The following is a 54,797-nucleotide window of genomic DNA, read 5'->3' on the forward strand; positions in this document are numbered from 1 at the left end:
TGGTTTGACGCAAAACCCCCGTTCCCCCCCCCCGCCCCCCCCCCCCCCCCCCCCCCCCCCCCCCCCCCCCCCCCCCCCCCGGGCCGGGTTGGTCCGTACTATCGCCCCGTCAGGCCGGAGGTGGGGGACTCCGGCGGGGGCCCGGACCGGGGAGTGGCGTGGGGGCCGGCGGGGATCAGAAGCCGAGGCTCCAGGAGTCGATCTTGCCGGTGTCGCCGCCCGCGTTGTCGTTCACGCGGAGCTTCCAGGTGCCGTTGGCGACCTCGGAGGAGGCGTCGACGGTGTAGGTCTGGTTGATGTTGGCGGTGCTGCCGCCGGCCCGGTTGTGCAGGGTGTAGACGGTGCCGTCGGGGGCGACGAGGTCGACCTTGAGGTCACCGATGTAGGTGTGGGCGATGTTCACGCCGACCTTGAGGGCGGCCGGGGCGTTGCCGGTCACGCCGGTGACGGTGATGGGGCTCTCCACCGTGCTGTTGTCGTTGATCGCGAAGTCCGCGGTGTTCTCGAAGAACGGCGTGGTGGGGGTCGAGGTCACGGCGTTGACGGTCGCGGCCGCGTCGGCGAGGCCGGCGCCGCAGCCGCCGGTGCAGGTGCCGGCCAGCGGGCGGGCGTTGGCCTTGATGGCGGCCTCGACCTGCGCCGGGGTGAGCGAGGGCTTGGCGGCCACGAGGAGCGCGGCGAGGCCAGCGATGTGCGGGGCGGCCATGCTGGTGCCCTGGTACGGCTTGTAGATCTCCGCGCCGGGGGTGGTGGTGCCGTTGTTCAGCGTCGAGAGGATGCCGTTCTCGGGCGTGGTGACGGTGCCGGGCGTGTCGGTGGCGCGGCGGGTCTCGCCGCCGGGGGCGGAGACGTCGACCTTGGCGCCGAAGTTGGAGTAGAAGGAGCGGTCGCCGGTGCGGTTGGTGGCGGCGACGGTGATGACGTTGTTGCAGCTGGCCGGGGTGAAGGAGCTCGCGTCGGCGTTGCTGTTGCCGGCGGCCACGACGACGGTGGTGCCGCGGGCGACGGCCGCGTTGATGGCGTTCTGGTAGCTGGCGCTGCAGGTGCCGGAGCCGCCGAGGCTCATGTTGATGACCTTGGCGGGGGTGGCGTTCGCCGGGACGCCCGCGACGGTGCCGCCGGAGGCCCAGGTGATGGCGTCGACGATGTCCGAGGTGGCGCCGCCGCACTTGCCGAGGACGCGGACGGGCTGGATCTTCGCGTTGTACGCGATGCCCGCGACGCCCTTGCCGTTGTTGGTGGCGGCGGCGATGGTGCCGGCCACGTGGGTGCCGTGCCAGGAGGAGTCGCTGGCCTTGGAGCCGGTGCCGCACTCGCCGGCGGCGCTCCAGTCGCCCTGGTCGGCCGGGTTGTTGTCGCGGCCGTTGCCGTCGCGGGCGGCGGTGGAGTCGGAGATGAAGTCGTAGCCGGCGACGATGTTGGGGGCGACGTCGGAGTGGGCCACGTAACCGGTGTCGATCACGGCGACGGTGACGCCGGAGCCGGTGGTCTTGTCCCAGGCGGCGGGCACGTTCATGCCGGCGGTGGGCTCGAAGAGGTCCCACTGCTTGGCGTACTCGGTGTCGTCCGGGGTGGCCATGGCGTAGGCGCGGGAGTCCGGCTCGACGTAGGCGACGTCCGGGTCGGACCGGAACTGGGCCATCACGGCCGCGGCGTCAGCCGGGGCGGTCGCACCGCCCAGGTTGACGAGCGCGGCGCCGGTGCCCAGGCGGCGGTCGAACTTCGCCTTCTTGCCGGCCTTCCTGCCCTTGGCGGTGGCGTCGTCGGCGGCCGCGGCGTTGGAGCTCGCCTCCGACGCGGAGGACTTGTAGCCGACGATCAGGTTCTCGACCGGGGCGGCGGCCGGGGCGGCGGGGGCGCCGGCGGCCGGGAGGGACCGGGCGGCCGGATCGCCGGGCGGGGTCACGGCCACCGCGGCGGTGGCGGAGCCGGCGAGCAGGGTGACGGACATGGCCACGACGGATATGAGCCGTCGTCGAGGTGCGTGCACGGTGTTCCCCTTACGGGCCGTTTCCGGGCAGGCCGGAGCGGCCGGTGTGTGCGGTGTGGGAGGTGGAACAGGCGCCGCGGGGCCGGGAGGGCTGGTCGAACCGCCCCGGCCGCCGCCGCGCCACGTCGCCCGGCCGCAACGGCGGGGCTGGGCGACGGCGTGTACCGGCGATCGGCGCCACCGCGTTCGGCTTCACACCATGTGGGGTTGGTGCGGGGGCAGTTCGGGGGGCGGGAGACCGCCGGTGGGCAGACAGTAGGCAACGCGGGAATGAACCCGATACAGGGAAAACCCTTGTCCGGACCCTGCGGCAGCCTGTGGGGCGCCTGTGAAACACCTGTGCAACGCGCACGCAACACGCGCGTGACCGTCGGCGCCCCCGCCGGCGGCGGGGGCGGACGGGCAGGCTACTCCGGGTTGCCGCGCGGGTGGAGGGCGCGGAAGTAGGTCCAGCTGGTCTCGTTCGGCTCGGTCCACTTCTCGGGGGCGCGGGCGAACTCGGGGTGGCGTCCGGCGATGTAGGAGCGGGTGCGCTCGGGGACCTCGTCGTAGGAGCCGAGCTTCGCGCCCCGGCAGTGGAAGGTGAGGCCGCCGGGGCGTTGTCCCTGCTCCATCCAGGGCAGCCAGGGGGACATCCGCGTCCAGGACATGGTTGCCGGGACGCTCGGCGCCCCGCCGGCGAGGGCGGCGGCCGGGGTGAAGAACTGGAAGAGCTCCAGGGCCCGGTAGGTGTCGTCGGCGGAGTGGAGCGGGTAGTCCGCGACGGGCAGCGGGGAGGGGTAGGCGAGGGGGATCTCCAGGCTGAAGCAGACCTGGTCGCCCAGTTCGGTCCGGGGGACGGGGAAGGGCCGCAGGCGCAGGTTGGCCGGATCGTTCCAGACGTGGACCACGGGCTTTTCCTGCCAGGTCTCCAGGATCTCCCGAGTGGCGGGGTCGAGGTAGAAGGCGGCCTCGCGCGAGAGCAGGCGGTAGCCGCCCTCCTCCTCGTCGGCCACGAGCCGGGACACGTTGACCCCTTCGAAGCCGAAGAGGCGCCGGTAGGGCTCGCCCGGGGCCCAGGAATGGACGTCGCCGCTCCACCCGTAGACGACCTCCTCTCCGTCGAGGGAGGCACGGGTGCGGGCGAAGTCGCGCAGCAGGTCGTCCGGAGTCATACGGAGAACTCTGGCCGGACGGCATCCGGCCGGGCAAGCATCCGGTGCGCCAACTCCCGTGCGCCCCTTCGCGCCCGCCCCGCGACCTACGAACGGGCGGGCCGCCGCTCGTACGGTCGCCCGGTTGACGGTTGTACGAGTTACCCGCGACCGTGACCGCCATGGGGAACCGTTCCTACATCAGTGAGCAGGAGTGAGTCTTGGACCCAGGTCCCGGCACTGCGCGCGTCCCGAACGGTTTTGGGTGCGCTGGTCGCCCGCTTTTCGGGGCATCGTAGTGGATGCGGTAGGCGACGGCCCGATTGCCGTCGACCCGGTCCCGCCATTCCTGGACCCGGTGCGCGAAGGCGATCCGGGAGGTCAGGACGTACCGACCGTGCCTGGCGTTCGCCAGCTGGGCCGGCGGCGCGGGCGGCTTGATCGACACCTCGCCGTCCAAAGTGACACGGACGGTCTCGTTGCCGAACCGTTTGCCGGACTCGCCGTCAGCGGCCAGGAACCAACGTTCCGCCTCCCAGCGCCGGCGCCACTCGGCCTCGGTGAGCTGCGCTGCTTCGAGGTTGTGCCGGGTGTTGAGCAACCGTCGGCCGCCGCGGACGACGTGCACGACGCCGTTCTCCCAGTCGGCCCGGGCGACGTCGAGGCGGTGTTCCAGGATCTGCAGACGCCGGGATGTGTGGAACCACTCGCCCTTGCTGCGGTATCCACCAGCCCAGCGGGAGGACGACTCGGCTGTCAGCGCCCGCTTACGGGCAGCGGACGGCCCGAGGGCCACGAACGGCGCGTCCATGGTGCGCGACCGCCTCGGCTTCGACTGCTCAGTCATCGCCGGCCGCCGCTTCGGCCGCCTTCTTCGCCCGGCTCTCCACAGAGCGGCAACCGCATAGGCAGGCTCAGAAAAGGGACCGACCACGCGCCCTCACGAAACCGACCATAGGCGCTCTGCGGATGCACACCCTGCCCCTTCGCCCACTCCTTGAGGTTCATGCACCCGACGGCAACGACATTCACACACATGGACTATCACTCACAAGAGCGAACCAAAGGACCAACAGTGCCCAACCCCTCGGGTAAGGAACACCGGCTTCCGCTGCTGCTGGCCTGCCTGGTGCTGGGCCTCGGACTCATCGCCGCCGTCCTGGGCGCCTCGCGGGCGGCCGGTCCCGCCTCCGTCGCGGGCCCGTACGTGGACCTGCGGCGCGTGCCGCCGGGGCCCGCCGGGCCCGCGCCCGGGCCGGGGGCGTCCACCGGCAGGGTGACGGTGGAGTGCGGGCGCAACGAGGAGGGCCACTGGAACGAGGACAACCTGGTGGTCTCGCCGGGGGTGAGGGCGGGCGCCCACCACACGCACGCGTACGTGGGGAACCTGTCCACCGACGCCCTTTCCACGGACGTCTCCCTGGCCGCCGCCGCGACCAGCTGCACGGGCGGCGACCGGTCCGCGTACTACTGGCCGGTGCTGCGCCGCACCGACCGCTCCGGGGGCGGCCCGCACGAGGGGGCGGCCGGGCACGGCAACGCGGGCGAGATCCTGCGCGAGGCCTCGGTGCGGGTGGAGTTCCGGGGCAGTGCGGTGGGGAAGGTGGTGGCGATGCCCCGGTTCCTGCGGGCGATCACCGGCGACGCCGTCGCGTACACGGCCGGCGGGGGCGCCGGGGTGCGCGCCCGCTGGGGCTGTTCGGGCCTGCCGGACCGGTCCACCACCGGCTACCCGCGCTGTCCGGCGGGCGAGCTGGTCACCCGTACGCTGGTCTTCCCCAGCTGCTGGAACGGGCTGGACACCGCCGCCCCCGACCACCGCTCCCACCTGGCGTTCCCGGCCGCCAACGGGGTCTGCCCGCAGGGCACCTTCGCCGTGCCGGAGCTGCGCCTGTCGCTGGCGTACGCGGTGGCGCCGGGGGTCCCGCTGGCACTCGACTCCTTCCCGGAGCAGCGGCACAGCCCGCTCACCGACCACGCCATGTTCGTGGACGTGATGACCGACGCGCGGATGGCGGAACTCGTCGCCTGCCTCAACGAGGGCCGCGACTGCCGGATGTGAGTGACGCAGGTCACGTGAACCGCCGCCGCGCCGGGGGCGTGTTCCGACCGCACCGAATGGCACCAGGCGGACGGAGAGCGTGAATGGCCGGACCACTGTGGCCCCGCGCGCGGCGGGGCTCGACCGACGAGGCACTGATCAGGGCGGTCTACGAGGAGCACGGCAACGCCCTGCTCGCGTACGCCACCCGGCTCACCGGTGACCGGGCGGCCGCCGAGGACGTCGTCCAGGAGACCCTGATCCGGGCCTGGCGGCACGCCGAGGTGCTGGTGAACGGGAAGGGCTCGGTGCGCGGCTGGCTGCTCACAGTGGCCCGGAACATCATCACGGACCGGTACCGGGCCAGGGCGGCCCGCCCGCCGGAGGTCTCCGGCTCGGAGGCCGCTCCCCCGGTGGAGGGCGACCACGCGGACTCCGTCGTGGACACGATGACGGTCCTGGGCGCCCTGGACCGGCTCTCGCCGGAACACCGGGACGTGCTCACGGAGTTGTACTACCGCCAGCACAGCGTGGCCGAGGCCGCCGACCGCCTGGGGATCCCGGCGGGCACGGTCAAGTCGCGCTCGCACTACGCGCTGAAAGCCCTGCGCGCGGTGTTCACGGACGGCGGCGCCGGCGAGTACGGCGGGGACAGACGATCAGGCCGGCCGCCCCAGCAGCCCGGCGGACTGCGGGAGGTGGTGGCGTGAACGCGCGGCGGCACGAGGAGGAACTGCTCGGACCGTACGTGCTCGGTGTCCTGGACGCGGAGGACGTACGGCGCGTCGAGGAGCATGTCGGCGACTGCACGGGGTGCCGGGAGGAGGTGGCCGCGTTGCGCGAGCTGGAGAGCGTTCTGGGTGAGGTGCCCGAGGAGGCGTTCCTCGACGGGCCCCCGCAGGGCGGTGACCTGCTGCTCCAGCGCACCCTGCGGCAGGTGCGCGGCGAGCGGGCCGCGCGGGCCCGGTGGCGGGGCGCGGTGGCGGGCCTGGCGGCGGCCGCCTCGCTGGCGGCCGTGTTCTGGGCGGGGGCCCGGCTGGGCGGGGACGCGGACAACACCGCCGCGCTGCCCCCGCCGCCGTCGCCGAGCGCGTCGGCCGCGCCGTCGCCGCCGCCCGCCGGGACCCGGGTGGCCTCGGGGACCGACGCGGGGACCGGGGCGCGGATGACCGTGCAGGTGACCCCGGCGGCGAAGTGGGTGCGGGTGCGGGCGGCGGTGACCGGCGTGCCGGCCGGGGAGCGGTGCCGTCTGATGGTGGTCTCCCGGGACGGTACGCGGTCCACGGCGGGCGGCTGGGTCGTGGGCACGGCGGAGCACGGCGAGGGCAAGGGGGCGGCCCTGGACGGCTCGGCGGCCGTGGACCCGGCGGACGTCGCGGCGGTGCTGGTGGAGAACGAGTCGGGACGGACCTTCGTGTCCGTGCCGGTGTGAGGACGGGGCCCCGCGCGGGCGGGGCCCCGTACGGTCCGTCAGGGGCTGTGGAAGCGGACCTCGGGCGCGTCGGCGCGCGGGCCGTCCAGCACCGGCCGGGACTGTCCCTTGAGGTGCCGGTCGAAGAAGGCGGAGACGTAGGTCCGGGTCAGCTCCAGGACGCGGGCGCCGGGCAGCGGCGCGTCGGGGTGGGGGACGCCGAGCTGGTCGCGCAGGGCCGGGTAGTCGGTGGGGCCGAAGTGGTCGGTGCCGTCGAGGGTGATCCAGCGCTTCCAGCCGTCGAAGTCGGCCCACTCCTCGGACCAGTTGCCCGCCTGGCCCCCGGACCCGCCGGCGGCCGAGCCGAGCAGCATGAAGGGGCGGCCGCCGATCCCGGCGGCGGGACAGGGCTCGGGCAGGCCGCCGTCCATGTCGATGCCCGCCCGGATCCGCTGGTCGGCGGCCATCGCCGTCAGGGCGGCGGCGCCGCCGGTGGAGGGGTCCCCATGGCGATCCGGCCGGGGTCGATGAGCCCGGCGTGGCGCCAGGCGGGGTGCCGGCCGGTGAGCCGGTCGAGGAGGAAGGAGACGTCCTTGGCGCGGGTGACGGTCTCCCGGCCGCCCGGGCCCTCGGCCTGGTCGCAGGCCGGGTAGGGCGCCGGGGCGCGGCCGGTGCCGCGCTGCGCGGGCGGAAAGCGTGACGGGGCCCGGGAATATGTCCAATTCCCGGGCCCCTGTGTGCCACCCAATTGCGCACACCGGCGCCGTTTAAGAGCGGGGATCATCTTGAGGCCGACGTGTTCTGCCTTTGAACTACCGCGCCACGGAAGAGGCGCAGGAGGGACTTGAACCCCCATCCGTCGGTGATCGTCCCTGCTCGGTCGATCCGGTGTTCGGCGGCGAATGCTGAGACTGGAGCGATAGTCTGAGATTCAAGGGGGCCGCACTCGGGCCGCCCCCTGTTTCAGCTTCAACGTCAGTTTCAGCTTGCGCTCTCGCGCACCCCCTGCGCTACAGGGGGCGTTCTCGGGGCTACCTGAACAGGTAGCCGAACACCGCGTCTCCGACCCTCTGGTCGGTGACCTCGGTGCCGTTGGCCTCCTCGCGGGCGAACTTCACGGCCTGCTGGAGCCGTTCCACCCGGTCGAGGAGCTCGTTGACCCGGCGGGCCGGGAGGGCGCCGGAGAACTTCACCGTCGTCCAGTAGCCGACGGCCACGTCCTCGTAGTAGACCTCGACCTGCGCCGGGTGCTTGTCCGTGGCCTCGGCCTTGACGTGGTTGCGCGGCACCTTCTTGGTGCGGATGGTGCGTACCGGTTCCGTCTTCCAGGAGTCCGTGGAGGGGTCGAGGTTCCAGGACTCCGAGGCGTCCAGGACCGGCAGCTTGCGCACGAAGGTGTGCAGGTCGGTCAGCTGCTTCTCCAGGAAGAGCAGGTAGGGCACCGGAACCTGGGCGAGCAGCACGTTGCCGTCGACGACCACGTCCGCGGCCGCGGTGCGGTTGGCCCAGTCCTTGGTCGCCGTCACGTCGAACAGACGGGTCAGGGTGGTGGCCGTCGCCCGCAGCGCGTCCTCCGCCTTGACCTGGACCCGGGTGGACTCGGGCGGCAGCTGCTCGCCCTCCTCGTCCTTGGGCTGGTACGTCCGCGAGATGCCGGCCAGCAGGGCGGGCTTCTGCACGTCCTGGTGAGCCTGCGAAAGCTCCTGGAGGGACTTGGACTTGACGCCCTTTTCGACTGCGATGATCTGATTCAGCTTCGGCACGTGATCAACCTACCAACGACTCCGGTGCGACGACCATTTCTTATTCCCGCTTCCTTTCTCCACGGGTCAGAGGTGCAGGCGCACCGGCAGGTCGAACAAATCGTTCTGGGTGAGCACCGGCTTGTTGCGCAGTTCCTCGCGCGGGACGGCCAGGGACAGGTGCGGGAAGCGGGCGTAGAGGGCCGGGAGGGCCACGCCGGCCTCCAGGCGGGACAGGGCCGCGCCGGGGCAGACGTGGGGGCCGTGGCCGAAGGAGATGTGCCGGTTCGGGGTGCGGGTGACGTCGAAGGCGCCGGCCGTCTCCCCGTGCTGGGCCTCGTCGCGGCCGAGGGCGCCGAAGGAGACGATCAGGCCCTCGCCCTTGGGCAGGATCCGGCCGCCGACCTCGATGTCCTCGGTGGCGAAGCGGATCAGGACGTGCGAGGTGGGGGTGGCCCAGCGCAGGGTCTCCTCGATGACGTTCTCCCAGGGGACCTCGCCGGCGAGGACGAGGGCACGCTGCTCGGGGTGGGTCTCCAGGGCGACGACGGCGTTGACGATCAGGCTGATGGTGGTCTCGTGGCCGGCGGCGACCATCAGCTGGAGGGTGTTGGTGATCTCCTCGGTGCTGAGGTGGTCGCCTTCCTCGGAGGCGGCGATGAGCGCGCTGGTGAGGTCGTCGCCGGGGGTGGCGCGCTTGGACTCGACGATCCGGGAGAAGAGGGCGCCGAGGTCCGCCATCATCTGCGGGACTTCCTCGGGGCGGGTCTGGGTGGAGAAGAACTTCTCGAAGAGGCCCTTCAGCCGCGGGTGTTCGGCGGCGTCCACGCCCATCAGCTCGCTGATGACGTTCATCGGCAGGGGGTAGGCGAAGGCCGCCTTCAGGTCGACGGTCTCCCCGGCGGGCAGGGCCGCCAGCTTGTCGAGGGCCTCGGTGGTGAGGGCCTCGATGCCGGCGCGGAGCTTCTCGACGCGGCGGGCCGTGAGGGCCTGGGCGACGAGGGTGCGCAGGCGGCGGTGCTCGTCGCCGTCGACGGTGAGCATGGAGCGGCCGGGGTTGGCGAGGCCGATGAGCGGCCAGTCCAGGGGGATCTCCCCGCGCTGCCAGGCGCCCCACACGCCGATGTCCTTGACGACGCGGGGGTCGGTGAGCAGGGCGCGGGCCTCGGCGTGGTGGGTGACGGCGTACACGCCGACGCCGCCGGGGAGGACGACGCGGACCAGCGGGCCGGCGGCGCGCAGGGCGGCGCTCTCGGCGTCGAGGTCGGTGACGAAGGGGTCGAGGGTGATCGGGGCGGCGGCCGGGGCGGCGCCGGTGTGGTCGATCGGGCAGCTCATCGGGTGGCTCCAAGCGCGGGGGTCGGGGTGTAGGTCACGGGGAGCGCGGTCAGGCCGCGCAGCCAGGGCGAGGGGCGCCGGGTGAGTTCGGCGGCCGGTCCGGCGAGGTCCACGTCGGGGAGGCGGTCGAGGAGCACCTCGATGCCGGTCCGGGCGATGACCTCGGCGACCTCCTGGGCCGGGAAGGGGCAGCGGTGTTCGCCGTGGCCGAAGGAGAAGAAGGCGTTGTTCCCGCCGGTGAGGGCGCCCGCGTCGGTGCGTACGTGCGGGTCGCCGTTGGCGGCGGCCAGGCCCAGCAGGACCAGGTCGCCGCGGGCGATGGTGCGGCCGCCGAGCTTGGTGTCGCGGGTGGTCCACCGTCCGGCGACGTTCTGGGTCGGGGTGTCCTCCCAGAGCACTTCGTTCATGGCCTCGCCGACGCTGTGGCGGCCGCCGGCGAGGGAGGCGGCGAAGCGGTCGTCGGTGAGCATCAGGCGCAGCGAGTTGCCGATCCAGTCGGCGGTGGGCTGGTGGCCCGCGGCCATCATCACCATCAGGTCCTGGGCCACCTCGGCGAGGGTGAACCCGGCGGTGTTGGCGAGCATGCGGGAGGCGACGTCGTGCCCGGGGGTCTCGGCCTTGGCGGCGAGCAGGGCGTACATGGACTCGCCGAGGTGGCGCTGGCCGTCCAGGGCGCCCTCGCGGCCGTTGATCATGTCGTTCATGGCGGTGACGAGTCCGGGGCCCTGCTCGTCGGAGAAGCCGTAGATGCGGGCGAGGACGCGCAGCGGCAGGAGCATGGCGTACTCGCCGACGATGTCGCAGGAGCCCTTGCCGCAGAGCCCGTCGATCAGCTCGTCCGCGAACCGTTCGGCGTGGCCCCTCAGTTCGAAGGGGTCGACGGATTCGAGGGCCTCGCTGATGACGGCGGCCCGCTCGCGGTGGCGTTCGCCGGTGGTGTAGAGGATCGAGGGCTGCTTGCGGCCGATCATCGGGAGCAGGGGCCAGTCGGCGGGGATGCGGTCCCACTGGTTCCACAGGTCGGAGTCGCGGGAGTAGAGCTGCGGGTCGCTGGTGACCTGGTGCAGTTCGCGGTAGCCGAGGACCAGCCAGGCCGGGACGTCCCCGTCGAGGACCACGGGGGCGACGGCGCCGTGGTCGCGGCGCATCTCCCGGTACAGCTCGGCGGGGTCGCTCTGGAAGCGGGGGCCGCCGAGGTAGACGGGCTGGGGCTCGGGGGTGGTCACTGCGTGGGCTCCGGGAGGGTGCGGGGGACGGCCCTCGGGGGGAGGGCTCGGGTCGGGGAGGGCTCGGGTCTCGGGGCTCTGGGGCTACGGGAGGGCCTGGAGGCTCTGCCGGTGCTGGAGGTGCTGGAGGTGCTCGACGAGGGAGATGAGCACCTGCTTGCTGGACTCGCGGGAGCGGGCGTCGCAGAACAGCAGCGGCACCTCGGCCGGCAGGTCGAGGGCGGCGCGGATCTGGTCCGGGGTGTGCGCGGGCCCGCCGAAGTCGTTGCAGGCGACGACGAAGGGCGTGCCGTGGTGTTCGAGGCGGTCGATGGCGTACCAGGACTCCGCGAGCCGGCGGGTGTCGACGAGGACGACCGCGCCGAGGGTGCCGGAGAACAGGCGGTCCCACAGGAACCAGAACCGCTCCTGGCCCGGGGCGCCGAACAGGTAGAGCACGTTGCGGGCGTCGAGGGTGATCCGGCCGAAGTCGAAGGCGACGGTGGTGGAGGTCTTGGCGGCGATGCCGTCGGTGTGGTCGACGGCCTCGCCGGCCTGGGTCATTGTCTCCTCCGTGTTCAGCGGGCGGATCTCGCTGACCGAGCGGACCATGGTGGTCTTGCCGACGCCGAAGCCGCCCACGATCACGATCTTCAGACCGTTGTCGGCGGTGCTGCTGAGTGCCTGCCGGGGCGTGCCCGGGTCAGAGGTTGCGGAGTCCAACGAGCACCTGCTCCAGGAGTTCGGGGTCGGGAAGGCAGTACGTCGTGGCGCGCGGGTGGCGGGCGCTGACGCGTCCGGCGCCCAGGAGGTCGGCCAGCAGGATCCGTGTGATCGACACGGGCAGGCCGAGTTCGGCCGCCACCTCCACGACGGCCGTGGGATAGCGGCACATCCGCAGGATGGCGGCGTGCTCCGACTGCATTCCGGGGACGGGGTCGCACTCGGCGACGATCAGGGTCACCAGGTCGAAGGCGTCGCTCCCGGAGCTGCTGCGGCCTCCGGTGAGGGTGTAGAGCCGGTCCGGGGAGTCGTCCCGGCCCGGCCGGACGCGGCTCAACCCCGAGGCCTGGCGATCAGATGCTCGCTCAGCTGCTCGACCAGTTCGGACATGTTGTGGCCGACGAGTCCGGCGTCGGCGTCCTCGGAGGCGACGAGCGCGAGGTGGGCGCCCTCGCCGGCCTCGACGATGAAGAGGATCCCGCCGTAGAACTCGGCCATGGCGGAGCGGACTCCGCCGGTGCCGTCGCCGAACTCGATGGAGGCGCCGTGCGAGAGGCTCTGGATGCCTGCGGCGATGGCGGCGAGCTGGTCGGCCTGGTCGACGGAGAGCTCGGGGGTGCGGCACAGCTTGAGGCCGTCACGGGAGAGCACGAGGGCGTGGCGGGCGCCGGGGGTGCGCTCCAGGAGGCCTTCCAGGAGCCAGCTGAGCTTCTCGTCGGTGGTGGAGCCGGTCATCTCGTGTTGCCTTCCGGGTGCGGGGGATTCGTGGGCTGCTGGCGCGCCGGCGCGTCGCGCACGGCCTGGCGGAAGCTGCCGAAGCGGGCGGCGGACCGGGACGCGCCGGTGGGGGCGGCCTGGGTGCGGGCCGCCGCGGACGCGGCGTCGGGGCCTTCGGGGTGGGCGGCGGCCAGGGTACGGCCGCGCCGCCGCTGGGGCAGTCCGCTCTCGCCGAGCACCGGGTGGCGGCCGGTGGATTCGGAGTCGTGGGAGTCCTCGGAGCTGCGGGCGGGCTCGGCTGGGGCGGGGGCCGCCGGCGCGGGGGCGGGCAGCGCGAGGGTGCGGGCCGGTCCGGCGGGGGCCGCGAGGAGCGGCGGGGCCGGGACGGGCTCGGCCGGGGCGTGGCTGATCAGCTCTTCCGGGATCATCATCAGCGCGCCGGTGCCGCCGCGCGCGGAGGGGCGGAAGGAGACGGTCAGTCCGTGCTTGCGGGCGAGGCGGCCGACGACGGCGAGGCCGAGGCGGGTGCCGGAGAGCCCGGCGAGGTCCAGGGTCTCGGCGCCGACGGCCTGTTCGGCGCGGCGCAGCTGGAGCTCGCTCATGACGAGGCCGCTGTCCTCGACGGTGATGATGATGCCGGCCGGCACCTCCTCCACGTAGACGTGGACCTCGGCGGTCGGCGGGGAGAAGTTCGCGGCGTTGTCGAGGAGCTCGGCGAGGGCGTGCATGACGCCCTCGGCGGCGTGTCCGGCGACGGCGGCCTCGCTGGTGGAGTGCAGGCGGACGCGCTGGTAGCCGCCGATGCGGCCCATGGCGCCGCGCAGGATGGACTCCATGACGATGGGCTTGGCCCAGCGGCGGCCGGAGCGGGCGCCGGTGAGCACGGCGATGGAGTCGGCGAGGCGGCCGGCCTGGGCGGTGCGGTGGTCGAGGTGCAGGAGGTCGCCGAGGACCTCCTCGTCGGCGTGCTTGTGCTCCATCTCGCGCAGGTCGGCGAGCATGCCGGTGGCCAGGGCCTGCATCCGGCCGGCCGCGTTGGCGGCGGCGGCCATGGCGGCGGCGCGGCCGGACTGGGCGCGCCGCAGTTCCTCGCCGAGCCGCTCGCGGGTGGCCTGCTGGGCGGCGGCGAGGTGGTCGAGCTCGGCCGTGTGCGCGGCGGTGAGCCGGGCGGCCTCGGCGGTGCGGGCGGCCGTCAGCCGGTCGGTCTCGGCGGCGTGTTCGGCGGTGAGCCGGGCGACGCGGGCGGTGTGGTCCGCGGTGAGCCGGGCGAGTTCGGCGGTGAGGTCCGCGGTCTCACGGGCGGCGTCGGCGGTGAGCCGGGCGATGTACGCGTCGCGGGTGGCGACTTCGCCGGTGAGCAGGGTCAGGTCGGCGCGCAGCTGCCGGGCGGTGCGCGCCGACCAGGTGGCCGCGCAGGCGGCGAGGGACAGCAGCAGGGTCCCGAAGGCGGCGAACCAGGCCAGGGGCGCGCGGACACCGGACGGTGCCGCGGCCACCGCCGCCGCGGAGATGGTGCCCGCGGCCACAGCCGTGACCAGCAGGGCGAGCGCGGAGGGGCGGAGGGGGGAGGGCGACGCCGTCATCAATCAAGCCTCAAAAGGGGCGTATATGGAAGAGAGGGTTCCTGTGGCAACGAGGCATCACTATAAGAGGATTGGTGATCGTTTAGGAAAGCCCTTGGCGAAGATCACGCTGTGTAGCGCCCACTAAGGTTGCTTCTGGAGCGGTTTCGGGGCTATGCCATGGCATCCTGTGACGTCACAACTCGCCGGACGGGATCGGCGGCGGACGTCCGGGGAATTTGGGGAAGATCCATGAGGCTCTGCTTCCTGGTGGAGGAGCACTACCGCCATGACGGCATGCCGAACGAGGTGATCCGTCAGCTGACCGCGTGGGGCCACCACGTGGACGTCGTGCGGCCGGGCGGCTCGCTGCTGCGCATGACGGACCTGGTGCGGGCCGGCACGCACGACGCGTGGGTGCTCAAGACGGTCTCGGGCGGCCCCGGGCTGACCCTGCTGGAGGCCGCGGCCGCCGCGGGGGTGACCACCGTCAACGACGCCCGGTCCATCCGCGGGGTGCGGGACAAGGCGCTGGCCGCCGCCCTCGGCAGCGCGCGGGGGCTCCCCCTGCCGGCGACGTACGCGGTGGCCCGCCCCGAGCTCCTGGCGGAGATACCGGACGAGCTGTACCCGCTCGTGGTCAAACCGGCCGACGGCAGCTCCGGCCGCGGGGTGCACCTGCTGCCCTCGCCGGACCGGCTCGGGGCGCTGCTCCCCGCGCTCGCGGGCGAGGGCATGCTCATCGCCCAGCCCTACGTCCCGAACCCCGGGACCGACCTCAAGGTGTACTGCGTGGGCGGCGAACTGCACGCCACCGAGCGCTGTTCCCCCCTGCACCCCGACGCCGCCGTGCGCGAGCGCCGGGTGCCGCTGCCGGCCGAGGTCGCGGAGATCGCCGCCCGGGTGGGCGAGGTGTACGGGCTGGACCTGTACGGGGTGGACGTGCTGCTGGGTCCCGACGGGCCGGTGGTGGTCGACGTCAACGACTTCCCGAGCTTCCGCCAGGTGCCGGACGCCGCGGCCCGCGTGGCGGGCGCCGTCCTGGACCTGGCCCGCGCGGGCGGCGGCCGGGCGGCAGCGGCGGCGTGTCCGCCGGCCCGGCCGTACGCCCTGCCCGTGGCCATCCCGGCGCAGGCGACGGCTCGGGCGGGGGACGGCGCGTGAGGATCGGCCTGATCACCCCCGACCCCGGCCATCCGCTGCTGGCGGCCACCGCCGCGCTGCTCGGCGCGCGGCACGAGGTGGAGGTGCTGCACCCCGCGGCGGGGGCCGCGGCCGCCGCCGGAGCGCCCGCCGACGTGTACCTGCTCAAGGCCCGGACCCCGGCGGCGCTGGAACTGGCCCGTGCGCTGGAACTGCGGGGAGCGCCCGTGGTGAACTCCGCCGCCGCCACCGAGGGCTGCCAGGACCGGACGGGGATGGCCGCGCTGGCCCTGGGGGCGGGGCTTCCGTTCGCCCCCACCCGTACCTTCGGCTCCCTGGCGCTGCTGGAGTCCGCGGCGGGGCTGGAGTGGCCGCTGGTGGTCAAGAGCCGGCGCAGCCGCAAGGACGACCTGGTGGTACGCCTCGACGGGCCCGGCAGGCTGCGGGAACTGGCGCCGCGCTGGGGCGGGGAGCCGGTGGTCGTGCAGGCGTTCGCGCCCAACAGCGGCTGGGACCACAAGCTGTGGGTGGTCGGGGACGAGGTCTTCGCCGGCCTGCGCCGCTCCGAACTCGCCGCGGGCGCCGGGGAGCCGGCCCGGGGCATGGAGCGGCTGCCCGACGGGTGGGCCGAACTGGCCCTGCGGGTGGGGCGGGTCTTCGGGCTGGACGTTTACGGGGTGGACGTCATCGCCACGCGGGACGGCGGCCCCCTCATCGTCGACGTCAACGCCTTCCCCGGCATCCGCGGCCAGGCCGGCGCCCCCGAGGCCCTCGCGGCCCTCACCCTGCGCCGGGCCGCCCGGGCCCGCGCCGTCGGGCGGTAGGCGGCGGGCGGTAGGCGGCGGGCGGTAGGCGGCGGGCGGTAGCCTGCGGGCCGGTCGACAGGAGGGCGGGGTCCATGCGCGCGGTGGTGTTCGAGCGGTACGGGGAGCGGCCCGAGGTGCGGGAGGTCCCGGACCCGGCGCCGTCCCGGGGCGGGGTCGTGGTGCGCGTCGAGGCCACGGGGCTGTGCCGCAGCGACTGGCACGGCTGGGCGGGCCACGACCCGGACATCACCCTGCCGCACGTGCCGGGCCACGAACTGGCCGGAGTGGTCGAGGCGGTGGGCCCGGGCGTGCTGAACTGGCGGGCCGGCGACCGAGTGACCGTGCCCTTCGTCTGCGCCTGCGGCAGCTGCGCCGACTGCGCGGCCGGCGACCACCAGGTGTGCGCCCGCCAGACGCAGCCCGGGTTCACCCACTGGGGCTCCTTCGCCGAGTACGTGGCCCTGGACCACGCCGACGTGAACCTGGTGGCGGTGCCGGAGGAACTGTCGTACGCGACCGCCGCCGCCCTGGGCTGCCGCTTCGCCACGGCCTTCCGGGCGGTGGTCGCGCAGGGCAGGGTGAAGGCGGGCGAATGGGTCGCCGTCCACGGCTGCGGCGGGGTCGGCCTGTCCGCCGTGATGATCGCCGCCTCGGCCGGGGCCCGGGTGGTCGCCGTCGACACCGCGCCCGGGGCGCGGGAGCTGGCCCGGGAGTTCGGGGCGGCGCACTGCCTGGACCCGGCCGCCGTAGGGCCCGGCGGCACGGCGGAGGCGGTGCGGGAGCTGACCGGGGGCGGCGCGCACCTGTCGCTGGACGCCCTGGGCTCCCCCGCGACCGCCGCCGCCTCGGTGGCCGGGCTGCGGCGGCGCGGACGGCACGTCCAGGTCGGGCTGCTCCCGGCGGCGGCCGGACCGGCGGCACTGCCGCTGGACCGGGTGATCGGCTGGGAGCTGGAGGTCCTGGGCAGCCACGGGATGGCCGCCCACGCCTACCCCCCGATGCTGGAACTCGTCCGCTCGGGCGCCCTGCGCCCGGACCTCCTGGTCACCGCGACGATCCCGCTGGAGGCGGCCCCGGCGGCGCTGGCCGCGATGGGCACGGCCCCGGGACGCGGGGTCACCGTCATCCTGCCGCGGGCCTGACACGGCCCCGCCCCGGCCCTGGACGGAGGGCCGGGGCGGGAGGTCTCAGCCCGCGAGGAGGGTGAGGGTGTCGATCACCCGGTTCGAGAAGCCCCACTCGTTGTCGTACCAGGCGACCACCTTGACGTGGCGGCCGTCGACGCGGGTGAGCTCCGAGTCGAAGATCGACGAGGCGGGGTTGCCCGTGATGTCGGAGGAGACGAGCGGGTCCTCGGAGTACTCCAGCACCCCGGCCAGCGGGCCCTCGGCGGCGGCGCGGTAGGCCGCCAGCACCTCGTCGCGCGTCACGTCGCGGGACACGGTCGTGTTCAGTTCGACGATCGAACCCACCGGCACCGGCACGCGGATCGAGTCGCCCGACAGCCTGCCGTCGAGGTTCGGCAGCACCAGGCCGATCGCCTTGGCGGCACCGGTCGTGGTCGGCACGATGTTCACGGCCGCGGCGCGCGCCCGGCGCGGGTCGCGGTGCGGGCCGTCCTGGAGGGCCTGCTCCTGGGTGTAGGCGTGCACCGTCGTCATGAAGCCGTGCTCGATGCCGGCCAGTTCGTCGAGGACGGCGGCCAGCGGGGCGAGCGCGTTCGTGGTGCAGGAGGCGTTCGAGACGATCGTGTGGAGCTCGGGGTCGTACGCACCGGTGTTGACGCCGTACGCGAGCGTCACGTCCGCGCCGTCCGACGGGGCGCTGACGAGGACCTTCTTCGCGCCCGCCTTGACGTGGGCGCGGGCGGCCTCGGCGGAGGTGAAGCGGCCGGTGGCCTCCAGCACGATGTCGACGCCGAGTTCGGCCCAGGGCAGCTGCTCCGGCTCGCGCTCGGCGAGCACCGCGATGCGCCGGCCGTCGACCACGAGGGTGCTGCCGTCGACGGTGACGGGGCGGCCGAGGCGGCCGGCCGTGGAGTCGTAGGCGAGCAGCCGCGCGAGGGTGGCCGGCTCCGTGAGGTCGTTGACGGCGACGACCTCCAGGTCGCTGTCGCGTTCGAGCAGCGCGCGCAGCACGTTGCGTCCGATGCGGCCGAATCCGTTGATGGCGATGCGAGTCATGAGCGGTGTCCCCTTCTGTTCGCCATCAGGTTCGCCTCCGCCGCCCGCCCACGACAGTGGCGAGATCGCCACGGTTCGCAAGTATCCCGCCAAGCTCCCGCCCCCCGTCGTGTGCCAGGCCGTTCCGGGCGCCGCCGGCCGGCTACTCGCCCCGGGTGAAGGTGCGCCGGTACTCGGTCGGGGTGGTGCCGAGGATCCGCTGGAAGTGCAGGCGCAGGTTCGCGCCGGTGCCCAGGCCCACGTCGGCGGCGATCTGCTCGACGCCCCGCTCGGAGCGTTCGAGCAGCTCCCGGGCCACGTCGACCCGGGCCCGCATGACCCACTGCATCGGCGTGTACCCCGTGTCCTCGGCGAAGCGACGCGAGAACGTACGGGGCGACACCGCCGCGTGCCGGGCCAGCGCTTCGAGGGTCAGGGGCTCCCCGAGCCGCTGCAGGGCCCACTCGCGGGTGGCGGAGAACCGCTCCCCGAGCGGCTCGGGCACGCTGCGCGGGAGGTACTGCGCCTGCCCGCCGCTGCGGTACGGGGCCGCGACCAGCCGCCGGGCCGCGTGGTTGGCGGCGGCGACGCCGAGGTCGCGGCGCAGGATGTGCAGGCACAGGTCGATGCCCGAGGCGGCCCCGGCCGAGGTCAGGACGCTGCCCTCGTCGACGAACAGCACGTTCTCGTCGATCCGGACGAGCGGGTGTCTCGCCGTCAGCGCCCGGGTGTAGTGCCAGTGGGTGGTGGCCCGCTTGCCGTCGAGCAGTCCGGTGGCGGCGAGCGCGAACGCGCCCGTCGAGATGGCCGCGAGCCGCGCGCCCCGCGCGTGGGCGGCGGTCAGCGCCTCGACCACCTCACGGGGCGGGTCCTCGCGGTCGGGGAAGCGGTAGCCGGGGACGAAGACGACGTCGGCCCACTCCAGCGCCTCCAGCCCGTGGGTGACGTGGTAGGACAGCCCGTCGCCGCCGGTGACCAGGCCCGGGGCAGCCCCGCACACCCGGACCTCGTACGGCATGCTCGCGCGGGTGCTGAAGACCTGCGCGGGGATCCCGACGTCGAGCGGCTTGGCCCCTTCGAGGACGAGTACGGCGACGCGGTGGAGGCGGGATCGGGGCACGTCGCAGAGCGTACGCGGGACGAAACCCGTGTGCGCGCGGCCGGAGCGGTCTGGAAGCATGCCCGGATGGAACGTCCTCTCGAATCCCTCGTCGTCCGGCACACCCTCCGCGTCCCGGCCCCCCGCGGTCCCGCCGGTCAGGGCGGCACGGCGGCGCGGCGGTTCGACGCCGCGCTGCTGTCCGTCGGCTTCAAGCTCTCGGCCCCGCTGCTGGAGCACCTGTCGGGGCTCGCGGAGGAGACGGTCGTGGAGACGGCCGCGCGCACGCTGGACACCGTCCGCGAGATGACCGGCGACCACGTCGTGCACAACGTGTACTTCAAGGACTTCCCGGCCAACGTCCCGGACACGTTCGAGTTCTGGATGACCTGCGTCCGTGAAGCCCTGGCCGACGACGCCGCGCGCGGCAGCACCCTCGCGCAGCTGCGCACCGGAGTCCTGGACCTGCTGACCCTCCCCTCGTACGGCGACTACCGCCACACCTACGAGGAGATGCTCGCCGCCCACGAGGAACTGATCGCGGCCGCCGGGGACCGGATGACGGTCCTGCACCGGGGCGGCGCCCTCGACGAGGAGGTGAGCGCCCTCTACCTGGCCCTGGCGGGCAGCACCACGCCGCTCGGCGAGGAGGGGCTGGGCGATCTCGCGCGGCTCGCCGGGCACTGCGCCGACGGCCCCCAGCCGGCGGAGATCCCGGTCCGGGAGAACCGCGCCGTGGTCAACCGGGCCCGCCTCGGCCTCGGTGCGGAGCTGCTGGTGGACACCGTCACCGACGTGCTGCGCCTGGCCTGCGCCCTGTCGGACGGGGACGTGTCCCTGACGGAGCCGACCCGGCTGAAGCGGCTGTCGCGTCCGGTCCGGCGGGCTCTGGTGGCCGCCCTGGACACGGTGGTCGAGCAGTCCCCCGCCAAGCTCGCCGACGTCCTCGCGCACCGCGAGGAGTTCAAGCGGCTGGGCGAACGCCTCCACCCGCACGAGTACCCGAGCCGGCCGCACGCCGCCCGCGTGTTCGCCGTCGCCCGGGGCGAGGAGGAAGCACGGACCCTGGAGAGCCGGGTCGAGGAACTCCTCGGCTCCGGTGACGCCGTCGCGGCGGCGCGGCTGCTGGCCGCCGCCGCACCCGGCCGGCTGCTGCGCTCCGTGGACCGGCTGCTGCGCGCCTGCCCGGGCCCCGAGGAGCGCAGGGCCGTCGCGGCCGCCGCCGAGGAGGCGGCCCCGCGCGTCTCGGGCCGGGTCCTGCTGTCGGTGCGCGAGCACCTCCGCAACCGGGACCGCGGGCCGGCCGCGCGCCGGGTCTTCGTCAACCCGCGGGGCCGCGCCTGGGTCACCCCCGACACCCGTGCGCCCCTGCCGGGCGCCGAGGCCGGGCGCCTGGCCGGGATCCTGGACGCGGAGGTGCTCCGCCGCCTGCCCGACCCGGGGCACCTGCTGGTCGACCCGGCCGTCCTCGACGTGGCCCTGCCGCTCAGCGGGAAGGCGACGGCCGCGGGGCTCGGCGTGCTGCCGCGCGGCTCGCTGTCCCCGGTCGACGGGGAGCTGCTGCGGTTCTTCGTGCACTGGACGCAGACGAAGCACAGCACCGACTACGACCTGTCGGCGGTGATGCTGGACGGCTCGTACGAGACCGTCTCCTGGCTGTCGTACACGGCCCTCCAGGCGGTCGGCGGCGAGCACTCGGGCGACATCACCGACGCGCCCGCGCCCGACGGCGCCTCGGAGTTCATCAACCTGCGCCTGGACGCCGTACAGGGCGACTTCATCGTCCCGATGGTCAACCTCTTCTCCGGAGAGGGCTTCGAGGAGGTGGCCGAGTCCTTCTTCGGTTTCATGCTGCGCGACGGCGAGCAGCTCGGCCGGCCCTTCGAACCGCGCACCGTCCGGATGAAGTCGGAGCTGCGCGGGCCGGGCCGGGTCGCCCTGCCGCTGGTGTTCCTGCGCGGGGCCGACGGCGGCTGGCGGGCCAAGTGGCTGCACGTGTACCTGCGCGGCACCCCCAGTGCCAACCGGGTGGAGGAGAACCGGGCGACGGTCGGCACGCTGGTGCGGGGGATCGTCGAGCGCGAGTACCTCACGGTCCGCCACCTGGCCGGGCTGCTGGCCGACCGCGCCCGCAGCACCGCGGAGTGGGACGGCGGAGAGCCGCCGCGGGGGCCGGTCACCTACATCGGGCTGGAGCGCCCGGACGGACTGCACCCGGACTCGGTGGTGTTCACCCCGGAAAACCTGCGTGCCCTGATCCCGGGCTGACTGCTACCTTTGGCCCCGGCGAGGCCATGGGCGGACTTCCTTCTCACAACCCACTGAAATAGTCCCCCCGCTTTCCTCGCCCCCGACATGACCGAGCCGGGACGCCCTACGGCGTCCCGGCTCCGTCGTGTCCGGCCCTCGGACGGGGTGGTCGACCGGCCCCGGGTCCGCTCCCATACTTGGGCCTCATGAGAGGGAAGGACAAGGACACCGTGCGCAGCAGCCCGCTGGTGCCCGCCGCCGTGGGCGAGGAGATCGCCCGGCACGACTGGGTTTCCATCGCCTGCGGCTGCGGCCGTTCGGCGGGGCACCTGGAGGACACCCTGTGGCATGCCGCCGAAGGGCATCCGGCGGCCTTCCAGGCCCTGGAGGGGCACGTCTTCACCCGGCCCAGGCTCTGGCCGCCCGCCCCCGCGGCGTGCGCGGTGCTGATGGCCGTCTGGGCCGCCGGGCCGCCCCGGCTGGCGACCCGCGAGGCCCTGCTGCGGACGCTGCTCGCGCTGCTGACCTCCGAGGACGACGGGACGGCGTACGAGGCGGGGCTGTACGGGCAGTGCGCCGCCTACGTCCGGGCCGGGCTGCCGCAGCTGACCGGTCCGCTGGCCGGCGGCCCCGGCAGCCCGACGGCCGCCTACGCCGACGGCATCCTCGACATCATCCGGCTGTGCGCCTGAGGCCGCGCAGCAGGTGCGGGGTGACCTCCTCCAGGGAGGCGGCGAAGGTGCGCGCCGCCGAGCCCGGTACCTCCAGCAGCGAGGGCACGACCAGGACCGGGCAGCCCGCCGCCTCGGCGGAGGCGGCCCCGTCCGGGGAGTCCTCCACGGCGACGCACTCCCCCGGCTCGAAGCCGAGGCGTTCGGCCGCGACCCGGTAGGGCTCGGGGTGCGGCTTGGTGCGCGCGGTGTCGTCGGCGGAGAGGGTGAAGGCGAAGGGGACGTGTGCCAGCGCGCCCCCCACCACCTGGTCGACGACCACCCGTGGTGAGGCGCTGACCAGGGCGAAGGGCACGCCCTGGGCCTCCAGGGCAGTCAGCAGCCGCTGTGCTCCGGGCCGGACGGGGGCGCCGGCCGCGACCCGGCGGAAGAAGCCCTCGGTGAGCTCGTCCGCCACGGCCCCGGCGTCCGCGCCGCCGGTGACCCGGACGAGGTGGGCGGCGGTGTCGGCGACCGCGCGGCCGACGACCTCGGGGGCGTCGGCCGGGCCGATCCGGTGGCCGAGGCGGTCCGCGACCTCCTCGGTGGTCTCCCACCAGAGCACCTCCGTGTCCACGAGGGTGCCGTCCATGTCGAAGAGGACGGCGGCGAGTTCGCTCACACGGTCCTCGCCACGACGAGTACGGGCCGCTCGGCCAGGCCGACGGTGGCCCGCGCGCCGGGGGTGAGGCCGCCCGCGTCCCGGGAGGGGACGTCGGCCTTGACCCGGGTGCCTCCGGCCAGGTCGAGGTGGAGGCGGGTGACGGCGCCGAAGAAGGAGGCCGAGGCCACGGTCGCGGTGCCGGCCGCGTCGGCGGCGACGGTGAGGTTCTCGGGCCGGACCAGCACCTCGACCTCGGGCCCGGCAGGGACCGGTCCGTCGACGGGCAGCCGGGTGCCGGCGACCTCCACCTGTCCGGAGCCGGCGAGGCGGCCCGGCAGCCGGTTCATGGTGCCGACGAACTCGGCGACGAACGGCGTCGCGGGACGCTCGTAGAGCTCGGCGGGGGCGGCGCACTGCTCAAGTTTCCCGGCGTTGAGGACCGCGACCCGGTCGGCCATCGACAGGGCCTCCTCCTGGTCGTGGGTGACGAACACGGTGGTGATGCCGAGGGAGAGCTGGAGCCGGCGGATCTCCTCGCGCAGGTTGGCCCGTACCTTCGCGTCCAGGGCCGAGAGGGGCTCGTCGAGCAGGAGCACGCGCGGGCGCAGGGCCAGGGCGCGGGCGAGGGCGACGCGCTGCTGCTGGCCGCCGGACATCTGGTGCGGGTAGCGGTCGCCGTGCTCGGGAAGGCCCACGAGGTCCAGGAGTTCGGCGGCGCGTTCACGGCGGCGGGGCGCCGGGACGCCCCGTACGCGCAGGCCGAAGGCGACGTTCTCGCGGGCGCTCAGGTTCGGGAAGAGACTGTACGACTGGAAGACCATCCCGGCGTCGCGGCGGTTGGCCGGGACCCGGGTGATGTCCTCGCCGTCGACCAGGACCTCGCCGGAGTCGGGGTGTTCGAAGCCGGCGAGCACGCGCAGGGCGGTGGTCTTGCCGCAGCCCGAGGGGCCGAGCAGGGCGAGGAGTTCGCCGGGCTCCACGGTCAGGTCGAGTCCGTCCAGGGCGGTGGTGGTGCCGAACGCCCGGCGCAGGCCGCGGAGTTCGACGCGGGCGCCCCCGGTGCCGGCGGACGCGGCCGGCTTCCCGGTCTCGGTCAGGGTGGTGGACATGCGGGTCAGGACTCCTTGCGGGAGGTGGCGGGGGCGGAGGCCGTGGTGGACGGCGCGGTTCCGGCCCGCGAGAGGACGAGCAGCAGCAGCCAGGTGATCAGGAGGCTGAGGATGGAGACGGCCACCGACATCCGGGCCTGGGCGCCGGAGACGGAGACGATCCACACCGCGAAGGGGCGGAAGCCCAGCAGGGAGGCGAGGGTGAACTCGCCGAGCACCAGCGCCAGGGTGAGGAACGCCGCCCCGGCGAGTGAGGTCCGCAGGTTCGGCAGCAGCACCCGCCACACCACGTACGGCCAGCTCGCCCCGCAGCTGCGGGCGGCCTCGACCAGGGTGGGCGCGTCCACGGCGCGCAGGCCCGCGTCGAGCGAGCGGTGGACGAAGGGCAGCGCGAGCACGGTGTAGGCGAGGACCAGGACGACCGGGAACCGCTCGTCCTGGACGGCGATGAAGGTCTGGTAGAGCGGGGTCCGCGAGAGGTGCTCGGGTCCCCAGCGGAGCACGGTGGTGATGCCGGTGACCAGGGCGATGGGCGGGACCACCAGCGGCAGCATGCACACCACCTCGACCACGGGGCGCAGCCCGGGCGAGCCGATCCGTACGGCGATCAGCGCGGGTACGGCCAGCAGCAGGGACAGGGCGATGGTGGCGGCGGCCAGTCCCAGGGAGAGCAGCAGGCTCTGGGAGAACCCGTCGGCGCCGAGCAGTTCGGTGTACGCCTCGAAGGTGACGCCCTGTCCGGGGACGTGGACGGTGAACACGAAGGAGGCGAGGAGCGGGAGCGCGAAGTACGCGCCCGCGAGGGCGAGGACGGCGCCGCGCCAGATCCGGGGGCGGGGACGGGGCGCCTTCGCCGCCCGGCCGACGGCCTTCGCGGGGGCCTCGGCGGCATCGCCGCACACGGGCCCCGGGGCGGTCGCGGTGGTCTCGGTCATCGCAGCCATCGGGCGCTCCGTCGCTGGAGGGGCAGGTAGACCGCCATGACCAGGCCGGCGATCAGGATCATGTCGAGGCCGAGGGCGAGCGCCACGTTCTCCTGGCCGGTGAGGACGTTGCCGGAGAGGGCGTCCGCGATCTTCAGGGTGACCAGCGGTACGGAGCCGCCGACGAGGGCGGCGGCCGTCGCGTGGGCCGCGAAGGCGGTGCCGAAGAGCAGGACGAACCCGCCGAGCAGGGAGGGGGCGAGCACCGGCAGGCCGACGAGGCGCCAGAACTGCCAGCCGGTGGCCCCGCTGTTCCGGGCGGCCTCGCGCCACTGGGGGCGCAGCCCGTCCAGGGCGGGGACGGTCACCAGGACCATCAGCGGGATCAGGAAGTACAGGTAGACCACGGTGAGGCCGGCGAAGGAGTACAGGTCCCAGCCCAGGCCGGTGAGGTCGGCGAGCCGGGTGACGACCCCGGAGATGCCGGCGGTGGCGATGAACGCGAAGGCCAGCGGGACGCCGCCGAAGTTGGCGAGCACGCCGGAGGCGGTCAGCGCCGCCGAGCGCAGGGCGGTGGAGCGGGAGGTGACCAGCGCCTGGGCGATCAGCACGCCGAGGAGGGTGGCGAGGAGGGCGGTCAGGGCGGAGAGCCGGACGCTTCCGGCCAGGGAGGTGAGGTAGGGGCCCTGGAGGGAGCGGGCCAGGTGCTCGCCGGTGACGTGGGTGGCGCCGGTGGCGGGGTCGGTGCGGGTGACCGCGCCGAAGGCGATGGCGCCCAGCGGGATGCCGAAGCAGAGCCCGGTGAAGACGAGGAGGGGGAGGGCGGCGAGCCAGGTGCGCGGGCCGCGCCGCCGGCGGCGCGGGGTGGTGCCGCCGGCGGTTCCCTCACGGTGAGGGGTGGTGGGTGCGGACATCAGCTGAGGGCCTTGTCCCACTTCTCGGCGAGGACGGCTTTGGCCTTGTCGAGCTCGGCCGAGGCCGGGAACGACGGGGTGCCCTGGACCTGGGGGAGCTTGGTGACGGCGTCCTTGTCGACGGTGCCGTCCTGGGTCATGTTCGGGAGCAGGACGGGCCGGGCGTGGCCCTTCAGCCAGATGTTCTGGCCCTCGGTGCTGTAGAGGAACTCCATCCACAGGCGGGCGGCGGCCGGGTGAGGGGCGTCCTTGTTGACGGCCTGGGAGTAGAACTGGGCGTAGACGCCGTCGGCGGGGACGACGGTCTTCCAGTCGACGCCCTTGCCCTTGAACTGCTCGGCGTAGCCGGCGTTCAGGTAGTCCCAGTCGATCGAGATGGGGGTCTCGCCCTTCTCGACGGTGGCGGGGGTGGACTCGACGGGGATGAAGTTGCCGCTCTTGCGGAGCTGGCCGAAGAAGTCGATGCCGGGCTGGACGTCGGCGAAGGAGCCCTTGTTGGCGAGGGCGGCCGCGTAGACGCCGCCGAAGGCGGAGCCGGACTTGGTCGGGTTGCCGTTGAGGGCGACCTTGCCCTTGTACTCGGGCTTGAGCAGGTCGGCGAAGGTCTGCGGGCAGGCGGGGATCTTCGCGGCGTCGCAGCCGATGGAGACGTAGCCGCCGTAGTCGTTGTACCAGCGGCCGTCGGCGTCCTTCTGGGAGGCGGGGATCTTGTCCCAGGCGGTGACCTTGTAGGGGGCGAAGAGGTTCTCGTCGGCCCCGCTGCGGGCGAAGGATATGCCGAGGTCGAGGACGTCGGGGGCGCGGTTCTGGCCCTTGCGGGACTTGACGGCGGCGATCTCGTCGGCGCTGGTGGCGTCCGGGTTCTCGCTGGAGACCTTGATCTTCGGGTACTTGGCCTGGAAGGCCTTGAGCATCTCGCCGTAGTTCGCCCAGTCCGGCGGCAGGGCGATCACGTTGAGCCGGCCCTCCTTCTCGGCGGCCGCGACGAGGGCGTCCAGGCCGCCGAGGTCGGCCGCGGAGGCGGCGGTGGCCGGCTGGGCCTTGCCCTGGGCGCCGGCGCCGGCGGCGGGCTGGTCGGGGGCGGCGCCACACGCCCCGAGGGTGGCGACGGCGGCGGCGCTGAGCAGGACGGCCGCGCCACGACGGGCGGAGGAACGGAACACGGTCTCTCCCGGAGACGAAGGGGGGATCACTTGCCAGGCATCACTTGTCTGAACAAGTCGGCCCCAGTTCGCCCGGGCCGGCTGTACGGGCGGTGAACGGCGCCTGGACCCGCGGGCACGGCTCGACGAAAACACGAGAATGACCGAAAGAAGCCGTGACAGAACCTGCTCGAATGATCATGAGTGACGGTGCGGGAGGATCCGCACACGGCGAACGGGGGGCGAACGGCATGGGGACGGTCCGGTATCTGGAGATCGCGGAGGAGCTGCGCCGGGCGATCCTGTCCGGCGGCTACCCGGTGGGCGCCCGGCTGCCGTCGGAGAGCGAACTGGCCGCCCGCTTCGCCGCCTCGCGCGGCACCGTCCGCCAGGCCGTCGCCACCCTGGCCGCCGAGGGCCTCGTCGGCTCCAGCCAGGGGGCCCGCAGGATCGTCCTGCGCCACGAGCGCCGGCACAGCTTCGGCGAACTGAACAGCTTCGCCCAGTGGGCCGAGGGGATCGGCCACGAGGCGCGCAGCCGCTTCCTGTCGCGGACCCGGCGCCCGGCGACGGCCGAGGAGGCGGAGCGCCTGGCCCTGGCGCCCGGCACGGAGGTCCTGGCCGTGCTGCGGCTGCGGCTGCTGGACGGCGAGCCCGCCATGGTGGAGCGGACCGCCTACGCCGACTGGGTCGCGGCGGCGGTCGAGGCCATGCCGGAGGACTGCCGCTCGGTGATGGACGGCCTGGCGGCGGACGCGGGGATCGTGGCCCACTACGGCGAGCACCTGATCGACGCGCTCCCGGCGGGCAGCGAGGACGCCCGGCTGCTGGAGGTCCGGCGCGGCAGCCCGCTGCTGCGCCAGCGACATGTCTCGGCCACCCGTACGGGCCGCCCGATCGAGTGGTCCGACGACCGCTACCGGGCCGGTACCGTCACCTTCACTGTGAGCAACTCGGCAGTAGCCGCACCGCTGGAGCGCCACCCGGGCGGCGAGCGCTGAACCCCCGTCCGGCCTCTCGGATCCGGTGCTCTCCGCTGTAGGGTCCCAGCGGAACCGCCCGCCCCCGACCGGCCCGAGGAACACCCTTGATCGATGTGCACCGGCTGCGCGTCCTGCGGGCCGTGGCGGACCACGGCAGCTTCAACCGGGCCGCCGCCGCGCTGCGGCTGACCCCCTCGGCGGTGTCCCAGCACATCGCCGCGCTGGAGCGCGGCCTCGGCCACCCGGTGGCCGAGCGCAGCACGCGCGGGGTCACGCTCACCGAGGCGGGCCGGCTGCTGGCGGAGACGGCCGAGACCGTCACCGCCGAACTCGACCGGGTCCGCGCGCGCATCGACCGGCTGGCCGCCGGCCGGCCCCGGCTCACGGTCGCCACCTTCACCAGCGGAGGCCGCCACCTGCTGCCCGGGGCGCTGCGCGCCTTCGTCGCCGCGCATCCGGAGGTGGAGCTGACGGTGCTGGAGGCCGAACCGGAGGCCTCGCTGCCGATGGTGCGGGCCGGTGCGGCCGACCTGGCGCTGGCCTACCACTTCGACGGCCCGCTGCCCTCCGGGACCGGCCTGTCCTGGCAGCCGCTGCTGGAGGACCCGCTGTACGCGGTCCTGCCGGCCGGGCACCGGCTGGCGGGGCGGGAGGCCGTCGAACCGGCCGAACTGGCGGCCGACCGCTGGGTGCTGGGCTGCATGAAGACGGAGGCCTTCCTGCGCCGCTACGCGGACCGGGCCGGGTTCGAGCTGCGGATCGCCGCCTCCACCACCGACTACTTCTTCGCCCAGACCCTGGCCGGGGCCGGCGTGGGCGTCGCGCTGGTCCCGCACATCGCCCTGACCCCGCCCGCCGGGGTGGCGGTGGTCCCGCTCGCCCCGCCGCGGCCGGCCCGCCACCTCGGCGTCGCCGCTCCCCTGCGCTCCCCGCAGCCCTACGCGCGGGCCCTGGCGCGAGCCCTGGGCGCCTCGGTGGGCGCGGACGCGGAACCCGGGACGGCGGGGCCCGCCGCGTAGGCCGGGTGTTTCCGGACAATTCCCGGGGCTCCCCCGCCAGGCCCACCGCTTCCCCTGACGGCCCGGGCGGCGACGCGGGATCATGGAGGTTCGGCGGCACGTCCCAGAGGAGTGGTGATGCGGGTAGCGGTGGTCACGTTCGACGGGTTCAACGAGCTCGACAGCTTCATCGCCTCGGCGCTGGTCAACCGGTGCCGGCCGGACGGCCTGGAGGCCTTCATCACGACGCCGACGCCGGTGGTCACCTCGATGAACGGCGTCGAGGTGACGGGCCAGCGCCCGATGGAGTTCGTGAGCGAGGCCGACGTCGTGCTGATCGGCAGCGGCATCAAGACCCGCGACGTGATCGCGGACGACCGGCTGCTGTCGATGCTGCCGCTCGACCCCTCGCGCCAGCTGATCGGCTCGCAGTGCTCCGGGGCGCTGGTACTCGCCCGGCTCGGGCTGCTGGCCGGCGGCCCGGCCTGCTCGGACCTGACGACCCGCCCGTTCGTCGAGGAGATGGGCGTCACCGTCCTGGACGAGCCCTTCCACGTCGAGGGGAACGTCGCCACGGCGGGCGGCTGCATGTCCTCGCTGTACCTGGGTGCCTGGGCCATCACGCGGACCCTGGGCGAGGAGGCCGCGCGGGCCGCCGTCGCCTACGTGGCCCCGGTCGGCGAACAGCGGGAGACCGTCGAGCGCGTCATGTCCGCCATCGGCGTGCGGGCCGGCGCCCTGCGCTGAACCACCGCGCCGGAAAGCCCGGTCGGGGGGCGGCGGTCGCGGACGCGGGGCGTCGCGGCTAGGTTCTGGCCCCATGCAACGACGACCTCTCGCACTGGTTCTCGACGTGCTGCTCATGCTGGTGGGCGCGCTGCTCGGGATCGCGACCAACTACGCCACCAACGTGGAGGGCGAGGTCCCGCTCCCGTTGCGGCTGCTGCGCCAGTGGTCGATACCCCTCGTCGGGATCGGGCTCCTCGCCCTGGTCGGCGGCCAGGTGTGGCTGCGCTGGCTGGAACGGCGGCCGCCGGTCGTCCCCGTCGCGTGGACGGCCGGACAGCCGCCGTACCCGGGGCTGGAGGCCTTCGGGGAGGAGGACGCGGCGGTGTTCTTCGGGCGGGAGCGGGAGACCGCCGCGCTCGTGGCCCGGCTGCACCCGGCGGCACCGGCCCGCGCCCACCGGTTCGTGACGGTGGTCGGGCCCTCCGGCTCCGGCAAGTCCTCGCTGGTCCGGGCCGGTCTGCTGCCCGCGCTGACCGGGCGCCGCTCGCGCTGGACCGCGTACCCGGCGATCACCCCCGGCACCGACCCGGTCGGCGCCCTGCGGCGCGCGCTGGACGGCCCCGCCGCCGACGGGCGGCCGCGGGTGCTGTTGGTGGACCAGCTGGAGGAGCTGCTCACCCTGTCGGGGCCGGGCGAGCGGGCCGCCTTCGCCGCCGCCGTACGGGAGGAACTGGCACGGCAGCCGAGGCTGTGGCTGGTCGCCACCCTGCGCTCGGACTTCCTGACCGGATTCCTGGAGGCCGAACTGGCCCCCCTCGTAAGGGATCCGGTGGTGATCGGAGCCCTGGAGCGGGAGGCCCTGCACGAGGTGGTGGCCCGGCCGGCCGCGGCCGCCGGGGTGTCCTTCGAGCCGGGCCTGGTGTCGCGGATCGTCGACGACTGCGGGGGCGGCGACGCGCTGCCGCTGCTCGCCTACACCCTCCAGGAGCTGTACCGGCTGGCGGGCGGGCCCGGTTCGGTGATCGGGTACGCGCACTACCGGGAGGTCGGCGGGGTCGCGGGCGCCCTCGTCGGGCAGGCCGACCGGATCCGCGCCGAGCTGCTGGGGCCGGAGGGGGACACGGACGCCGGACCCGACCCCGTCGTACGGACCCTGCTGCGGCTGGTGACCGTGCGGGGCGAGGAACCCGTGCGCCGGCGCGTCGCCCGGGACGAACTGGCCCCCGCCGAACGGGAGATCGCGGACGCCTTCGTCGCGGGCCGGCTGCTGACCTCCGACGCGGGGGTCCTGGACCTGGCCCACGAGGCGCTGCTGCGCCGCTGGCCGCCCCTGCGGCGGGCCGTCGCGGACCACGCCGGGCAGCTGCGGCGGCGCGGCGAGTGGGAACGCTGGGCCCAGGAGTGGGAGTTCGCGGGCCGGGGCGAGGCCTTCCTGCTGACCGGGGAGCGGCTGGCCGCGGCCCGCGCCTGGCGGGCGCAGGCCCCCGCCGGTCTGGAGGTGTCGGCGCTGGTGGCGGAGTACGTGGAGCGCAGCGCCCGGGCGGACGGCGCGTCCCGGGCGCGTACGGCGGACGCGGTGGCGGCCCGGGTGCTGGAGAGCCGCGAACCGGAGACGGCCGTCGCGGTGGCCCTCGCGGCGGTCACCGAGTGGGCGCCGACCCCGGCCGCCCTCCAGGCCCTGCGGACGGCGCTGGACGGCTCGCTGCTGCGGGCGGTGCGCCGGGACTTCGGCGCGGCGGTGACCGGCGCCGCCTGGTCCCCCGACGGGGCGCGGCTCGCCGCCTGTTCGGAGGAGGGCCGGCTGCGGGTGTGGGCGGCGCCCGGCCCGGAGGAGGGCGCCCCGGAGGGGGACGGCCCGGAGGGGGGCGGGGGCCCGGGGGCGGCGCCGGTCGTGCTCGACGTGCCCGGCGAGCGGCCCCGTACGGTGGCCTGGTCGCCCGACGGCGCGCTGCTGGCCTGCGCCACCGGGGACGCCCGGCTGACCGTCTGGGACACCGTCTCCTGGCGGCGGGTGGCCGGCGCCGGGGGCGGCCGCGGCGACGGTCCCGCCCCGCTGGCGTTCTCCCCCGACGGCAGCCGGCTGGTGTCGGCCGGGGCGGCCGGAGGGCTCCGGCTGTGGGACACCGCCTCCTTCGCCCCGGCCGGCGCCCTGGAGGCCGGGCCCGGGACGCCGTGCAGCGCGGCCTGGTCGCCCGACGGCGGGCGGATCGCCGTCGGCGGGGAGGACGGGGCCGTACGGATCCGGCCGGCGGCCGGCGGGGAGCCGGTGACCGCCGGTACCGCGCACGAGGACGCGGTGACGGCCCTGGCCTGGTCCCCCGACGGCGCCCTGCTGGCCTCCGCCTCCGCCGACCGTACGGTGGTGCTCCGGGACCCGGCCGCGGGCCGGGCGGTACGGGTCCTGTCGAGCATGGACGGCATCGACTGCCTGGCCTGGTCCCCCGACGGGACGCGGCTCGCCGCCGGCGACCGGCACCGCAACGTCCGGATCTGGGACCTGGAGGCCGGCGCGGCGTCCGACGGGGAGGGCACGGCCCTCTGGCTGACCGGGCACCGGGACGCCGTGCACGCGGTCGCCTGGACCCCCGACGGCCGGCGGCTGGCCACCGCCTCCCGGGACCGCACCCTGGCCGTCTGGGAGCCCGCCGCACCGCCCCGCGTCCTGCGCGGCCACACCGAGTCGGTGTGGCAGAACGCCTGGTCCCCGGACGGCGCCCGCGTCGCCAGTGCCTCGGAGGACGGGACCGTACGGCTGTGGTCCGCACCGGGGTTCGGGCCGCCGCGGGTCCTGGCGACGGGGCAGTGCGGGGACCTCGCCTGGTCCCCGGACGGGACCCGGCTCGCGGTGGGCCGCCGCGACGGCACGGCCGCCTTGTGGCCGCGCGACGGCGGCCCGCCGGCCGAACTGCCCGGCCGGCACGGCGCGGAGGTGTCGGCGGTGTGCTGGTCCCCGGACGGCACGCGGCTGGCGACGGCCGGGCGCGACGGCCTGGTGCACGTCCGGGACGCGGCCGGCCGGCAGCCCGCGCGGGTGCTGCGCGGGCACGACGACTGGGTCACGGGAGCAGGCTGGTCGCCGGACGGGAGCCGGCTGGCCACCTGCGGGACGGACCGCGGGGTCGTCGTCTGGGACGCCGCGACGGGTGAGCGGCTGCGCACCCTGGAGGGGCACGAGGACCAGGTGTGGGGGGTGGCCTGGTCCCCGGACGGGCGCCTGCTGGCCACCGCCTCCCGGGACCGCACCGTCCGCCTGTGGGACCCGGACGCGGCCGGCCCGGCCGCGGGGACGGCCGTGCTGACCGGGCACGGCGACCGCGTCCAGGACGTCGCCTGGTCCCCGGACGGCACCCGGCTCGCCTCCGTCTCCCGGGACCGGACGCTGCGGCTGTGGGACCCGGCGCGGGCCGCCGCCGTCGCCGTGGTCGGACTGCACGCCGACTGGATCAACGGGGTGTCCTGGGCGCCCGACGGGAGCCGGATCGCCACCTCCTCCCGCGACCGGACGGTCCGCCTGTGGACCCCGGTCGCCCCGGACGGCGCCGGTGCGCTGCTGCGCCTCGCGGCGGGGCGCGTCCTGCACCCGCCCACGCCGGAGCAGCGCCAGGGCCACCAGCTGCCGCCGCACGCGCCGGTCCCACGGCCACGCGGGTGAAGTGCGCCCCGGCGCCGGTTCCCGTGCGGGGGAAGGCCCGTTGGAGGGGCGTGAACACCCCCATAGAACCGATGGACAGCGCCCTTCACGGTCCGGCCGGCATCCGGTCCTCCCTCGGCGGCGGGGTCCTCGCCGTGAGCCTGGCCGGGGAGTTCGACCACTACGGCTGCCTCCCCCTGCGGGCCCTCCTCGACGAGGGCGCCGCGCTCGGCGCCCGCCTCCTCGTCCTCGACGCGGCCCGCGTCACCTTCTGCGACTCCGCCCTGGGGCACGTGCTGGAGCGGTGGTCCCGCGACGGCCGCTCCTGGGAGTTCGCCTCCTGCTCGCGGTCCGTGCGGCTGCTGCTCGACCTCTGGGAACGGGTGGGCCGGGGCGGCCGGGGCGGCCTCCGGGACGGGAGCACGGGGGTGAGGGCGTCACTTCCGCGGTCCGGGTGTCGTTAGGCGCTCGGGGCTGATTCGGGGGATGAAGGGATGGCGTGAATGCGGCAGTTTCCGCTGGAGATGCACCACGTGGCGCCGGGGCGCCTGGTCGAGTGGCGGTTGCGCTCCACGACCGCTCCGGGAGCGGCGGACCGGAGGGCTTCGTTCAATCAGGACAAGCACTTCACCGTCGCCGAGGAGAGTCGCGCGGACGGGGACCGGGTCGCGTCCTGGGTGGCCGTCACCTTCGAGGTCGAGGGCGCCCTGGACGAAGACGTGCTGGCGCGGGCCCTGTTGGGCTTCGTCCGGCGGCACGAGGTGCTGCGGTGCGAGTTCCTGCGCCTGGCCGGGGAGGTGTCGTGTGCTCCGCTGCGGGCGGACGAACTGGCCCTGGAGGCGCGGGAGGTGGCGGTGCGCGGCTCGGCCGAGCGGCTGGGGGCGTTCCTGTCGGAGCGCTTCCAGCGGAGCATCGACACCCTGTCCTGGCCGCTGTTCGTGATGGGCGCGGTGGTCCGCCCCGAATCCGCCACCGTGTACCTGGCGTTCGACCACATCGTCTGCGACGGCATGTCGATGCCGGTCGTGGCCCACCAGGTGCTCACCGCGTACGAGGCGCTGCTGCGCGGCGAGGAGCCCGAACTGCCGCCGGCGCCCAGCTACCTCGACTTCGCCGACGAGCAGCGCCGCCGCTACCTCTCCATCGACGCGGAGGACGAACGCCTGGGCTACTGGCGGTCCTTCATCGAGCGGGGCGGGGAGTTCTTCCCGCGCTACCCGCTGGAGCTGGGCGTGGAGCCGGGCCGGATGTACCCGATCGTCAACGAGGCCTCCTGGCTGCTGGACGCCGCCGAGGCCGAGGTGTTCGAGAAGGTGTGCCGGGAAACCGGCGGGAAGCCGTTCATGGGGCTGCTCGCGTCCGTCGCCGTCTGTCTGCGCGAGGCCGGCGGGCCGGGGGTGTACCGGGGGTTCATGCCCGTCAGCGAGCGCGGGCGGGAGGCGTGGACCAACTCGGTGGGCTGGTTCGTCAACACCCTGCCGATCGAGTTCGACGCCTCCCCCGGCAAGGACTTCGCCCAGGTGGTGGCCGGGGTCCAGGAGGGGTTCCGGGAGATGATGCGGCACCTGGACGTGCCGTTCGTCCGGGCCTGGGAGCTGCTGGCCCCGGAGGAGTTCGCCCTGCGCTCCTGGCCGTACGCGGTGAACTTCTTCTCGTACATCGACATGCGCCGCTGTCCGGGCGCCGAACGGCACGACGAGTGGCGGCCGACCACGCACGTGTGGTCGGCGACGGGCAACGGGACGTGTTCGTGGTTCCAGCGGGACGCGGACGGGCTGCACATGAACTCCCTGTACGTGGACACCCCGGCGGCGCGGCGCACGATGGACGACTTCCAGCAGGCCCTGCGCGGGACGGTGCAGAGCGTCGCCCGCACGGGCGGCTTCCGCAGGCCGGTCGGGCTGACGGCCCCGCGGCGGCCCGAGCCCGACGCGCGGGCGCGGGCGGCGGGGATCAGGGGCTGACGCCGGGGAGGGCGGCGGCCCGGGCCAGCAGCAGGTCCCGTTCGCGGGCGTTGCGGGTGAGGGAGGCCGCCCTCTCGAACTCGGCGCGGGCCTCCCGTCCGCGTCCGAGCCGCTCCAGCAGGTCTCCCCGTACGCTCGGCAGCAGGTGGTAGGAGCGCAGGGCGGGTTCTCCGGCGAGGGCGTCGACCAGGGGCAGCGCCGCCTCGGGGCCCTCGGCCATGGAGACGGCGACGGCCCGGTTCAGCTCGACCACCGGGGAGGGCAGCAGCCGCACGAGGCGCCCGTAGAGGGTGGCGATGGCCGTCCAGTCGGTGTCCTCGTAGCGGACGGCGGCCGCGTGGCAGCCGGCGATGGCGGCCTGGAGGGAGTAGGGGCCGCTGCCGGCGCGCCGGAGGGCGTCCACGCCGCGCCGGATGAGGAGCCGGTTCCACCGGGACCGGTTCTGGTCGGCGAGCAGGACCGGTGCGCCGTCGGGGCCGGTGCGGGTGGCGGTGCGGGAGGCCTGGAACTCCAGCAGGGCGGCGAGGCCGTGCGCCTCGGGCTCGTCCGGCATCAGGGCGGTCAGCTGCCGGGCCAGGCGCAGGGCGTCCTCGCAGAGGGCGGGGCGCAGGAGGTCGTCCCCGGCGGTGGCCGCGTAGCCCTCGTTGAAGACCAGGTAGATGACTTCGAGGACGGATGCCAGGCGCTGCTCGCGGTCGGCGCCGTAGGGGACCTCGAAGGGCACCCCGGCCTTGGCGAGGGCCCGTTTGGCGCGGACGACGCGCTGGGCGACGGTCGGCTCGGGGGCCAGGAAGGCGCGGGCGATCTCCTGGGTGGTGAGCCCGCCGACCAGGCGCAGGGTGAGGGCGATCCGGGCCTCGGTCGCGAGGACCGGATGGCAGGCGGTGAACACGAGCCGGAGCAGGTCGTCGTCGATGTCGTCGCGCTCGGCGGGTTCGGCGGGCGGCGGGACGTCCTCCAGGGTGCGGCCGACCTCGGCGAGCTTGCGGGCGTAGGTCTCCTTGCGGCGTACGAGGTCGACGGCCCGGTGCCGGGCGGTGGCCATCAGCCAGGCCCCGGGCCGGTCGGGTACGCCGGAGACGGGCCACTGTTCGAGGGCGGCCACCAGGGCGTCCTGGGCGAGTTCCTCGGCGATGCCGACGTCGCGCACGATGCGGGTGACGCCGGCGATGATCCGCGCGGACTCCATCCTGAACACCGTCTCGACCGCCCGGGCCGTGGTCACTGCCGTCACGGCCACCCATCAGAGCAGTCGGGGCCCGGCGGGGCAAACGCGGCCCGCGGGAGACGGCCGGGCCGGCTCCCGCGGGCGGGGCTCACATCTCCTGGATCTCGCGGACCTCGGCTCCGACGTGCCACGACGTCGGGTGGGTCTCCAGGAACCGCTTGGTCCACTCCAGGGCCTCGGCCTTGTCCTTGCACTGGAGGAGGGCGTAGCCGCCGATGACCTCCTTGGTCTCGGTGAAGGGGCCGTCGGTGAAGCCGACCTTCCCGCCGGACCAGTCGAGGCGGGTGGCCTGGGAGGTGGGGAGCAGGCCGGCGGTGTCGAGCATGACGCCGGCCTTGGTGACCTCCTCCAGGAGGGCGCCCATGCGCTGCTCGAACTCCGGGGGGAAGTCCTTCGGGGGGAGGTCCTGCTCGTCGATGCGGATGAGGCTCAGGAAGCGCGGCATGGTGACTCCTCGGTCGGGAGGGCGGGGACCGTCCCCGCCTCTCACCCCTGCGTCGAACGGGAGGGGCCGGAATCGACAGCTCCCGGAAAAGAATTTCTCCGGTCAGGAGCACCAGAAGAACATCGTGTCCCGGCGGGCGCGCAGGCCCTCCTCCGTGGAGGCCCACTCCTCGGCCTCGCAGCGGATCGCCTTGAGGAAGACCTCGACGGTCTCCCGGACCTCCGGGTTCACCCGGTCCAGCACCGCCTCGTGCGCGGCGACGAACTCGGCGGCCAGGGCGGTCGGGAAGGTACCCATCCAGGGGGTGCTGTCACCGGCGGGCGGCAGCCGCACGGGCGGCCCGGACAGGAGGATCTGCGAGAGGGCCAGACGGGCGGGGAGCCCGGTGCGCGACACCTCCTCGTCGACCGTCCAGAACCAGGACTGGCGCCGCCAGTCGCCGAGGTCGTGGGTGTCCGAGAAGTACGAGGAGATCAGCGCGTGCAGCGCGTGGTGGTAGCCGGGACCCCGCTCCGCGGTGACGGCGCCGTCGAGCAGCTCCTCCAGGGCCTGGGCCACGGAGACGTCGAGGTCGATGCCCTGGGTGTGCAGCCGGCCGTCCACGGTGCGGCACTTCTCACGGACGGTGACGAGCGTCCGCTCCTGTTCGGGCGTCCGCTCGACGGCGGTGAGCAGCCTCATCGCGTCGCGCATGCTGCCGGTGCTCATGACAAGGTGACCCACGGCCACTTCCTTCCCCAGGCGAAGCTCCATGTTCCCCGAACCGGGCCCTTCCGGCGGAAGCGGCGCCGCCGACGGCTACCTGCTGTCCCCCGACCAGTCCCAGCGGCCCGGGTCCGCGGCGCGGCGGCGGTAGTGCGCGCGGCCGCCCGGCCCGTAACGGCCTATCTCGGTGGGCAGGCGGGCCTCTTCGGCCAGCCGGGCGGGGCTCCAGCCGGTGACGTCGAGGAGCAGCCCGTCGAGGGGGCCGCCGACGAGCTCGCCGTAGGCGCGCCCGGGGCGGGGGCCCGGATCGGGATCGTCGTGGTCGGCGCCGTAGACCCTGCGGCGCGGTGTGCTGAGGTCCATGCGCCCAGGATCACAGGCCCCACTGACAACGGCCTCCGGCGTCGCACGGCCGGCGCCGCTCGACAGGCCCTAGGGGGTGTCCGCAAAGTAGCGTCGTCCGCCCGCAGGGCGGGCCCCGCGGCGTCCGGTGCGTGCTCTCGGTGCGCCGGGCGCGAGACCTCGTACTGGACGTACTCGGTCTTGCGCCCGGTGCGGCGAGAGTGCGTGCCGGGCGTCGCGGGGCAGGCGGGACTTTGCGGACACCCCCTAGGCTGGCGGGGAGCACAGGCACGAGCCGAGGAGAGCACCGCCCATGAGCCGTCGGGTACACCGGCCCCTTGAGGACCAGGAATTCGACTTCATCGCCGCGATGGCGCAGGAGGGCCCGGTGCTGGCCTACTTCACCGGCGCCTGGCCGAAGGCCGCGGCGCCCTCGCGGGCGCTGGACGCCGTCGTCGCGGAGCTGGCGCAGGAGTACGGGGCCCGGCTGACGGCCGTGCGCACGGACATCACCCGCTGCCCGGCGACGACCCACCGCTACGGGGTGACCGGCGCCCCGACCGTGGTCCTGCTGCGCTCGGGCGAGGCGGTGGCGACCCACGCCGGCCCGATGACGCCGGCGGAGCTGCGCGGCTTCCTGGAGGCTGCGGGGGTCTAGGGTCCGGTGGGGGTCTAATGGGAGTCCACGGGGTCCGGCGGGGCCGGGGCGTGCCCCTGAGGGTGAACTCGGGCAGGCTGGCCGAAAGTGGCATAGGTAGGATAGGTGCCTGAGGCATGTAATGGACTCCGGCGAGACGGAACCATCCCTTGCGAGGTGTTGTTCTCCATGTCCGAAACCCTGCCCTCCGCCCTCTCCTTCCCGCAGGACCGCACCTGCCCCTACCACCCGCCGGCCGCCTACCAGCCCCTGCGGGACACCCGCCCGCTGACCCGGGTCTCCCTCTTCGACGGCCGTACCGTCTGGATGGTCACCGGCCACGCCGAGGCGCGGGCCCTGCTCGCCGACGGGCGGCTGTCCACCGACCGGACCCACGAGTCCTTCCCGCTGCCCAGCGCACGGTTCCAGGGGATCACCCGGCAGCGGACCGCGCTGCTCGGCGAAGACGACCCCGTGCACAACGCCCAGCGCCGGATGCTGATCCCGAGCTTCTCGGTGAAGCGGGCCGCCGCCCTGCGGCCCCGCATCCAGGAGACCGTGGACCGGCTGATCGACGCGATGGTGGCCAAGGGCCCGCAGGCCGAGCTGGTCGGCGCGTTCGCCCTGCCCGTGCCGTCCATGGTGATCTGCGCCTTGCTGGGGGTCCCGTACGAGGACCACGAGTTCTTCGAGGCCCAGTCGCGGCGGCTGCTGCGCGGCCCCGGCCCCGCCGACGTCGAGGACGCCCGGACGCGGCTCCAGGACTACCTGCGGGAGCTGATCCTGCGCAAGCGCGCCGAACCGGGCGAGGGCCTGCTGGACGAGCTGGTCGGGACCCGGCTGGAGACCGGCGAGACCGATGTCGACGAGCTGGTCTCGCTGGCCGCGATCCTGCTGATCGCCGGGCACGAGACCACCGCCAACATGATCTCCCTCGGCACCTTCACCCTGCTGCGCCACCCCGAGCGGCTGGCGGAGCTGCGGGCCGACCCCTCGCTGATGGCGGGGGCGGTGGAGGAGCTGATGCGGTTCCTGTCGATCGCGGACGCGATGCTGCGGGTCTGCACCGAGGAGATCGAGGTCGGCGGGGCCGTGATCAGGCCGGGTGACGGGGTGGTCTTCTCCACCTCGGTGATCAACCGGGACGAGGCGGTGTTCCAGGACCCCGACGCGCTCGACTGGCACCGTTCGGCCAACCGCCACCTGGCCTTCGGCTTCGGCATCCACCAGTGCCTGGGCCAGAACCTGGCCCGGGCCGAGATGGAGATCGCGCTCGGCACCCTGTTCGAGCGGCTGCCCGGCCTGAGGCTGGCCGCCGACCCGGAGACGATCCCCTTCAAGCCGGGGGACACCATCCAGGGCATGGTCGAGCTGCCGGTGGCGTGGTGAGCGGCGTGCGGATCTCCGTGGACCGGGACGTCTGCATCGGAGCGGGCCAGTGCGTGCTGACCGCCCCCGAGGTGTTCACCCAGGACGACGACGGGCTCAGCGAGGTGCTCCCCGGCCGCGAGGACGGCCACGGCAGCCCCCTGGTCCGGGAGGCCGCCCGCGCCTGCCCGGTCTCGGCGATCACCGTCCGGGAGGCGGAGCCGCAGTGACGCCGCGGCCCCCGCCGGCCGGGCCGGCGGGGGCCGCTGTCACCCGTACGGGGCGCGCGGGGCCGGGTCAGACCGGCCGCACCATCTCCGCCTGGGGACCCTTGGCCCCCTGCGTGACCTCGTACTCGACCAGGGCGTTCTCGTCGAGGGACTTGTAGCCCTGCGCCTGAATGGCGGAGAAGTGCACGAACACGTCGGGGCCGCCGTTGTCCTGCTGGATGAACCCGAACCCCTTTTCCGCGTTGAACCACTTCACGGTGCCAGTTGCCATCGGTACTGATCCTCACTCGACGTTCCGCTCGGGCCGCCTGCGCGGCCGTCTCGATCCTGCCCACCCGCCCCGCGGACCACACTCCGGGCGCCGCCAACCGGGGCGGATCGAACGCCCGCCCGACCCTGCGGGAGCCCAGGCCCCGCCGGCCGGGGCCGGCACCCCGCCGCCGCGGTGGGGGCGCTGGTAAAATGGGCGGAAGACTTCAGGCGCGGGGCGCTCACGCCCGGTGCGGACGCGTACGACGAGCCGGGGACCGTACCGAGGGGTACGGACCCCGGCTCGTCGCCGTGTCGGCCCCCGTCGCCCTCCCCGCTCGGTTCTCCTCACGGAAGGTTCTGCATGAAGAACCCGTCAGCTCATGGGCGTTTCGGCATCAAGGCCGCGGCGTCGGCAGGTTCCCGGTCCAAGGGCGGCGGCGCCGGAAAGGCCCCGCGGACCCTGGGCCCGCAGGGCGAGTTCGCCACGCCGCGGACCGCCACCCCGGCCCTGCCCCCGGTGGCCTCGTTCGACGAACTCGGGCTGCCCGCTGAGCTGGTGGAGACCCTGGCCGCCCAGCAGGTGCGGGAGCCGTTCCCGATCCAGGCGGCCACCCTGCCGAACTCCCTCGCGGGCCGCGACATCCTCGGCCGGGGCCGCACCGGCTCCGGCAAGACCCTCGCGTTCGGCCTGGCGCTGCTGGCGCGCACCGCCGGCCGGCGGGCCGACCCCAAGCGGCCGCTCGCCCTGGTCCTCGTACCGACCCGCGAGCTGGCGCAGCAGGTGACGGAGGCGCTGGCCCCGTACGCGCAGGCGCTGGGGCTGCGCACGGCCACCGTCGTCGGCGGGCTGTCCATCGGTCGCCAGACGGGGACGCTGCGCAGCGGCGCCGAGGTCGTGGTGGCCACCCCGGGACGGCTGAGCGACCTGGTCAAGCGGCGTGACGTGCACCTGGAGCGGGTGCGGATCACCGTGCTGGACGAGGCGGACCAGATGTGCGACCTGGGGTTCATGCCGCAGGTCACCGAGCTCCTGGACCAGGTGCACCACGAGGGGCAGCACATGCTGTTCTCGGCCACCCTGGACCGCAACGTCGACCAGCTGGTGCGCCGCTACCTGAAGGACCCGGTCTCGCACTCCGTGGACCCGCAGTCGGCGTCGGTGGGCACGATGGACCACCACGTGCTGCACATCCACGCGGCCGACAAGGTGTCGGCGGCGACCGAGATCGCCGCGCGCGAGGGCCGGGTGATCATGTTCCTGGACACCAAGCACGGCGTCGACCAGTTCGTGAAGCACCTGCGGGCGATGGGCGTCCGGGCGGAGGGCCTGCACAGCGGCAAGTCCCAGCCGCAGCGGACGAAGACGCTCGGCCAGTTCAAGGACGGGCAGCTCACGGTCCTGGTCGCGACGAACGTCGCGGCGCGCGGCATCCACATCGACGACCTCGACCTGGTGGTCAACGTGGACCCGCCGGCCGACAGCAAGGACTACCTGCACCGCGGCGGGCGCACCGCCCGTGCCGGCGAGTCCGGCAAGGTCGTCACCCTGGTCACGCCGAACCAGCGGCGCGACATGGTCCGGCTGATGGCCGACGCGAAGATCCGGCCGACCACCACCCAGGTGCGCTCCGGCGAGGCGGCACTGAGCCGGATCACCGGCGCGCGCAAGCCCTCCGGGGTCCCGCTGTCCGGGGCGCTGCCGACCGACGCCAAGGGCCGGCCGAGCGGTACGGAGCTGGGCTTCCGCGGGCTCGGCACCCGCCCGGGGCGGACCGGCCGGGGCAAGGAGTCCCGCAAGACGATCGAGGCCCGCCAGGCCGCCGAGGCCCGCCGCGCGGCCCGGGTCCGCAAGGGGCTCTGACACCGCCGGGGCGCCGGCGGCGGCGCCCCGGCGGGCGTCGGGGTGCCGGCGCGTGCCGTCGGCGGTACCGGGGCGCGGTACGGCTCGGGGTGTCCGGCCCTGACCTGCCGGACACCCCGGAGGCTCAGCCCCGGCGGCGCCGGGCGGTGACGATCGCCCGGGTGAGCACCGGCGGGAGCAGGTCCTTGGCCACCGCGCGCCAGGCGGCCGCCGGCGCCGGCCGGGGGGCGGGCTTCGGAGCGGGCGGCGGCGTCGCCGGAGCGGCCGGCTCGGCCGGGGCGTGCAGCGGCGCCGGGGCGGGCGGGGCGGCCACGCCGTGGTCGCCGATGCGCACCAGCGGGTGCCCGCAGACGGTGTCCACGCCGTGCCACAGGTCGGTGCGGCCCTCCAGCCAGCCGGTCAGCGCCTTCTGGTGCGGCTCCGGGTCGTCCCAGGTCGCGTAGAGCTTCGAGGCGGACACGGCGATCACCCGCAGGCCGCCGACGGCCACGGCCTCCCAGACGGCGGCCGCGACGCCGGGACAGTGCTCGGAGCGGTAGTCGTCGAAGACCACGACGGCGCCGGGCGCGGCGACGAGCTTCGAGGAGGCGATGTCCTGGACCACGTGCTCGTGCAGGTGGGAGGCGTCGATGTGGACGAAGCGGCAGCTGCCGGGGCGCACCCGGTCGGCGACGACGGAGGTCGGGGCCTGGATGACGGTCGGCAACTCCTCGTGGAACGCGAGGTAGTTGGCCTCGAACCCGCGCCGGGTGAGGGTGGGGTAGGAATCCCGGACCTCTTCGAGGTTGTCGCCGTCGGGCGCGGGCGAGTCGAAGAGGTCGACGACGGTGAACTCCTCGCCCTCCCTCAGGTACCGGGCGACGAAGATCGCGCTCTTGCCCATGAACGCGCCCAGTTCGAGGAGGTCGCCCTTCGCCTCTCCGGTGTCGTTCTGGCGGGCCAGGAACCAGTCGAAGAGCACCTGGTCATACGCCGAGAACCAACCCTTCACCTCCTCGAACGACCGGGGTGCGGGCGGTGCGGGCTCGACGTCGGCGGTGACGGGAGCCTGTGAAACGTGCGACACGGAGAGTCATCCTCCAGCGGAATGGCATCGGTTCAACGCTGATACCCGGCCGGGTAACCAGACCTTAAACCCCCGAACAGCCGTATGGCGAGCACTCCGGTGTGTTGATCATTCCGATCGGAGGCCGCCGCGCCGGCGCAGCCGCCGCGCGGCGGCGTTGCGCACGGCGCGCGTCCGGGCGGAGGCGGCCAGCAGGGCCAGGGCCGCGTCGGAGGCGGGCGACGCGACGGCGGTGCGCTGGCACCAGTCGGAGGCCGCGGTGAGTTCGGCCGGGGACCAAGTCCCGCCGCCCGCCATCGCCTTGAGGAGCGTCCACTCGCGCAGCCGGCGCGCGGGGAAGGCGTGGCCCTCCAGTACGGAGTGCAGCGCGCGGGCCCAGTCGCGGAACCCGGCGTCGGCCGGCAGCCGTACGGCGCGGCGGTCGAGGTGGGTGACCACGGCGCTCTGCGCCATCACCGGGTCGGGGTCGCGTAGGACGGCGGCCACCGCCCCGGCCTCCCCCGCCACGCCGGCCGCCCCCGCGGCGGCGAGGCGGTCGAGGTGGCGGGCGTAGCGCCAGCGGTCGGGGGCGGAGTGCCCGGAGGCGGGCCCGGGCCGCCCGTCGGGCACCGGGCCGCGCCCGGCCGCCGGTCTCGCGGCCGGGGTCTCCCGGGTGTCCCCCGGCGTCCCGTCCGTCTGTATCTCGCAGGTCCCCATGCCCCCATTCCACACGACCGGCCCGGGGCCCGCGGGGCCGGGGCCGGTCTCGGCGCTCCGGCCGGCCCCGGCACTCGGCCGGTGGGGGCCGCACCCGCCGGGCGGAAGCGGGCCGGCCCGGGCGCGCGGACAGCGGCGGCGACCCCCGCCGGGCCGGGCCGGTGCGGCTCGGCCCGGCGGGCCGGTCACCAGCGCAGGCCCTGCTCGGGGAGCTCCGTGGGCGGGGTGCGGGGCGGGAGGGGGAGGCCGAGCTGGACGCGGGCCGCGTGCACCGCCGCGAGTTCCCGACGGCCCTCGGGACCCCAGTCGCTGAGCTCCCGCACCTGCTCCGGGGTGGCCAGCAGCCGGGCGTACGCCGGGTCCCCGGCCGGGGCGAGCCCGGTGAGGCGGGCGGCCGTACGGGCCAGCGCCGCCCGGTCGGCGTACCGGTAGCCGAGCGGGAGGGCCGCCACGGCGGGCTCCGCCTTCGGGGCGGGGAGGTGGGCGGCGCCGGTGGCGCGGGCGATGAGCAGCAGGACCCGGCCGTCGGGGGCGAAGAGCCAGCCGGAGTGTCCGCGTACGGGCAGGTGCGCGGGGACGGGGCCGGGGTGCCAGGTGCCGTGCTGCGGCACGCGGCGGGTGCGCAGGACCCCGAGCCGGTCGAGGGCGGTGGGGACGGTGGGGCGTCCGTCCTCCAGCAGGGCGGGTCCCGAACCGTTGACGCGGGCCCGGAGGGCGGCCAGGGCGCGGCGGGCGTCGCCCGCCTCCATCAGGACGGCCAGGTCGGCGGGCTCGGCGAAGTCGATGCCGGTGATCTCCTGGTCGGGCAGGCGGATGGACTCGATCCGTTCGGGGCTCCAGGTGCCGCCGTCGTACACGTGCAGGATCTCGCCGGGGAAGCGCATCTCGGGCGGGATGCCGGGGATGCCGGCGGGGATCCAGTCCACGGCGAGCCCGCGCGGGTAGCGGCCGTCCACCCCGAGTTCCTCCCGCACCTCGCGGGCGGCGGCCGCCGCGGGGGCCTCCCCCGCGTCCACCGCGCCGCCGGGCAGCAGCCGGTCGGGGCGGTAGTCGACGCTCTGGACGAGGACCCGCCCGTCGGTGTCGGTGACGAGGACGACCGCTCCGGTCCAGAGGGAGGCGCGCGAGGCCCCGTACTCCGCCGGGGTCATCCAGGTGCCCGCCCGTCCGGGGTCGTCGGTCAGCTGGGGCATGGGCACTCCGTTCACCGTGGGTGGGTCCGCCGTCCGTCCAACAGCGGGCGCGACCCTCGGGTTACGGCGGGCGGCGGGTGGTCGGAGGCGCCCCGGCTTTACCACCCGTATACCTTCCCGGCCCTCTCGACCTTCCTTATTGCCCGATTATGTCGATCTTGATACGGTCCGTCGTGCGGGCTGGCGGTGTGAAAGTCGCTGGTCCGACCACGTATGCGGCCCCGCACTCACCCGTCCGTGTGAGCGGGGGCGCCGGACGGTGCTCCGGTACGGCAGGGTGGGCGGATGCCGTCGCGCTCCCCCCTCCCGCTCTGGGTCCCCGTCCTCCTGCTGGCCGCCGGGTGTGTGACCGTACGGCCGCCGGCGCCCGCCGAGGCCCCCCGGCAGGAGCCCGCGGCGTCCCGGACGGCGTGGACGCCCCGGCCGCCGGCGACGCGGGGCCTGCCGCTGGGGCCCGTGCCCGAGCCGCGGGAGGCACCGCCCGCCGAGGAGGCCGCCCCCGCCGGAGCCCCGGAGACCGAGCTGCGCCCCCGCCCCGAACGGCCCGCCGCCCCTCCCCGCCCCGACCACCGGCCCCCGCACCACGCCTCCCCCGCCCGCCCGGCCCACCGCACCCCCGCCGCGAAGCCGCGCGGCCGGGAACCCGCACACGGCGGACCCCGGCCCGCGCCCCCTCCGTACGACATGTCCGCCCTGTGCGAGGCCGCCAGGGGCCGGGTCGACCCCGCGATCGTCGCCCTCTGCCACTAGGTGTTCTGTCCCGGGAGGCGATGCACCGGGCAGGGCGCAGGCCGTCGAAGCGGCCCGGACTCCGCTGTCGGTGCGGCGTGGCACAGTGCACCGCATGAACGAGGACATGCATGGCGTCGCGCTGGTCGACCGGGTGATCGAACGGGTTCGGGAACGGGGCTGGCCCACCTGTGACGCTCCCGACGTGGACGAGCCGGTGCCCGTCGCGCCCGAGGTGCTCGACCGGCTGACGCTGCCCGGCGGGCGGCCGCTGCCGCCCAGCCTGCGCCGCTGGCTGGAGTTCGACGGTTCCTGGCTCGCCTGCGTCGGCTGGTACGACGACCCGGCCGAGCCCGTGTTCGGCGACCGGGGCCTCGGCGCGACGGCGCAGTCGATGTACGGCGAGGGCTGCGGCATGGCCTCGACCTTCGACGACTTCGAGCGGCTGCTGCCCGCCGTCTGCCTGCCGCTCGTCGGCGGCAGCGACTCGCGCCGCCTGCTCTACCTGGGCTCGCCGGACTCCACGGGCGAGTACCCGGTGCTGGTGACCGACATCGACGACCTGCCGTACGTGGCCGTGATGTACCCCGGACTCGACGTGTACCTCGCGGACCTCGCCGAGGTCCTCGACCTGGACTTCGACACCTACACCTCGCTCGCCGGGCACCCCGAGTACGCCGCGCGCATGGCCGAGCACGCCGAGAACACCGAACTGGGAGCGGACGGGCTGGAGTTCCACGAACTCGACCTGCCCGACTGAACACCGCCCGGCACCGGGCACCGCCCGTGCGCAAGGGAATTGGGTGGATGCGCCCGCTCCGGATACCTACAGTGACCGGACACCCCGTCCCCCGAGCAGGAGCCGACCATGCGCACGCACTACCCCCGCACCGCGCACCTGCCGTGGTCGCCCGGCGCCACGGCGGACGACGTGCGCGCCCGCGGGACGGCGGATCTCGCCGGACGGGAAGTGGTGGTCACGGAGAAGCTCGACGGGGAGAACACCACCCTGTACGCGGACGGGCTGCACGCCCGCTCCCTGGACTCCGGCCACCACCCCTCCCGCGCCTGGGTCAAGGGCCTCCAGGGCCGGATCGGGGCCCGGATCCCGGCGGGCTGGCGGGTCTGCGGGGAGAACCTGTACGCCCGCCACTCCCTCGGCTACGGGGAACTCGACAGCTGGTTCTACGGGTTCTCGGTGTGGGACGCCGACGACCGCTGCCTGGACTGGGACCGCACCGTGCGGTTCCTGCACGGGCTCGGCGTACCGGTACCGCGGGTGCTGTGGCGCGGGGTCTACGACGAGCGCGCCCTGCGCGGGCTGCGGGTCGACACCTCCCGGCAGGAGGGCTACGTCGTCCGGACCACGGCCGGCTTCGGCCGCGCGGACTTCGGGCGGTACGTGGCCAAGTGGGTGCGCGGCGGGCACGTGCGGACCGACACGCACTGGATGTACGCGCCGGTGGTGGTGAACGGCCTCGGCCCCGCCGCCCCGCTGTGGGCCGTCCGCTCGGGGTCCGAACCCGACGCCGGCGCCCTGCTGTCGGCCGTGGGGGCGGACGCTCCGGCCGGTCCGGAGCAGGAACGGGCCGTCGCCGGAGTCACGGCACGGCTGGACGGCGCCGGCCGCACCGGGGAGGCCCGGCTGGCCGGGGTGCTGGCCGCCGCCCTGCACCGCGAGCCCCGGGCCGCCCTCTCGGCGCGGCTCGCCGCGGGGCCGCTCGGGATGCGGACGGCGCGCCGGGTGGCCGACCTGGTGGGGCTGTACCCGGTGCTGCGCAGGCCCTACCCGGACGGGGAGCGGCGGGCCGGGCTGGTCCGGCTGGCGTCGGCCGCCGACCTCGGGGTGCTGCACGCCCTGGCGGCCGCCCTGCCGGGCGCGACGGCCGAGGAGCGCGAGTACGCCGAGTGGTCCGCGCTGTGCGCGGAGGAGGCCGGCCTGCTCGGCCCCGACCCGCTGGGCCCCCTGCGGGACGGACTGCGCCCGGCCCTCCTCAGGCTGGACGCCGACGCCGCCGACCGCTGCTGGGCGGAGGCCCGCGAGGCCTTCGGCCGGGGCGCGCTGTCCACCGCCGAGGAGGCCGTGGCCGCGACCTGGCGGTGGCGGGACGGCTCGGCGTACCCGCGGCTGATCCAGCTGTGCGGGCCCTCCGGCAGCGGGAAGAGCACCTTCGCGCGGAACCTGCCGGGGGTGGACGCGTACGTCTGCCTCGACGACCTGCGCGAGGCCCGGGGGGCGCGCGCCGACCAGCGGGCCAACCCCGAGGTGCTGCGGGAGGGCCTGGAGCGGCTCGACCGCGCCCTGGCCGCCGGAGGAACGGCGGTGTGGGACGCCACCTCCCTGACGGAGCGGCAGCGCGGCCTGGCCGGGGCGGTCGCACGGCGCCGCAACGCCCTGGTCACCCGGGTGGTGGTGCTGGTCGGGGAGGCCGAGCTGCTGCGGCGCAACGCGGTGCGCCCGCATCCGGTGCCGGAGGCGGTGCTGGCCGCGCAGCTGCGCCGGTTCAGCCCGCCCCACCCGGGGCAGGCGCACCGGACCTGGTACGTCGGGGCGGGCGGAACGGTGGAGGACGCGGCCGGGTCCCTGCGGGCCGCCGACGAGGGGGAGGACCTCTGATGCGTACCAGTGAGCAGCTCTACCACCAGGTCCGCTGGGACCCCCGCTTCGACCCGGCGCGGTTCACCCTCGGACTGCTCCAGCGCGGGGCCGCCCCCAAGCGGGTGCCGCTGCCCTCGTTCGTGCCGGGCGGGGACATCCCGTGGCACCGGGTGCTGTTCGTCGAGGCCGACGGCGAGCTGGTGTGGGACCGGGCCACCGGGCTCGACCGGATCGATTCGACGCGGGCTGGGCGGGTGCGCGCCCCGCGGCTGCTGCGCGAGCCCTTCTTCACCGCCCGGACCCCGCACGCCTGGGACCCGGCGGGCGGCGGCGCCTGGCGGCCCGTCCAGGCGGGTCCGGCGGCGCCGCCCCCGGCGCGGGTGCGGCTGCTGACCTGGAACACCCTGTGGGACCGGTACGACGCCCCGCGCATCGCCACCGCCCGGCGCCGGCCGCTGCTGCTGGCGGACCTGGCGGTGGCCGACGCCGATGTGATCGCCCTCCAGGAGGTCGAACCGGCCCTGCTGGCCCTGCTGCTGGCCGAGCCGTGGGTGCGGGCCGGGTACGTCGTGGGCACCGATCCGGACGGCGCCGACGTGGCGGACAGCGGGCTGCTGGTGCTGAGCCGGCTGCCGGTGCGGGAGGCCGGGCTGCACGTGCTCGGCCGGCACAAGGCGGTCGCCGCCGTCACCGTGGAGACCGCCGGCGGCCCGCTGGTCGTGGCGGCGACGCACCTCAGCAGCGACCACTCCGAGGACGGCGCCGGCCGCCGGGAGGCCGAACTGGCCCGCCTGGCCGAGGGACTGGGCGGGATCGACGCCGGCCTGGCGCTGCTCGGCGACTTCAACGACGGCCGCTGCGGGGCCGAGGGGCCGGCCGCCGCGCTGGGGCTGCGGGACGCCTGGAACGAGGTGCACGGGCCGGCCGACGACACGCCGACCTTCGACCCCGGGGCCAATCCGCTGGCCGCGGTGGGCTCCCTGACGGGGCGGGCGGGCCGGCTGGACCGGATCCTGCTGTCCTCCGCCGCCGGTGCGCGGGTACGGGAGGCGGCGCTGCGGGGCGACTCCCCCGCGCCCGACGGGCTGTTCGCCTCCGACCACTTCGGGGTGGAGGCCACCGTGGAGTACGGGGTGCCGGACGGGGCCGGGCCGCTCCTCGACGTACCGGCGACCGCGCGGACGGCGGTGGCCTGGCTGCCGCCCGACGACCCGGCGGTCGCGGAGCTGCGCCGGGCGCACGACCCCGGGGTGGAGCGCTGGCCGGCCCACGTCAACCTGCTGTTCGGCTTCGTCCCGGAGTCGGCCTTCGCTCGGGCGCTGCCGCTGCTGGCCGGGGCGGCGGCGGGGATCCGGCCGTTCACCGCCCGGCTGGACGGGGTGCACTCCTTCGGGCGGCGCGAGGACGCCACGCTCTGGCTGGACCCCGCGGCCGGTGAGGGCGGGGACGCGCCGTGGCAGGAGCTGCGGCGGGCCCTGGCCGGGCGTTTCCCCGGCTGCGGGGGCCGCTCCGCGGGCTGGACCCCGCACCTCACCCTGGGCCGGAGCACGGACCCGCGCCGGACGGAACAGGAGTGCGCCCAGCGGCTCGGCACCGCCCCGCGCACGGCCCGTGTCGCCGAACTCGCGGTCCTGTCCCGCCGCGGTGACGGCCCGATGCGGGTACGCGCCCTGGTGGACCTGGGCACGGGCACCTGGCGCTGGACCGACGGGCCGGACCCCCGGGAACCGCTCGACGCCGAAGCCGCCGGGCCCCGGAAGCCCGACACCCCACCGGCCGGAAACCTCCCCCGGCCCGAGCCCCGCCCCACCGACAACCCTCCCCCAGCGGGCGAGTCGGCTGCGGACCTGACACCCGGGGCCGCCGCGACACGGGGCGCCAGAGTTGCCGTGACGGGTGCGGGTGGTGGGGTGGCCGGGCTGGTGGCAGCGCGGATCGCCGCCGCGCTGCCCGAGGCGGTGGTGCGGTCGGCCGGGTCGCGCGCGATGGGGTGCGCCCTGCCGGGGGCCGACCTGGACCTGGTGGCGGTGCTGCCGGGCGCGCCCGGCGCGGGGACGCTGCGGGCGCGGGTGGCGGCCGCGCTGCCGGAGGCCGAGCGGCTGCGCGAGGTGACGGGTGCCCGCGTGCCGGGGCTGCGGATGTGCGTGTCGGGACTGGACGTGGACCTGGTCGTGGTCGGGGCCGGCGCGCTGGACCCGGCGCTGGCCGTGGACCGGCGGGCGGAGCTCGGCGAGGCGGCGGCGGTGGCGCTGAGCGCGCTCTCCGACGCCGACGCCGTACGGGAGTCGGTGGGGGCCGGGCACTCCGCCTTCGCCGCGCTGGCCCGGGAGGTCAAGGCCTGGGCGCGGGCCCGGGGCCTGGACTCGGCGCCCTTCGGGGGCCTGCCCGGGCTGGCCTGGGCCGTGCTGGCGGCACGGACGGTGCGGGACGCCGGGGACCGGTCGCCCGCGGCGCTGCGGCGGGAGTTCTTCGGCACCTGGGCGGCCTGGGACTGGGCCGAGCCGGTGTCCCTGGACCCGGTGACCGACGCCGCCGCGGGTACGGACCCGGTCACCGTCCTGACCCCTTCGGCGCCGGTCCGCAGCTGCACCGCCCAGGTCGGGGCGGGGCTGCGGGACCTGATGGTCAGGGAGCTGTACGAGACCTGGGAGCGGCTGGAGGCCGACCTGGAGGGGCTCGGCGGGATCCCGGCGGCGGCCCCGCCGCACCGGCGGCACGCGGCGTGGGCGGTGGTCACCGTACGGGGGGACGCGGCGCGGGAGTTCGAGGAGAACCTGGGCCGGGCCCGGGGCCGGCTGCGCGCCCTGCTCGGCGCGTTCGAGGAGGCCGGGCTCACCGAGGCCCACGCGTGGCCCCGCCCCTTCGAGCGGTCCCCGGCCCGGGCCCGCTACGCGGTGGGCCTGGGCCCCACCCCGCCGGACGCCGCCACCCTGGCCGCCCTCACGGCTCCCTGGGCCGCGGGCCTGCCGGGCGTGGAGGTCACCCGCGCGAACGGCGGCGAGGTCCCGGACCTGCTCTAGGGCCTGTCATCAAACTCCCGCCCTCCGAACGCCCGCGCGGTGCGGTGCCGGGCGGCGCGGGTCCGGGGGCGCCTCCCGGCGGTAGCCGGGGGAGCAAGATCCGGAAGAGGCGCCCTAGGCGGTCGTTCGGGGGGCGGCGTCGGGCGGGAGGGGGACCGCTTCGCCGCGGACCGGCTCGGGGGACGGGTGGACGCGGCCGTTCCAGGAGCCCGGTGTCCGGCCGGGCTCCCAGGTGACGTCGAGGGCGGTGCCGTGGAACTCGCGTCCGAGTTCACACAGATTCGCGGCCGTGTTCTCCTTGGCCTGCTCGGCGGTGGCTGCCTCCAGCCGCCCGCAGAAGACCGAGCCGTCCGCCGTGAAGGTGCTGCGGCGCCAGCCGTCGGGTGTGGCCAGCAGGACGACCTCCGTCGGTATCCCGTACGGAAGCCGCTTCCCGCCCGTGTTCTCTCTCATGAGCCCATTGAATCAAGGCCGGGAGCCAGTGGCGGGAGAGGCCGGAGGAGTTCGGGGCCGGCAGAGCGGGGCCTGAAGAAGGGTCAGGGTTCAATGATGATCTTGCCCGCCGTGTGGCCCGCCTGGCTCAGGGCGAAGGCCTCCGCGAGGGCCGAGAGGGGGAAGGTCTCGGCGACGGTGACCGTCAGGCGGCCCTCGTCGGCGAGGCGGCCCAGGGCCGCGAGGTCCTCGCCGACCGGGCGGACCCACATCCACTGGCCACCCGCCCCGAGGACCGTGTGGTCGGCGATGGAGGCGTGCCGGCCGCCCTCGGCGAGCACCGCCGTGGTGACGTCCAGGACCCCGCCGACGAAGTCCGCGACGACGCTCACCCCGTCGGGGGCCAGCGCGCGCACCCGTTCGGTGAGCCCGTCCCCGTAGGCGACGGGCTCGCAGCCCAGCTCCCGCAGCCGGTCGTGGTTGCGGGGCGAGGCGGTGCCGATGACCCGGGCGCCGAGCACGCGGGCGATCTGCACGCCGAGCGAGCCGACCCCGCCCGCCGCGCCGTGGACCAGGACGGTGTCGCCCCCGCCGGTGCCGAGGCGGGTCAGCAGCTGGTACGCGGTGAGCCCGGCCAGCGGCAGACCGGCGGCCTGCCGCCAGTCGAGCGAGGCGGGCTTGCGCGCGAGGGCCCGTACGGGGACGGAGACGAACTCGGCGAAGGTGCCGCCGTGCACGTAGTCCTTGCGGGCGTACGCCATCACCTCGTCGCCCTCCGCGAACTCGGGGACGTCGATGCCGACCCGCTCGACGGTGCCGGCCACGTCCCAGCCCGGGACCACCGGGTACACGACGTCCATGAGGCCGTCGAGGCCGCCGGCCATGATCTTCCAGTCCACCGGGTTGACCGCCGCGCACCGCACCCGGACGAGGACCTCGCCGGGAGCGACCTTGGGGACCGGGAGCCGGGTCTCGGCCAGCACCTCCGGTCCGCCGTACGTCTCGTACGCCATCGCCCGCATGGTGGGCCGGCCGTCCTGGGGGTCCTGTGACATGGGTGTGCCCTCTCGGTGAAGGTGAGCCGGCGCGGCCGCCCCTTCCCCCATCCCACCACGAACGGCCCGGCGCACGCCGCCCGCAACGCGGGCGGCGGCGAAGCCCGCGGCCGGCTCACTCGTACTCGGTGCCGCCCTTGCGGGTCAGGTAGGCCGGGCTGACCGCCTTCGCGATGGCCCGGCCGCCGACGACCGGGCTGTACCGCTCGACGGCCGGCCGGATGACGACGCCCTCGCGCAGGTGCAGGCCCCGGCCGGACACGGTCTCCCGTCCGCCGGCCAGCTCCAGCACGGTCTCCAGGGCGTACGGCCCCTCGTAGAGCCGCGGCACCAGCGGGAGTTCGCCCTCCTCCAGCACCCGCGCCGGATCGAACCAGCGCACCTGCCCGTCGATCTCGGCGGACACGTCGAAGACGGCGAACCCGGGCGGGGTGCCGGCGTCCCCGGCCCGGGCCCCGTACGACAGGTCCTGCACCCCGGCCCCGTACACCTCGCCGAAGACGCCGACGCGGGTCGCGCCGAGCCGCTCGGCCAGCCGGGCGGCGGCCCGCTCGACGCCGTGGCCGCGGACGGCCCGCCAGTACACGTTGCCCGCGTCCTCCTTGAGCGCCAGGCCGCGCGCGCCGTACCCCTTCGAGGACACCAGGACGCGCTCCTCGCCGGCCAGGTAGGTCACCAGGCAGGCCGTTCCGTGGAGCTTCTCCGTGAGGACGACGGCCTCCCCCGGCTCGAAGACCCGCGGGTAGCGCTGGAGGTTCTCGACGTCCACCCAGGGCAGCAGCCCGGGAGCCGCTTCGACCTCGCCGTTCATCGTCGTGGGGACCGGTGGCGACCACTTCACGATGCCCAGCGCCTCGGCGAAGTCGGTGCCCCCCTCGGCGGCGCGCTCCAGATCGACGCCGTCGAGCGCGCGGGGCCGGCACACCAGGCCCTGGGACAGCTCCCCGCGCAGCCGGACGGCCTTGACCCGGTCGTGGGCGCTCCCGGCGAGCCGGCCGGTCAGCCCGAGTTCCTCGATCAGGGCGGCGGGCAGGACGGCCTGCTCCGGGATGTAGAGGGCGAACTCGCCGGTCCGGTAGGCGCCCTTGGCGACGACGGCCCGGTAGAGGCCCACCTGGGCGAGTTCCAGGGCGTCGGCGTTCGGATGGGCGTGGACGGTGAGTTCCTCGGCGGTGACGCGCAGGGTGGACACGGCGGCTCCTCGGCTCGGCTGGGGTGTGCCGGACCACTGTCGGGGCCGCCATTTCCGCTGGTCCAGCGGATATCGGGGTGTTAGCCTGCGCCCGCCCGGCAACCGGCCTCACGGCCGTACGACTTGGAGGACCCCCATGGAGCAGCGCCCCGTCACCGTCGTCACCGGGGGGAGCAGGGGCATCGGCGCGGCCACCTGCGTCCGGCTCGCGGCGGAGGGCCACGACCTGGTGCTGGGCTACGCCCGTGAGGAGGCGGCCGCCGAGTCCGTGGCGGAGCGGGTACGGGCGGCGGGCGCGCGGTGCGTGACGGTGCGGGGCGACACCGCGCGGGAGCAGGACGTCGAGCGGCTCTTCGACGTCGCCGGGGCCGAGCTGGGGCGGGTCACGGGGCTGGTGAACAACGCCGGGGTGACGGGCCCGCTGGGCCGTCTCGCCGATGCCCGGACCGAGGACCTGCGGCGGGTGGTGGAGGTGAACCTGCTCGGCTACCTGCTGTGCTGCCGCCGCGCCGCCCGGGACATGGCGCGGGCGGGCGGCGGGGCCATCGTGAACGTCTCCTCCGCGGCCGCCACCCTGGGCAGTCCCGGGGAGTACGTGCACTACGCGGCGACCAAGGCGGGCGTCGACACGCTCACCGTCGGGCTGTCCAAGGAGCTGGGGCCGGACGGCATCCGGGTCAACGCCGTGGCGCCCGGCGTCATCGAGACCGACATGCAC

Annotated in this window: 51 protein-coding genes and 2 pseudogenes (1 of these 53 cut by a window edge); 23 read left to right on the forward strand and 30 right to left on the reverse strand. The window is 75.2% G+C overall.

The features are described from left to right. Window positions 1–175: 175 nt before the first annotated feature. From ACZ5NJ_RS26600 to ACZ5NJ_RS26610, 3 genes and pseudogenes are all read right to left on the reverse strand, one after another. Entirely contained in the window at window positions 176–1,951 is a 1,776-nt protein-coding gene (locus ACZ5NJ_RS26600; protein ID WP_468767899.1) for a S8 family peptidase, read from the reverse strand. Window positions 1,952–2,397: 446 nt separating this feature from the next. Further along, window positions 2,398–3,144 (reverse strand): DUF1838 family protein, encoded by a 747-nt coding sequence (locus ACZ5NJ_RS26605; RefSeq protein ID WP_468767811.1) that lies wholly within the window; start codon window positions 3,142–3,144, stop codon window positions 2,398–2,400. A gap of 271 nt (window positions 3,145–3,415) precedes the next feature. After that, window positions 3,416–3,862, reverse strand: a pseudogene (locus ACZ5NJ_RS26610) (IS200/IS605 family accessory protein TnpB-related protein); the annotation flags it as partial. Between the two features lie 336 nt (window positions 3,863–4,198). On the opposite strand from ACZ5NJ_RS26610, the gene ACZ5NJ_RS26615 reads away from it, so the two are divergent. The 3 genes from ACZ5NJ_RS26615 to ACZ5NJ_RS26625 all read left to right on the forward strand — a co-directional run bounded on the left by ACZ5NJ_RS26615 (window position 4,199) and on the right by ACZ5NJ_RS26625 (window position 6,596). After that, window positions 4,199–5,185, forward strand: a complete 987-nt coding sequence (locus ACZ5NJ_RS26615) for a DUF1996 domain-containing protein (RefSeq protein WP_468767812.1) — start codon at window positions 4,199–4,201, stop codon at window positions 5,183–5,185. 83 nt (window positions 5,186–5,268) lie between these two features. Continuing rightward, window positions 5,269–5,874 (forward strand): sigma-70 family RNA polymerase sigma factor, encoded by a 606-nt coding sequence (locus ACZ5NJ_RS26620; RefSeq protein ID WP_395511061.1) that lies wholly within the window; start codon window positions 5,269–5,271, stop codon window positions 5,872–5,874. Next, window positions 5,871–6,596, forward strand: a complete 726-nt coding sequence (locus ACZ5NJ_RS26625; RefSeq protein WP_468767813.1) for an anti-sigma factor family protein — start codon at window positions 5,871–5,873, stop codon at window positions 6,594–6,596. Before ACZ5NJ_RS26620 ends, ACZ5NJ_RS26625 begins: the two co-directional genes overlap by 4 nt. Window positions 6,597–6,634: 38 nt before the next feature. Here the strand turns inward: ACZ5NJ_RS26625 and ACZ5NJ_RS26630 are convergent, their stop codons facing one another. The 9 genes and pseudogenes from ACZ5NJ_RS26630 to ACZ5NJ_RS26670 form a co-directional block, all read right to left on the reverse strand. Beyond that, window positions 6,635–7,042: an alpha/beta hydrolase gene (locus ACZ5NJ_RS26630; RefSeq protein WP_468767814.1), complete on the reverse strand. Its 408-nt coding sequence runs from the start codon at window positions 7,040–7,042 to the stop codon at window positions 6,635–6,637. Window positions 7,043–7,047: 5 nt separating this feature from the next. Next, a complete protein-coding gene (locus tag ACZ5NJ_RS26635) occupies window positions 7,048–7,323 on the reverse strand; it encodes a hypothetical protein (protein WP_468767816.1) in 276 nt (91 codons plus the stop codon). 283 nt (window positions 7,324–7,606) lie between these two features. Continuing rightward, the gene (locus ACZ5NJ_RS26640; protein WP_468767818.1) at window positions 7,607–8,338 is read right to left on the reverse strand and encodes a DUF7873 family protein; all 732 of its coding nucleotides are present in this window, start codon (window positions 8,336–8,338) and stop codon (window positions 7,607–7,609) included. Window positions 8,339–8,404: 66 nt separating this feature from the next. Further along, window positions 8,405–9,655 carry a cytochrome P450 family protein gene (locus ACZ5NJ_RS26645; protein WP_468767819.1) on the reverse strand — a complete coding sequence of 417 codons (1,251 nt, stop codon included), beginning with the start codon at window positions 9,653–9,655 and terminating at the stop codon, window positions 8,405–8,407. Continuing rightward, window positions 9,652–10,881, reverse strand: coding sequence for a cytochrome P450 (locus ACZ5NJ_RS26650; RefSeq protein WP_468767820.1), 1,230 nt, complete (start codon window positions 10,879–10,881; stop codon window positions 9,652–9,654). Before ACZ5NJ_RS26650 ends, ACZ5NJ_RS26645 begins: the two co-directional genes overlap by 4 nt. Beyond that, window positions 10,878–11,583, reverse strand: a pseudogene (locus ACZ5NJ_RS26655) (GTP-binding protein). The gene ACZ5NJ_RS26650 and the pseudogene ACZ5NJ_RS26655 overlap by 4 nt, the downstream one beginning before the upstream one ends. Further along, a complete protein-coding gene (locus ACZ5NJ_RS26660; RefSeq protein WP_468767822.1) occupies window positions 11,564–11,920 on the reverse strand; it encodes a DUF742 domain-containing protein in 357 nt (118 codons plus the stop codon). The pseudogene ACZ5NJ_RS26655 and the gene ACZ5NJ_RS26660 overlap by 20 nt, the downstream one beginning before the upstream one ends. Continuing rightward, window positions 11,917–12,318 carry a roadblock/LC7 domain-containing protein gene (locus tag ACZ5NJ_RS26665; protein ID WP_468767824.1) on the reverse strand — a complete coding sequence of 134 codons (402 nt, stop codon included), beginning with the start codon at window positions 12,316–12,318 and terminating at the stop codon, window positions 11,917–11,919. Before ACZ5NJ_RS26665 ends, ACZ5NJ_RS26660 begins: the two co-directional genes overlap by 4 nt. Beyond that, on the reverse strand, window positions 12,315–13,883 hold the full coding sequence (locus ACZ5NJ_RS26670) for a sensor histidine kinase (protein ID WP_468767825.1): 1,569 nt from the start codon (window positions 13,881–13,883) through the stop codon (window positions 12,315–12,317). The genes ACZ5NJ_RS26665 and ACZ5NJ_RS26670 overlap by 4 nt, the downstream gene beginning before the upstream one ends. Window positions 13,884–14,114: 231 nt before the next feature. Here ACZ5NJ_RS26670 and ACZ5NJ_RS26675 point away from each other — a divergent pair, with 231 nt between their 5' ends. The 3 genes from ACZ5NJ_RS26675 to ACZ5NJ_RS26685 all read left to right on the forward strand — a co-directional run bounded on the left by ACZ5NJ_RS26675 (window position 14,115) and on the right by ACZ5NJ_RS26685 (window position 16,953). Then, on the forward strand, window positions 14,115–15,026 hold the full coding sequence (locus ACZ5NJ_RS26675) for an ATP-grasp domain-containing protein (protein WP_468767826.1): 912 nt from the start codon (window positions 14,115–14,117) through the stop codon (window positions 15,024–15,026). Then, a complete protein-coding gene (locus tag ACZ5NJ_RS26680; protein ID WP_468767828.1) occupies window positions 15,023–15,829 on the forward strand; it encodes an ATP-grasp domain-containing protein in 807 nt (268 codons plus the stop codon). Before ACZ5NJ_RS26675 ends, ACZ5NJ_RS26680 begins: the two co-directional genes overlap by 4 nt. A gap of 74 nt (window positions 15,830–15,903) precedes the next feature. Beyond that, window positions 15,904–16,953, forward strand: a complete 1,050-nt coding sequence (locus ACZ5NJ_RS26685; RefSeq protein ID WP_468767830.1) for a zinc-dependent alcohol dehydrogenase family protein — start codon at window positions 15,904–15,906, stop codon at window positions 16,951–16,953. A 45-nt stretch (window positions 16,954–16,998) separates the two neighbouring features. Here the strand turns inward: ACZ5NJ_RS26685 and gap are convergent, their stop codons facing one another. Then, a complete protein-coding gene (gene gap, locus ACZ5NJ_RS26690) occupies window positions 16,999–17,994 on the reverse strand; it encodes a type I glyceraldehyde-3-phosphate dehydrogenase (protein WP_468767832.1) in 996 nt (331 codons plus the stop codon). Window positions 17,995–18,136: 142 nt separating this feature from the next. Next, entirely contained in the window at window positions 18,137–19,093 is a 957-nt protein-coding gene (locus ACZ5NJ_RS26695) for a GlxA family transcriptional regulator (RefSeq protein WP_468767833.1), read from the reverse strand. Between the two features lie 66 nt (window positions 19,094–19,159). Between ACZ5NJ_RS26695 and ACZ5NJ_RS26700 the strand changes: the two genes are divergently transcribed. Together ACZ5NJ_RS26700 and ACZ5NJ_RS26705 are read left to right on the forward strand one after the other, a co-directional pair. Next, entirely contained in the window at window positions 19,160–21,340 is a 2,181-nt protein-coding gene (locus tag ACZ5NJ_RS26700) for a TerD family protein (RefSeq protein ID WP_468767835.1), read from the forward strand. Between the two features lie 188 nt (window positions 21,341–21,528). After that, window positions 21,529–22,014 carry a hypothetical protein gene (locus ACZ5NJ_RS26705; protein ID WP_468767836.1) on the forward strand — a complete coding sequence of 162 codons (486 nt, stop codon included), beginning with the start codon at window positions 21,529–21,531 and terminating at the stop codon, window positions 22,012–22,014. On the opposite strand, the gene ACZ5NJ_RS26710 is transcribed toward ACZ5NJ_RS26705, so the two are convergent. Genes ACZ5NJ_RS26710 through ACZ5NJ_RS26730 form a run of 5 tightly spaced genes read right to left on the reverse strand, consistent with a single transcriptional unit; the run spans window position 21,995 to window position 26,745 of the window. Beyond that, the gene (locus tag ACZ5NJ_RS26710) at window positions 21,995–22,654 is read right to left on the reverse strand and encodes an HAD family hydrolase (protein WP_468767837.1); all 660 of its coding nucleotides are present in this window, start codon (window positions 22,652–22,654) and stop codon (window positions 21,995–21,997) included. The genes ACZ5NJ_RS26705 and ACZ5NJ_RS26710 overlap by 20 nt on opposite strands. Beyond that, window positions 22,651–23,745 (reverse strand): ABC transporter ATP-binding protein, encoded by a 1,095-nt coding sequence (locus tag ACZ5NJ_RS26715; protein ID WP_468767839.1) that lies wholly within the window; start codon window positions 23,743–23,745, stop codon window positions 22,651–22,653. Before ACZ5NJ_RS26715 ends, ACZ5NJ_RS26710 begins: the two co-directional genes overlap by 4 nt. A gap of 5 nt (window positions 23,746–23,750) precedes the next feature. Then, the gene (locus tag ACZ5NJ_RS26720) at window positions 23,751–24,689 is read right to left on the reverse strand and encodes an ABC transporter permease (RefSeq protein WP_468767841.1); all 939 of its coding nucleotides are present in this window, start codon (window positions 24,687–24,689) and stop codon (window positions 23,751–23,753) included. Next, window positions 24,677–25,582, reverse strand: a complete 906-nt coding sequence (locus tag ACZ5NJ_RS26725) for an ABC transporter permease (RefSeq protein WP_468767843.1) — start codon at window positions 25,580–25,582, stop codon at window positions 24,677–24,679. The genes ACZ5NJ_RS26720 and ACZ5NJ_RS26725 overlap by 13 nt, the downstream gene beginning before the upstream one ends. Beyond that, window positions 25,582–26,745: an ABC transporter substrate-binding protein gene (locus ACZ5NJ_RS26730; protein ID WP_468767845.1), complete on the reverse strand. Its 1,164-nt coding sequence runs from the start codon at window positions 26,743–26,745 to the stop codon at window positions 25,582–25,584. The genes ACZ5NJ_RS26725 and ACZ5NJ_RS26730 overlap by 1 nt, the downstream gene beginning before the upstream one ends. 230 nt (window positions 26,746–26,975) lie before the next feature. Here ACZ5NJ_RS26730 and ACZ5NJ_RS26735 point away from each other — a divergent pair, with 230 nt between their 5' ends. The 6 genes from ACZ5NJ_RS26735 to ACZ5NJ_RS26760 all read left to right on the forward strand — a co-directional run bounded on the left by ACZ5NJ_RS26735 (window position 26,976) and on the right by ACZ5NJ_RS26760 (window position 35,029). Continuing rightward, entirely contained in the window at window positions 26,976–27,725 is a 750-nt protein-coding gene (locus tag ACZ5NJ_RS26735; protein WP_468767847.1) for a GntR family transcriptional regulator, read from the forward strand. An 86-nt stretch (window positions 27,726–27,811) separates the two neighbouring features. Continuing rightward, window positions 27,812–28,726, forward strand: a complete 915-nt coding sequence (locus ACZ5NJ_RS26740) for a LysR family transcriptional regulator (RefSeq protein WP_468767849.1) — start codon at window positions 27,812–27,814, stop codon at window positions 28,724–28,726. A 117-nt stretch (window positions 28,727–28,843) separates the two neighbouring features. After that, a complete protein-coding gene (locus ACZ5NJ_RS26745) occupies window positions 28,844–29,452 on the forward strand; it encodes a DJ-1/PfpI family protein (RefSeq protein ID WP_468767851.1) in 609 nt (202 codons plus the stop codon). Window positions 29,453–29,525: 73 nt separating this feature from the next. Further along, the gene (locus ACZ5NJ_RS26750) at window positions 29,526–33,086 is read left to right on the forward strand and encodes an nSTAND1 domain-containing NTPase (RefSeq protein ID WP_468767853.1); all 3,561 of its coding nucleotides are present in this window, start codon (window positions 29,526–29,528) and stop codon (window positions 33,084–33,086) included. A 71-nt stretch (window positions 33,087–33,157) separates the two neighbouring features. After that, window positions 33,158–33,529, forward strand: coding sequence for an STAS domain-containing protein (locus ACZ5NJ_RS26755; RefSeq protein WP_468767854.1), 372 nt, complete (start codon window positions 33,158–33,160; stop codon window positions 33,527–33,529). Window positions 33,530–33,568: 39 nt separating this feature from the next. Further along, window positions 33,569–35,029 (forward strand): condensation domain-containing protein, encoded by a 1,461-nt coding sequence (locus ACZ5NJ_RS26760; protein ID WP_468767856.1) that lies wholly within the window; start codon window positions 33,569–33,571, stop codon window positions 35,027–35,029. Here the strand turns inward: ACZ5NJ_RS26760 and ACZ5NJ_RS26765 are convergent. The 4 genes from ACZ5NJ_RS26765 to ACZ5NJ_RS26780 all read right to left on the reverse strand — a co-directional run bounded on the left by ACZ5NJ_RS26765 (window position 35,019) and on the right by ACZ5NJ_RS26780 (window position 37,770). Then, the gene (locus ACZ5NJ_RS26765) at window positions 35,019–36,254 is read right to left on the reverse strand and encodes an RNA polymerase sigma factor (RefSeq protein WP_468767900.1); all 1,236 of its coding nucleotides are present in this window, start codon (window positions 36,252–36,254) and stop codon (window positions 35,019–35,021) included. The genes ACZ5NJ_RS26760 and ACZ5NJ_RS26765 overlap by 11 nt on opposite strands. 91 nt (window positions 36,255–36,345) lie before the next feature. After that, window positions 36,346–36,702 (reverse strand): YciI family protein, encoded by a 357-nt coding sequence (locus ACZ5NJ_RS26770; RefSeq protein ID WP_468767857.1) that lies wholly within the window; start codon window positions 36,700–36,702, stop codon window positions 36,346–36,348. 102 nt (window positions 36,703–36,804) lie between these two features. Further along, on the reverse strand, window positions 36,805–37,425 hold the full coding sequence (locus ACZ5NJ_RS26775) for a DUF7691 family protein (protein ID WP_468767858.1): 621 nt from the start codon (window positions 37,423–37,425) through the stop codon (window positions 36,805–36,807). Window positions 37,426–37,500: 75 nt separating this feature from the next. Beyond that, window positions 37,501–37,770 carry a hypothetical protein gene (locus ACZ5NJ_RS26780; protein ID WP_079424156.1) on the reverse strand — a complete coding sequence of 90 codons (270 nt, stop codon included), beginning with the start codon at window positions 37,768–37,770 and terminating at the stop codon, window positions 37,501–37,503. A 292-nt stretch (window positions 37,771–38,062) separates the two neighbouring features. On the opposite strand from ACZ5NJ_RS26780, the gene ACZ5NJ_RS26785 reads away from it, so the two are divergent. The 3 genes from ACZ5NJ_RS26785 (at window position 38,063) to ACZ5NJ_RS26795 (ending at window position 39,984) form a co-directional block, all read left to right on the forward strand. Then, complete coding sequence (locus ACZ5NJ_RS26785) at window positions 38,063–38,407, forward strand: thioredoxin family protein (RefSeq protein ID WP_468767860.1); 345 nt, start codon at window positions 38,063–38,065, stop codon at window positions 38,405–38,407. 168 nt (window positions 38,408–38,575) lie between these two features. Next, window positions 38,576–39,775 carry a cytochrome P450 gene (locus ACZ5NJ_RS26790; protein WP_468767861.1) on the forward strand — a complete coding sequence of 400 codons (1,200 nt, stop codon included), beginning with the start codon at window positions 38,576–38,578 and terminating at the stop codon, window positions 39,773–39,775. A gap of 5 nt (window positions 39,776–39,780) precedes the next feature. After that, complete coding sequence (locus tag ACZ5NJ_RS26795; RefSeq protein WP_468767863.1) at window positions 39,781–39,984, forward strand: ferredoxin; 204 nt, start codon at window positions 39,781–39,783, stop codon at window positions 39,982–39,984. 67 nt (window positions 39,985–40,051) lie between these two features. Here ACZ5NJ_RS26795 and ACZ5NJ_RS26800 read toward each other — a convergent pair whose 3' ends face one another. Further along, the gene (locus tag ACZ5NJ_RS26800) at window positions 40,052–40,255 is read right to left on the reverse strand and encodes a cold-shock protein (RefSeq protein WP_395513821.1); all 204 of its coding nucleotides are present in this window, start codon (window positions 40,253–40,255) and stop codon (window positions 40,052–40,054) included. Window positions 40,256–40,597: 342 nt separating this feature from the next. Between ACZ5NJ_RS26800 and ACZ5NJ_RS26805 the strand changes: the two genes are divergently transcribed. Further along, complete coding sequence (locus ACZ5NJ_RS26805; RefSeq protein ID WP_468767864.1) at window positions 40,598–42,097, forward strand: DEAD/DEAH box helicase; 1,500 nt, start codon at window positions 40,598–40,600, stop codon at window positions 42,095–42,097. A 124-nt stretch (window positions 42,098–42,221) separates the two neighbouring features. Here the strand turns inward: ACZ5NJ_RS26805 and ACZ5NJ_RS26810 are convergent, their stop codons facing one another. The 3 genes from ACZ5NJ_RS26810 to ACZ5NJ_RS26820 all read right to left on the reverse strand — a co-directional run bounded on the left by ACZ5NJ_RS26810 (window position 42,222) and on the right by ACZ5NJ_RS26820 (window position 45,052). Beyond that, window positions 42,222–43,163, reverse strand: a complete 942-nt coding sequence (locus tag ACZ5NJ_RS26810; protein WP_468767866.1) for a class I SAM-dependent methyltransferase — start codon at window positions 43,161–43,163, stop codon at window positions 42,222–42,224. Window positions 43,164–43,271: 108 nt separating this feature from the next. Beyond that, a complete protein-coding gene (locus ACZ5NJ_RS26815) occupies window positions 43,272–43,859 on the reverse strand; it encodes a hypothetical protein (RefSeq protein WP_468767868.1) in 588 nt (195 codons plus the stop codon). Between the two features lie 185 nt (window positions 43,860–44,044). Next, a complete protein-coding gene (locus ACZ5NJ_RS26820; protein WP_468767870.1) occupies window positions 44,045–45,052 on the reverse strand; it encodes an NUDIX domain-containing protein in 1,008 nt (335 codons plus the stop codon). 285 nt (window positions 45,053–45,337) lie between these two features. On the opposite strand from ACZ5NJ_RS26820, the gene ACZ5NJ_RS26825 reads away from it, so the two are divergent. The 4 genes from ACZ5NJ_RS26825 (at window position 45,338) to ACZ5NJ_RS26840 (ending at window position 51,400) form a co-directional block, all read left to right on the forward strand. Next, window positions 45,338–45,802 (forward strand): hypothetical protein, encoded by a 465-nt coding sequence (locus ACZ5NJ_RS26825; protein WP_468767871.1) that lies wholly within the window; start codon window positions 45,338–45,340, stop codon window positions 45,800–45,802. Window positions 45,803–45,896: 94 nt separating this feature from the next. Next, a complete protein-coding gene (locus tag ACZ5NJ_RS26830; RefSeq protein ID WP_468767873.1) occupies window positions 45,897–46,541 on the forward strand; it encodes a hypothetical protein in 645 nt (214 codons plus the stop codon). A 108-nt stretch (window positions 46,542–46,649) separates the two neighbouring features. Further along, window positions 46,650–48,398: an RNA ligase family protein gene (locus ACZ5NJ_RS26835; protein ID WP_468767876.1), complete on the forward strand. Its 1,749-nt coding sequence runs from the start codon at window positions 46,650–46,652 to the stop codon at window positions 48,396–48,398. Continuing rightward, on the forward strand, window positions 48,398–51,400 hold the full coding sequence (locus ACZ5NJ_RS26840; RefSeq protein ID WP_468767878.1) for a poly(A) polymerase: 3,003 nt from the start codon (window positions 48,398–48,400) through the stop codon (window positions 51,398–51,400). The genes ACZ5NJ_RS26835 and ACZ5NJ_RS26840 overlap by 1 nt, the downstream gene beginning before the upstream one ends. A gap of 114 nt (window positions 51,401–51,514) precedes the next feature. On the opposite strand, the gene ACZ5NJ_RS26845 is transcribed toward ACZ5NJ_RS26840, so the two are convergent. The 3 genes from ACZ5NJ_RS26845 to ACZ5NJ_RS26855 form a co-directional block, all read right to left on the reverse strand. After that, window positions 51,515–51,853, reverse strand: coding sequence for a hypothetical protein (locus ACZ5NJ_RS26845; protein ID WP_468767880.1), 339 nt, complete (start codon window positions 51,851–51,853; stop codon window positions 51,515–51,517). Window positions 51,854–51,936: 83 nt separating this feature from the next. After that, a complete protein-coding gene (locus tag ACZ5NJ_RS26850; protein WP_468767902.1) occupies window positions 51,937–52,854 on the reverse strand; it encodes an NADP-dependent oxidoreductase in 918 nt (305 codons plus the stop codon). A gap of 148 nt (window positions 52,855–53,002) precedes the next feature. Beyond that, the gene (locus ACZ5NJ_RS26855; RefSeq protein WP_468767881.1) at window positions 53,003–54,079 is read right to left on the reverse strand and encodes an RNA ligase (ATP); all 1,077 of its coding nucleotides are present in this window, start codon (window positions 54,077–54,079) and stop codon (window positions 53,003–53,005) included. Between the two features lie 136 nt (window positions 54,080–54,215). Here ACZ5NJ_RS26855 and ACZ5NJ_RS26860 point away from each other — a divergent pair, with 136 nt between their 5' ends. After that, window positions 54,216–54,797, forward strand: the 5' portion of a protein-coding gene (locus ACZ5NJ_RS26860; protein ID WP_468767885.1) for an SDR family NAD(P)-dependent oxidoreductase. Its footprint extends 162 nt past the window's final position; the window shows 582 of its 744 coding nt (coding positions 1–582); it begins with the start codon at window positions 54,216–54,218; its stop codon lies beyond the right edge, outside the window.

The organism is Streptomyces sp. NPDC032091, from assembly GCF_055580265.1.

Bases quoted from the DNA above. Each gene is read 5' to 3' on its own strand.
- ACZ5NJ_RS26600 (WP_468767899.1), bottom strand. From the start codon at position 1,951: ATGTCCGTCACCCTGCTCGCCGGCTCCGCCACCGCCGCGGTGGCCGTG.
- ACZ5NJ_RS26605 (WP_468767811.1), bottom strand. From the start codon at position 3,144: ATGACTCCGGACGACCTGCTGCGCGACTTCGCCCGCACCCGTGCCTCC.
- ACZ5NJ_RS26620 (WP_395511061.1), top strand. From the start codon at position 5,269: ATGGCCGGACCACTGTGGCCCCGCGCGCGGCGGGGCTCGACCGACGAG.
- ACZ5NJ_RS26630 (WP_468767814.1), bottom strand. From the start codon at position 7,042: ATGGCCGCCGACCAGCGGATCCGGGCGGGCATCGACATGGACGGCGGC.
- ACZ5NJ_RS26645 (WP_468767819.1), bottom strand. From the start codon at position 9,655: ATGAGCTGCCCGATCGACCACACCGGCGCCGCCCCGGCCGCCGCCCCG.
- ACZ5NJ_RS26665 (WP_468767824.1), bottom strand. From the start codon at position 12,318: ATGACCGGCTCCACCACCGACGAGAAGCTCAGCTGGCTCCTGGAAGGC.
- ACZ5NJ_RS26670 (WP_468767825.1), bottom strand. From the start codon at position 13,883: ATGACGGCGTCGCCCTCCCCCCTCCGCCCCTCCGCGCTCGCCCTGCTG.
- ACZ5NJ_RS26675 (WP_468767826.1), top strand. From the start codon at position 14,115: ATGAGGCTCTGCTTCCTGGTGGAGGAGCACTACCGCCATGACGGCATG.
- ACZ5NJ_RS26685 (WP_468767830.1), top strand. From the start codon at position 15,904: ATGCGCGCGGTGGTGTTCGAGCGGTACGGGGAGCGGCCCGAGGTGCGG.
- gap (WP_468767832.1), bottom strand. From the start codon at position 17,994: ATGACTCGCATCGCCATCAACGGATTCGGCCGCATCGGACGCAACGTG.
- ACZ5NJ_RS26700 (WP_468767835.1), top strand. From the start codon at position 19,160: ATGGAACGTCCTCTCGAATCCCTCGTCGTCCGGCACACCCTCCGCGTC.
- ACZ5NJ_RS26705 (WP_468767836.1), top strand. From the start codon at position 21,529: ATGAGAGGGAAGGACAAGGACACCGTGCGCAGCAGCCCGCTGGTGCCC.
- ACZ5NJ_RS26715 (WP_468767839.1), bottom strand. From the start codon at position 23,745: ATGTCCACCACCCTGACCGAGACCGGGAAGCCGGCCGCGTCCGCCGGC.
- ACZ5NJ_RS26720 (WP_468767841.1), bottom strand. From the start codon at position 24,689: ATGGCTGCGATGACCGAGACCACCGCGACCGCCCCGGGGCCCGTGTGC.
- ACZ5NJ_RS26725 (WP_468767843.1), bottom strand. From the start codon at position 25,582: ATGTCCGCACCCACCACCCCTCACCGTGAGGGAACCGCCGGCGGCACC.
- ACZ5NJ_RS26735 (WP_468767847.1), top strand. From the start codon at position 26,976: ATGGGGACGGTCCGGTATCTGGAGATCGCGGAGGAGCTGCGCCGGGCG.
- ACZ5NJ_RS26745 (WP_468767851.1), top strand. From the start codon at position 28,844: ATGCGGGTAGCGGTGGTCACGTTCGACGGGTTCAACGAGCTCGACAGC.
- ACZ5NJ_RS26750 (WP_468767853.1), top strand. From the start codon at position 29,526: ATGCAACGACGACCTCTCGCACTGGTTCTCGACGTGCTGCTCATGCTG.
- ACZ5NJ_RS26755 (WP_468767854.1), top strand. From the start codon at position 33,158: ATGGACAGCGCCCTTCACGGTCCGGCCGGCATCCGGTCCTCCCTCGGC.
- ACZ5NJ_RS26760 (WP_468767856.1), top strand. From the start codon at position 33,569: ATGCGGCAGTTTCCGCTGGAGATGCACCACGTGGCGCCGGGGCGCCTG.
- ACZ5NJ_RS26770 (WP_468767857.1), bottom strand. From the start codon at position 36,702: ATGCCGCGCTTCCTGAGCCTCATCCGCATCGACGAGCAGGACCTCCCC.
- ACZ5NJ_RS26780 (WP_079424156.1), bottom strand. From the start codon at position 37,770: ATGGACCTCAGCACACCGCGCCGCAGGGTCTACGGCGCCGACCACGAC.
- ACZ5NJ_RS26785 (WP_468767860.1), top strand. From the start codon at position 38,063: ATGAGCCGTCGGGTACACCGGCCCCTTGAGGACCAGGAATTCGACTTC.
- ACZ5NJ_RS26790 (WP_468767861.1), top strand. From the start codon at position 38,576: ATGTCCGAAACCCTGCCCTCCGCCCTCTCCTTCCCGCAGGACCGCACC.
- ACZ5NJ_RS26800 (WP_395513821.1), bottom strand. From the start codon at position 40,255: ATGGCAACTGGCACCGTGAAGTGGTTCAACGCGGAAAAGGGGTTCGGG.
- ACZ5NJ_RS26805 (WP_468767864.1), top strand. From the start codon at position 40,598: ATGAAGAACCCGTCAGCTCATGGGCGTTTCGGCATCAAGGCCGCGGCG.
- ACZ5NJ_RS26815 (WP_468767868.1), bottom strand. From the start codon at position 43,859: ATGGGGACCTGCGAGATACAGACGGACGGGACGCCGGGGGACACCCGG.
- ACZ5NJ_RS26820 (WP_468767870.1), bottom strand. From the start codon at position 45,052: ATGCCCCAGCTGACCGACGACCCCGGACGGGCGGGCACCTGGATGACC.
- ACZ5NJ_RS26825 (WP_468767871.1), top strand. From the start codon at position 45,338: ATGCCGTCGCGCTCCCCCCTCCCGCTCTGGGTCCCCGTCCTCCTGCTG.
- ACZ5NJ_RS26830 (WP_468767873.1), top strand. From the start codon at position 45,897: ATGAACGAGGACATGCATGGCGTCGCGCTGGTCGACCGGGTGATCGAA.
- ACZ5NJ_RS26835 (WP_468767876.1), top strand. From the start codon at position 46,650: ATGCGCACGCACTACCCCCGCACCGCGCACCTGCCGTGGTCGCCCGGC.
- ACZ5NJ_RS26840 (WP_468767878.1), top strand. From the start codon at position 48,398: ATGCGTACCAGTGAGCAGCTCTACCACCAGGTCCGCTGGGACCCCCGC.
- ACZ5NJ_RS26845 (WP_468767880.1), bottom strand. From the start codon at position 51,853: ATGAGAGAGAACACGGGCGGGAAGCGGCTTCCGTACGGGATACCGACG.
- ACZ5NJ_RS26850 (WP_468767902.1), bottom strand. From the start codon at position 52,854: ATGCGGGCGATGGCGTACGAGACGTACGGCGGACCGGAGGTGCTGGCC.